This window comes from Pseudomonas sp. RA_105y_Pfl2_P56, from assembly GCF_963970845.1.
Classification (GTDB): domain Bacteria; phylum Pseudomonadota; class Gammaproteobacteria; order Pseudomonadales; family Pseudomonadaceae; genus Aquipseudomonas; species Aquipseudomonas baetica_A.
Map to the genome: position 1 here is coordinate 1 of NZ_CAXAPL010000022.1, position 57,671 is coordinate 57,671.

The window sequence follows — 57,671 nt, forward strand, 5'->3', positions numbered from 1 at the left end:
CCAGATGCATTCTTTATCGGCGCTTGGGTGAAAGGAGGAGGGTGAAATCTCCCACGGTCTGTACTGCGCTAACAGTCAGAATCGAGCCTTGTCCCTCCTCCTCCCTTCAAGTCCTACCATACAAGCGGGCTTGCTCGCGAAGGCGTCAAATCAGTCAACATCAGTGTTGAATGACATACCGCATTCGCGAGCAAGCCCGCTTCCACATTTGTACTGCGGTGAAATCTAGAATTCGATCCGCACGTCGCCTTTGGGCACGCTGCAGCACGACAAGATAAACCCTTCGGCCTCGTCTTCCTCGGTAATCCCGCCGTTGTGGTCCATCTCGACTTCGCCGCCCAGCTTCATGACCTTGCACGTCCCGCAAATCCCCATGCCGCAGGCTTTCGGAATCATCAGCCCAAGCTTGGCCGCCGCTGCGTGCACGGTTTCGCCCGGCGCCACGCGAATGCTCTTGCCCGACGCGGTGAATTCCACCTGATGCAGGTCTGCCACATCGATTTCCGGTGCATCCGCAGCTTGTTCGGCCTGCTCCACTGCGTCGGCGCGGGCCTCGGGTGGCGTGGCGCCGAAGGATTCCTCGTGATAACGCGCCATGTCGTAACCGGCCGCTTCCAGCAAGCGCTTGACCGCGCTCATGTACGGCGTCGGGCCGCAGCAGAACACCTCACGCTCAAGGAAGTCCGGGACCATCAGTTCGAGCATCTTGTGGTTCAGATAACCGCGATACCCGGCCCACGGTTCGCCCAGACCATGCTTCTCGCAGATCAGGTGCAAACTGAAGTTGTCGATCCGCGACGCCATGTGCTCCAGCTCGCGGTGGTAAATGATGTCTTTGGGCGAACGGGCGCTGTGGATAAACGTCATGTCGACGTTGGCGTTGGTGTCATAGAACCAGCGCGCCATCGACATCACCGGGGTGATACCGACGCCGCCGCTGAGGTAAAGCACTTTGGGGCCCGGAAAGTCGATGGCGTTGAACAGACCGACCGGCCCGTGCACCGCCAGTTCCTGGCCTTCATGCAGGTTGTCGTGCAGCCAGTTCGAGACTTTGCCGCCCGGCACCCGTTTGATGGTCACCGAGAAGCTGTAAGGCACCGACGGCGAACTGGAAATGGTGTACGAGCGCATGATCGGCTGGCCTTCGATTTCCAGCTCCAGGGTCACGAACTGCCCGGGCTTGAAGAAGAACAGGATCGGCTGATCGGCCATGAAGCAGAAGGTGCGCACGTCCCAGGTTTCCTGGATGACTTTGACGCAACGGACGATGTGTCGGCCATTGGCCCAGGTCTGGGTGGTGACCGGATTCAGGAAGCTGTTGGACATGCTGTTCTCCACGGCCGACTGTCGGCCTTCATGTGGCGATTCTGCGTATAGCGCAGAGGTCCCGTTTACCTATCCGCGACATTGACATACTTATGGCAACCAGCCCCCTATCACTGGGGGATACACGTCGGGAACAGATTGCGCCATGTCGCCCATGGATAAGGTTGCGCCCTGCGCCGGGCCCACACTCAGCGCCACATCAACACAGATTTTCTGCGCCTTGCGATGTAACCGTATCAGCCACTATTCGCCGGCCACCCTGATGGCCATGAGGAACATATCGATGGACGTCACCACTACCCTGAGCTTGGGCGATCCACTGGAACCCGCACGCAAGGCCACCGCACAGATGTTGCAGGAGCGCGAGCGCACCTTTTCGCTGCCACAACCGTTCTACAGCGACGAACGGCTGTTCGATATCGACATGCAGGAAATCTTCCAGAAAGAGTGGTTGATCGCTGGCATGACCTGCGAAATTCCGGCCAAGGGCAACTACCTGACCCTGCAGGTCGGCAAGAACCCGATCATCGTCATTCGTGGCGCCGAAGGCGTGGTGCATGCCTTCCACAACGTCTGCCGCCACCGTGGCTCGCGCCTGTGCACCAGCGAAAAGGGCAAGGTGGCCAAACTGGTCTGCCACTACCACCAGTGGACCTATGAGCTGGACGGTCGCCTGCTGTTCGCCGGCACCGAAATGGGCGCCGACTTCGACATGAAGCAGTACGGCCTCAAACCGGTGAACGTGAAGACGGCCGGCGGTTACATCTTTATCAGCCTGGCGGAAAACCCGCCGGCCATCGATGACTTCCTGTCGACGCTGAACCATTACATGGAACCGTACGACATGGAGAACACCAAGGTGGCGATCACCACCACCTTGATGGAGAAAGCCAACTGGAAACTGGTGCTGGAAAACAACCGCGAGTGCTACCACTGCAACGCCTCGCACCCCGAACTGCTGAAAACACTGCTCGAATGGGACGACGTCACCGACCCGCGCGCCGATCAGGCGTTCAAGGATCACGTCGCAGCCTCCGCCGCTGCCTGGGAAGCCGAGAAGATCCCTTACGCCCACGCCAGTTTCGGTCTGCGTAACCGCATCGTGCGCATGCCGCTGCTCAAGGGCACCGTGTCGATGACCCTCGACGGCAAACAGGGCTGCGCCAAACTGATGGGCCGGATCAAGAACCCGGATCTGGGTTCGATGCGCATCCTGCACCTGCCACACTCGTGGAACCACTGCATGGGCGATCACATCATCGTCTTTACCGTGTGGCCGATCAGCGCCCAGGAAACCATGGTCACCACCAAGTGGCTGGTGCACAAGGACGCGGTCGAAGGCGTCGATTACGACGTCGAGCGCATGCGTCAGGTGTGGGACGCGACCAACGATCAGGACCGCCGTCTGGCCGAAGAGAACCAGCGCGGGATCAACTCCACCGCGTATCAGCCTGGGCCGTACTCCAAGACGTATGAGTTTGGTGTGGTCAACTTCGTCGATTGGTACAGCGAGCGCATGCTGAGCAACCTCGGCGCCGAGCCTGCGCCGTACCTCAAGGGCGTGCCGGTTCAGGGCTAAGATCAGAGGCAAAAGCTTCGCGAGCAAACCCGCTTCCACAATTGGAATGCATTCCACCTGTGGGAGCGGGCTTGCTCGCGAAGAGGCCGGCCCAGCCACCTCATCACTTCGATGACCACCTCACACTGCCATCCTCACCAATAAACTCCTCAAAAATATCCTCCCCCACCAGCCTGATTTTCGCGTACCCATTCAACACCCGCAGCGGATACGCCGGATCGTTCGCATCCTGAGTCTCCGACCACAACACCCGAGAATGCCCGTCCAGTTCACTGGCGTTGCCATAAGGAATCGCTCCGTGCCCGGCACATCGCGCCTTCAAACCGCCCTGCTGCGCGTAGACGATGCCGTTGTGCAAATGCCCCCAATACCAATAATCCGGTTCACGCCCCAGCGCATCGCACACCGGTTGATACAGCGCGGTCTTGTTGTGCCCGGTAATATCGAAACCCTGATGATGGCTGAGCACCATGATTTTTTTGCGTTTCGGCAAGCCTTTCATCCACTGGATTTGCGGCTCGTTCAAGGTGCCGTCCATATAAAGGTTCAATGCCTCAGACGCGTACGCCGAGTCGAGCCCGACCACCAGCCAGTCATCGTTGATCAAGGCAAAATAACTGGTGCCCTGCTGCCCCGCAAAACGCTTGGCGAGTTCCTTGAAGTAGCCGTGGGCGCCGCTGTACATCTCGTGGTTGGAATTGAGGGTGAATGAGCCATGGGTGCCCATCGGCCATCCGGCCATGTCGACGTCTTCCTGCGAGTGGCTGCCGGCGTAATACACATCGCCCAGATGGATGGTGAAATCGGCCTGGGCCAGTTGCATCTGGTTGGCCACCGACACCGCCGGCGCGTGGCTGTCAAAGGGGCCGGTGCCCCAGTCGCCGGCAATCGCCAGGGTCACATCGCGCTCCATCTGCACTAACGCCGGATCGGTGCCGAATGTCGCGTGATGACGCAGGTTTTCGATCCACTTGAGCAGCGCCTCGCTCCACAGCAGATCGAGCAGTTCCCATTTGCGACAACCGAGCAGGCTGCCGTCCTTGAGCACTCGGGTTTGCAGTTGGTCGCTCGACTGCGGCAACGGCGCGGCGTTGCCGATGCGCAAGATCGACAAGCCGTGAGACAGCTCCCAGGGCACGCCCGGTTCGTCGTCCGGCAACTCGCCGTTTTTCAGCACGTACTGCGCCTGATCGTGCCCCCGCTGGAGCAGCTTGATGATGGCCTCGAACTCATGCGGCTCAAGCTCGCTGACGAGCTTCATCCAGGCCATTTCCATGCGGGTGACCAAGCCGTGAATGCGTACTTTGACCTTGTCGTACTCGTGTTCCCAATGACTGACCAGTGACATGGCGTAATCCTCTCTCCGTAAGGGCTTACAGGGTTTTCATGAATTCGATCAACGCACGCTTGTCGTCGCCCGACAGCGTCGTGCCATACAGGTGACCGCTGTTGTGGTTGCCCTCCAGCCGCGTGTCGTACTTGAAGTCCGCCGAGGCCTTGGCCTGCGCGCCGCTGGTGACAAAACCGACGTTGACCGGGTCGTAAATTTCGGAACCGGTGATGAACACCTGCGGACGTTTTTCCGGCGGTTGCAGCAAGTCCCACAGGGTCGGCACCGAGCCGTTGTGCAGGTACGGCGCGCGCAGCCAGATACCGTCGGTGGGCGTGTTGCTGTAACTCTGGGTTTTGCGATAGGCGCCGAAGTCGAACGGCGGTTTCTTGAAGGTGTGGAACGCCGCCACCAGACCGGTGGTGAACGAGTCCAGCCGATGCGGATCAGTGCCGAGCTGATCGATGTTGGTGGTGACCTGACCCGTGTCGGCACGGCCGAAGTCATGGCAACCGGCACAGTTCGCCTCCCAGACCGGTTTGCCCTGCGCGACCTTGGCCTGATCCAGCGCCCACGGCCACGCCGGGGCCTTGTGCCCGAGCAGCCAGTTGGTCACGCGGTTGAAACTGGGTGGCAGTACCGATTCCGGCGTCGCACCCACGGCCATCGCGGCAGCGTAGTTGCGTTCGTGGATCTTGTTGTTATTGCCGTCCCAATGCAGGTACATCGATTCGCGTGGTTTCTGGTTCCACACTTGCGGCAGGTCGACAGTGCCGATGGTCGAGTCATCCGGGAAGCCGAACACCACCATTTTCGTCGGGTTGAACGTATCGGTGCGCCCCGGCCCTTGCTGCGGGCGCAGCTTCTGCCAGGCGTAGGCCTGCTTCTGCTTGAGCAAGGCGCTTTTCGCCATCGGCATGATCAGGTAACGGTTGTAGAGCTTCTCGAAAAAGCCCAGCTGGAATTTGCTGTTGATCGCCGCCATCACCGCGTCGGTAGTGAATGTCGGATCGCTGGCGCAATCGTAGGCAAACCATTGGAACGCTTGCAGTTGCAAGGTATTGGCCGGCGCACTGGGCACATTGACGGCGACGTCGCTGGCATTGGCGCGGTAAGAGCCGGTGTGGCACAGCGCGCAATTGGGCTCGACGGTCGGGTAGCCGATTTGCCTTTTTGCCATGCCGATGGGCAGGTCCTTGCCGTTCTCGAAGAGAAAACCGAAGACTTCCCAGCCACCGGGCTTGGGCATTTTCTCAGGGCACATCTGCGGCAGCACGGCGAACAGGTAATAGGGGATTCGCGCTTCGATGCCGAGGCCGATGGCGGCGTATTTGTAATGGTCCTCGTCGGAGGCGTATTCCTGCTCCGGCACCACACGCAGCATCTGGTACCAGGTTTCGTAACCGATGAAACCCAGTAAAACCACGACCACCAAGGTGCCGACCTTGAAGCTGTGGCTTTGCCAATGTCGCGACCACGCGGCGCGCCATTGGCGCCAGCCCTCGCAGAGCAGTGCCAGCGGTCGATTCTCAGGCGTGGTACCCAGGTACAGCAAAATGCCGAGGATCAGGAAAAAACTCAGATCGCCCATCAGCATCGGCACAAACACCGAGCCCTGAGTGCTGGTGTTGATCAGGTAAATCCAGAACACCACGGCGATCAGCCGTGTCAGCACGCACAGCCAGGAATGCACCACGTAACGCGACGCGTTGAACCCCGACGGCATGTAAAACACGCTGATGCCCACCAACAGCATCCCGGCGTTTTCCAGCCACGGATCGGAGAGTTGCGGCGGCAAGCCGACCACCGATGTCAGCAATCCCGGCGCGAACAGCGCGGGGATCGCGAACACCATGTTCATCGCAATGCCTAGCCAGATGAAGCGTTGAAACCAGCGGATGTAGGTGTCCATGTCATCCATTTCCTTGTACAGACCCAAGAGATGTAGTGCCTGACCTACCCCTTTCGCGAGCGAGCCCGCTCCCACAATGGATGGGGGATACCCACTGGTCTTGTGCCTGACACAAAACCCTGTGGGAGCGGGCTTGCTCGCGAACGGGGCGACTCGGTGTCAAGTCAACCGAGTGCGGTCTTCTCCAGGTGTTCAAGGATGATCGGATACACATCAACCACCGCGTTCTTGCCGAACATGCAGTCGATGTGGCCGTAGCCCGGCACGACCTGCCGGCTATAGCGATCCGGCCCGTGCAGGTCACACAAGCGCTGATAGGTCTTGAGCGTGCTTTGCGGCAAATAACACTGGTTGTCGGCACCGCTGATAAAGCAGATCGGCATGGTCAACCGATCAAAGTGCGGCATGTACACATCGTTGCCTTTGAAATCCACCAGATGCCCTTTGCGCACGATCAGCGCCAGATGCTCGAAAGTCTCGATATTCGATTCGCCGAACAGTTCGTGCAGGTTGTCGTGCAGGGTTTCGTTGAGGGTGTCGTGGCGGTACAGCGACGCGTACATAAAGGTGATGCGGTGGCACACCGGGTTGGTGCAATAGCCCTGGGCTTCGATCCGTGCGTAGCCGTTGAGGGCCTTGTCGTAGAGCCTGTTGAACCAGTTCTCCTTGCTGTCGGCGTAAGCCGTCATCGATTTGATGCCGACGGCGTCAAGCATTCCCGGCAGGTGCAGCCCGGCCTTCAACCCCGTTGCGGTGGCAACCACCGTGTCGGCGGCAATCTGCGAACAGACCACCGAGCGCACACCCTGCAACCCGGCCAGCAGCGACATGAAAAACGTCGTCGCGCCATAGCAATGCACCACGCATTGCACGTCTTTGGCAGCGGTTTGCTGTTGAATCTGCGCAATCGCAGCCTTGAAGTCGTACTGGGCGATCTGGTCGCCGTTCCATTCCTTCTTGCTCGCCGGCAGCAGAATGCTCACGCGAAAATCCAGCAGCCAGACGTCGTAATCGTGCTTGCACAGGTATTCGAGCAGGTTGGTCTGAATGGTGTCGGTGGAAAAGATGTTCGAACCCACACCCAAACCATGCACCAGCATTACCGGGCCTTTACTGCCGGCCTGATAGCGAGTCAGGCGCAGTTCGACGCCATCCTCGGTGGGGAAGAAATGCACCGCCGGGGATGGCGCATCCAGCGGCCGTTTCAGCCGTGGTGGCGCGTCGGGGTTGAAGTAGATATCACCGGCAAACACCCCGCCATAACTCTCCCAGAGAATGCCTGCGAAGAACTTGCCAAAGCGCGCCAGCCCTTCAATGCGCTCGCGCTCGTTGCGCGCGTTGAGCACTTTCATGGTGGTCATCTGCTTGGCGAAATCGGTCGGATGAATGTGCATCACCCCGCAGCCGATCACCTCGCCCGACTTGTCAGGCCCGCGATACAACGTCACATAGAGGGTGCTGGTGTCGTGCCAGATGTTCAGCACGCCGTTGTCTTCCGGCACGGTTTTGAACGCGCTGAAGAAATAGTCACTGCCGTCCTCGGCGGTCAGTTTCATGTCGTACTTCATGTGGCGCGTATCGACCTGTTCCTCGAATTGTTCGAACAGGTTGAACACGCCGTTGCTGGCGGTCAGCGGCTGTGGCGACAGCGCCGAGGCATTGACCGTACCGACAATGGTCGCGGCGTGTTCCGGCTCCTTGATCATCCGGTTGAGGTCGTTGGCGGTGATGGTCAGGGTGAAGTCGATCGGCGAATTGTCTGCCTCGCCGCGTTTGGCCGCCGCTTCATAGACTTTCAGATCGGTGCTTTGCGCAGCAGTGAACGCCCGGGAGAAATAGCCCTTCATGGTTTCGGTAAACTGCACGCCAAGGGTCGGCGGCGCCACCTGTTTGCTCGGTGCGGATGGCAGCGTGTAATCGATCTGCCAGCCACGGTCAGCGGCGAGCAAGCCCATATTGCGTTCACTGACGGCGGAGATGGTCAGCAGCGGATTGACCGCCAGCGAGGTCGGAATCACCGCACCGTCAGTCACGTACAGATTGGCGTACACGTCGGTGCCACTAGCACCGCTGAACACCTGGCCCTTGTGGTTGACCACGCCTTGCCCGGCGTCCTCGCCCATCACGCAACCGCCCAGTGGATGCACCGAGACGATGCTGTGCTTGAGCAGCTTGGTCCAGATCGGATTCTCCACCCAGACGCCGCCCAGCGCCTTGGTGCTCTGATACAGCCGATCATTGCCGAGTTTGAAGTTTTCCTGTTCGCCGACGCCTGGCCAGTCGATGCGCAACTGATCCTTGTTATCCAGCACCATCCGCCCCTGGCCACTGTCGTGGCTCATGATCAGGTAGGTCTGCATGTTGTGCAGCGCGCCGTAATACGGGCCGCGCAGGAAGCTTTCGGCCTCGCGCTCCTTGTATTTCAACTTGGCGCTGAAGCGGTCGTCGGTGGCCTTGCCGATCATCTCGGCGAACCCGGCCATGCTTGGCACCATTGGCCGACCAAGAGCGCCGGGGATCGAGCCTTCCTCAATGACCATGCGGCTGCGCCAGTCGCCCTCGGTGCGCATGTCGATGATCGAGGTGATGCACGGGCCGACCGGGTGCAACTCCTTGGCCGGATGCGCGCCGAAACCGATGCCGTTGATGGTCTGCTCGCAGTTGTGGCCGAAGCCCAGGATGTCGCCATTGCCGCTCATGTTCTCGCCGAGCTGGCCGGACATCACCAGGCCTTTGTCCCGGGAGCGCAAAAGAATCTCGGTGGAGCCCAGCGTGCCGGCGGAGACCACCACAATGTCGGCCTTCACGAACAGCGTCGGCGCCGAGAACTTCTCGCGGCCGCTGTCCAGATACTGGAAGTGCACGATCCAGCCATCGCCGTCACGCTCCAGGTGTCGCACTTGGGCCTGACAGAAAATCTCCGCGCCGTGGTTCCAGGCGTCCGGCAGATAGTTCATCAGCGTGGTGTTCTTGGCCTTGTTGTTACAGCCCGAGACGCAATCGCCACAGTGGTTGCACGGCAGTTGTTCGACGCCGACGTGGTTGAGGTTGTTCGGCAGTTTGTCGAAGGTCACGTTGATCGGCGGCTTGTAGAAATGCGCGCCTTGCTTGAGGTACTCCGCGGACTTTTTGTTGGCGTCGAGTTTGGGCAGATTGGGTGCAGTGTCCGGATAAGGATTGGGTTTGAGCATTTCCCGGGCACGGGCGTAGCCGTCCTTGAGCAGCGTGTCGCGGTGTTCACGCACTGCCTGTGGCCAGCGCGGATCATCGAACACGCCGGGCTCCGGCTCCAGCGAGACATTGGCGTTGATCAGCGACGTGCCGCCCAATCCACAACCGACCACCACGTTCTGCTGGGCGTTGACGTGCAGGTCGAACAGCCCGGTGCGCGAACCGATATGCCCGTCGGGGTCGTGCACCTGCAACTCTTCGGTCGCGGCAATCATGGTGTTGGGGTATTCGCCGGGCTGGATTTCCCGGCCTCGCTCCAGCAAACACACGCGCTTACCGGCACGGGACAGGCGTGACGCAGCAATGCCGCCGCCATAACCGGAGCCAATGACAATGACGTCGTAGTGTTCCTTGATCTCGCTGATGGGCGTTGCGATCCGTGTCATGTGGTGGTTCCTCTCTCAGGCAGATGGGGCAACTCTGCGGTTGCCTGCAATCAATGGGCGAACGGGCACCTGGCCTGCGGGCTAGCCCGGCGACAGCACATCGGTTTGGGCGGATTTAACGGCTACAACTGAGCGCGTTGATGGGCAGCAAGACGCGCCGAGCGCTTTCGCGACGAAGGCGGCGCTGGCGCGCAGAACTTGCGGGGGGTGGGGGCTGATCGATGGGGATGGCTATCCATCAGGCGTTCTCCCTGAACCAGATGTGGATAAGTAGTCGCTGTCCTTGTGCCATCAAAGTGAAGACAGGGGCCGGATCGAAGTCAAGGCAACGGCTTAGACCTGTATGAAATCTGATCAATTGCTATTTGGACTATAGCCAGCGGGGCTTGCAGGGTTTGGCGAACAAGTTATCCACACAGCCACCCACAGCAAATGGGGACAACTGTGGATGACTGGAAAAATAACTGTCTGATTTGTGAAGAAAAATCGTGACTTATCCAGAACCACGGTTTGTGCGTCAGATTGATCGTTTTTTGATCACATCTTTGTAGGCCACGTTTCACATGGCCTGCAGAGGATGGCGAACACGTTATCCACAGAAGCGCCAACAGAGTTCGGGGGTAACTTTGCCCGATCTGTGGAAAAGCGCTGGAGGCTGTGTCATTTCGAGGCTTTCGTGGCAGTTCTACGTGGAATCGGATGAATTGATTGTTTTTTGATCAAATCTTCGCAAGCCACGGTTTGTATAGGCTTCAGCGGATAGCGAACATCTTATCCACAGAAGCGCCAACAGAGATTGGGGGCAACTCGCTGAGTTATTCAGGGGAAAAACCCAGAAAAAACCGCAACTTAGACTGGTTGTTTTTTGAACGAATGGCTGCAGGGCTTGATTGGCGTGCGGTGTGGGGATGGGCGAACACCTTATCCACAGATCCGCCAACAGGGATTGTGGGTAAACACCAGGCAGACAATATTTTTTGACGAACGCTGGCCCCCTGTGGGAGCGGGCTTGCTCGCTCCCACAGGGGGCCAGCGTCTGGAAGATTGGGGCTAGCGGACAACGCCTTCTTCAATCAGGAGTTTGAGAATGGCTTCGGCGCCGGCTTGCGCCGTGACGCCTTTCAATACTTGCCCACCACCGCCACTGGCCTTGGCCGTGGCCGCTTTCATCCGGTCCGCACCGCTTTTGGCCTTGATCACTTTCAAGCGTTTGGGCCGTGGCTTGGCCGGTTGCAGCGTGGCGACGGCCAGCAGTTCGTCGTCCAGCACTTCCACGTCTTCGGCGTTCAACACGCCACGGCGCGCCGGACCATAAGCGCTTTGCCGAGGTTTCGGTGCAGCGTTATCCACAGTCGCCAGAAACGGCAGCTTCACCTTCAACCGCCGCCGCTGCCCACGGGGCAAGGCTTGCAGCACCAGCGCCGAGCCGTCATTGATCGACTCGACCTGCGCCAGCCCGACCACCAATGGCCAGCCCAAACCCTCGGCCAGCAGAAACGGCAACATCCCCGAACCTTCGCCGGTTTCCGCCTGACTGCCGGTCAGTACCACCTGCGCGCCGGCATCGCGCAGGTACGCGGTCAGGGCGGGCAGTGCATCGGCGCCCTCGGGTTGTTCCAGCACATGCATCTGTGTAAGCCCCATGCCCAGATAGGCGCGCAACGCCGGTTCCGCAACATCGCCGGCATGCAGCACTTGCAGGTTATCCCCAGCCAGTTGCAGGCCCAGCTCCACGGCGCGTGCGTCCTGTTCGGCGCGGCGTGGCCGGCCGGAGGTCGGGTGGGCGCCGATTGAAACCAAACTGATGATTTTTGTGTTCATAGCCGTTCCTTAAGCCGCATCGCGCTTGGCGTCGTTGCGGTAAGCCTCAACCGCCGCGATCAAGGCCTGAAGAATCTGCGCGCTTTCGCCGATCACCGACAGGTCGGCACGTTTGATCATGTCGCAACCGGGATCAAGGTTGATCGCCACCACTTTGTCGCAGGCGCCGATACCCTGCAGGTGCTGGATCGCCCCGGAAATCCCCACGGCCACGTAAACCCGTGCCGTAACCCAGGTGCCGGACGCACCGACCTGGCGGTCGCGCGCCATGAAGCCGTCGTCCACCGCGACCCGTGATGCACCTTCGGTGGCGCCGAGGGCGGCGGCCGTCTGGTGGAACAGTTGCCAGTCTTTGACGCCGTTGCCGCCAGAGAAGATGAACTCCGCTTCGGCCATCGGAATCGCCGCCGGATCGACCGCCACCGCGCCCAGATCCTCGATGCGCGACAGGCTGCGCGCAACGGTTGTGGATAACTCCACCGGCAAGGCCTCATGACGGGTTTCGCTGACCGGTTCGGCACATTCGGCCGAGGCCAGAATCAAGCGTGCGACCGGGCGTGCCAGGTCTTGCAGGCCTGCGCCGGCACGGCCGATACACGCCTGATCCTTGACCTGCCACACCCGTGTCGCCGGGCGCTCACCCAAGGCGGCGGCAAAACGCCGACCGAGCTCGCCGCCACCCGTGCGGCTGTCCGGCAACAACCAATGACGTGGACTGAACTGGTTATCCACAGCGCGCAAGCCCTGCACCCGTTGCTCCGGTGCATAACCGCTGAACTGGTCGCCTTCCAGCACCAGCAAGCGATCGACGCCCGCGGTGGCGAAGGTGTTTTCCTTGTGTTCGCCAAACACCACGGCCAGCACCGCGCCGTCGTTGCCGGCCAATTGATGAGCGAGGCCAAGCAGGTCGCGGTCGTGACTGCTTAAACGGCCGCCGACCATGTCCGGCACCACGCTGATGTAGAACGCCGGGGCCGGTACCTGGTGCAGCGGCAATTGCACTTCAACCGTGGCCGAACGTTTGACCGCCCCGCCCTGCTGCGCGCCGCTGCGGTCGATGCGTTTGAGGCCGTTCGGCCCGATAAAACCGATGCCATGCAGGTTCTTGCGGATGACGCCGTTTGGGCCCATCCAGCTATGTTGCGCCGGTTGCATGGCCGCGTGCAGCGGGTGCAGACGGTTACGGGCAATCCATTCGGCGCGTGGGTCGCGGCGGATAATGTCGCTCATCAGTGGGCCTCCGCTGGTTCACGTTTGGCCGGCGTAGTCGGCTTGCCTGGCGCGGCATCTTCGAGCAGCGCGTCGGCCACCAGTTCGGCGATGTCCTTGATCAACGGACGCGGTTCGACCACGCCTTCGAGCATCGCCGTGCACTGTGGACAACCCACGGCCACCAGTTCGGCGCCGGTTTCGCGGATGTCTTCCATGCGCATGTCGGGAATCCGCTGTTTGCCCGGAATATCAGTGATCGGCGCGCCGCCACCGCCGCCGCAGCAACGCGAACGGAAGCCGGAACGTTGCATCTCTTTGACTTCGATACCGAGGGCACGCAGCACTTCACGCGGCGCCTCGTACTCGCCGTTGTAGCGGCCCAGGTAGCACGGATCGTGATAAGTCACGCTGTTGCCTTTGTGCTGACCGAGGTTGAGCGCGCCGGCCTGGATGATTTCGGCCATGTAAGTGCTGTGATGCTGCACGAGGTAGTTGCCATCGAAGGCGCCGTATTCGTTTTTCAGCACATGGAAACTGTGCGGATCGCAGGTGACGATGCGGTTGAAGCGGTATTTGGCCAGGGTCTGGATGTTGCGTTTGGCGAGCAACTGGAAGGTCGCTTCATCGCCTAAACGCCGAGCCACGTCGCCGCTGTCGCGCTCTTCCAGGCCCAACACCGCGAAGTCGACCCTGGCCGCTTTCAGCACTTTGACGAACGCACGCAAGGTGCGCTGGTTGCGCATGTCGAAAGCACCGTCGCCGACCCAGAACAACACGTCGGTGGATGTCTTGTCGCTCAACAGATTGAGGTTCAGATCCGCCGCCCAGTTCATCCGCCCGCCCGGAGCGAAACCGCCGGGGTTATCGGTAGCGATCAGGTTTTCCAGGACTTCGGCGCCCTTGTTCGGGGTGGCGCCTTTTTCCAGCGTAAGGTGACGGCGCATGTCGACGATGGCGTCGACGTGCTCGATCATCATCGGGCACTCCTCGACGCAGGCGCGGCAGGTGGTGCACGACCACAGGGTTTCGGCATCGACCAGACCGTTGACGATCGGTTGATGCGCATTGCCGCTGTGTTCGCCGACCGGTTTACCCGGATAAGGGCTGCCAGCGAATTTGGCGTCAGTGCCGCCGGCAAGGCCGACGACCATGTCCTGAATCAGTTTTTTCGGGTTCAGCGGTTGGCCGGCGGCGAAGGCCGGACAGGCTGCTTCGCACTTGCCGCACTGCACGCAGGCGTCGAAACCGAGCAACTGGTTCCAGGTGAAATCCTTGGGTTTTTCCACGCCCAGTGGCGCAGTTGGATCATTCAGATCCAGAGGCTTCAAACCGGTGGAACGGCCACCACCAAAGCGCTCGGCGCGGCGGTGCCAGGCCAGGTGCAGGGCACCGGCGAAGGCGTGCTTCATCGGCCCGCCCCAGGTCATGCCGAAGAACAATTCCGACACGCCCCACAGCACACCGAAGCCGAGAATCACCGCCAAAATCCAGCCGCCGAAGTTCTCCGGGAGAATCCCGGCCACCGGCAAGGTCACCAGGAAGAACGACGCCGAGAACGCCAGCAGGCTTTTCGGCAGGCGCATCCACGGGCCTTTCGACAACCGTGCCGGCGGATTGCGCCGACGCAGGTAAACGAAGATCGCACCGACGAACATCACGGCCGTCATCAGCAGCAAGGCATACCCGAGAATGCGGTTATGCAGGCCGAAACCGTGTACCAGAATCGCCAGCACGATCGACGCCACCGCGCCACCCGCCGTGGCGACGTGGGTGTTGGCGATGTATTTGTCCCGCGCCACCACATGGTGCAGATCGACCATATAGCGCTTGGGCATGGCAAACAGGCCGCCGATCAGGTCGACCTTAGAGGCCCGGCCACGACGCCACATCGCTACCCGCCGCAACGCGCCGAGGACACCGAGGCCCAGGGCTGCGAACAACAGGATTGGAAGAAGGGTGTTCAACATAGGTGAAGCTCCCACCAGTACAGCCTGGAGAAACACGGTCTGCATTAATGTGGGAGCGGGCTTGCTCGCGAAAGCGCTGGATCAGTCAGCTCATGTCGAACTGACAGAATGCATTCGCGAGCAAGCCCGTTCCCACAGGGTTTTGTGCTCGCCGTCAGAAATCCTTGCAGAGCCGCAGGGCGTCATAAATGGCGGCGTGGGTATTACGCTGCGCCACGCAATCGCCGATGCGGAACAGCAAGTAGCCGTCACCGGTGGTGCTCAGCGATGGCTGCGGCTGGATCGCGAACAACGCTTCGACGTCGATCTGCCCCTTGTTGCGCGAGCCCTCTTTGAGCGCGTAGTAGATTTCCTCGTCCGGACGTACGCCGTTTTCCACCACCACCTGATCGACCACCCGCTCCTCTTTGGCACCGGTGTATTCGTTCTCCAGCACCGCGACGAGTTTGTCGCCTTCGCGGTAGACCTTCTCCAGCATCATGTCGCCAGTCATGATCACTTCTTTCGGGTACATGCTGCGGTAGTAGGTCGGGAACGACGTACCGCCGATGGCCACGCCCGGTTTGATGTCGTCGGTGACGATTTCGACCTGGCTGCCCTTGTCGGCGAGGAAGTCGGCGACCGACATCCCGGTGAACTCGCAAATGGTGTCGTAGACCAGCACGTTCTTGCCCGGCGCAACCTTGCCGTCAAGCACGTCCCAACTGCTGACCACCAGCCCTTCGGCGGCGCCCCAGTGTTCGTTCTGCTCCAGGAACGGATGCCCGCCCACTGCCAGTACGACCACGTCCGGACGCAGGTCCATGATGGCCGCTGCATCGGCAGCGGTGCCCAGACGCAGGTCGACTTTCAGTCGTGCCAGTTCCAGTTGGAACCAGCGGGTAATGCCGGCGATCTGGTCACGTTGCGGCGCTTTCGACGCCGTAGTGATCTGCCCGCCGATGAATTCCTTCTTCTCGAACAGGGTCACGTCGTGGCCACGTTCGGCCGCCACGCGCGCCGCTTCCATCCCGGCAGGGCCAGCACCGACCACCACAACCTTGCGTTTCGGTCCGGTGGATTTCTCGATGATGTGCGGCACGCCCATGTATTCACGGGACGTTGCAGCATTCTGGATACACAACACGTCCAGACCTTGATACTGGCGATCGATGCAATAGTTGGCGCCGACGCACTGTTTGATCTGGTCGATCTGGCCCATCTTGATCTTGGCGATCAGGTGCGGGTCAGCGATGTGCGCACGGGTCATGCCGACCATGTCGACGTAACCCCCCTCAAGAATCCGCGTGGCCTGGTTGGGGTCCTTGATGTTCTGTGCGTGGAGCACTGGCACCTTGACCACTTCCTTGATCCCGGCCGCCAGATGCAGGAAAGGCTCCGGGGGATAACTCATGTTGGGGATCACGTTGGCCAGGGTGTTGTGAGTGTCACAACCCGAGCCCACCACACCGATAAAGTCGAGCATGCCGGTGTCGTCGTAATACTTGGCGATCTGCTTCATGTCTTCGTGGGACAAGCCGTCCGGGTGGAACTCGTCACCGCAGATACGCATGCCCACGCAGAAGTCGTCACCGACCTCGGCGCGCACGGCTTTCAAGACTTCCAGACCGAACTTCATCCGGCCTTCGAAGGTGCCACCCCATTCGTCGGTGCGCTTGTTGACGCGCGGGCTCCAGAACTGGTCAATCATGTGCTGGTGCACGGCGGACAGCTCAACGCCGTCAAGCCCACCGGCCTTGGCCCGACGCGCGGCCTGAGCGTAGTTGCCGATCACCCGCCAGATTTCTTCCGGCTCGATGGTTTTGCAGGTCGCGCGGTGCACCGGTTCACGGATGCCCGATGGCGACATCAGGGTCGGCCAGTTGAAGCCGTCCCAACGCGAGCGACGACCCATGTGAGTAATCTGGATCATGATCTTGGCGCCGTGCTTGTGCATGGCGTCGGCCAGATTCTGGAAGTGCGGAATGATGCGATCGGTGGACAGGTTCACCGAACTCCACCATTCCTGCGGGCTGTCGATGGCGACCACGGACGAACCGCCACAGATCGCCAGGCCGATGCCGCCCTTGGCTTTCTCTTCGTAATACTTGACGTACCGGTCGGTGGTCATGCCACCGTCAGTCGCGTAGACCTCGGCGTGCGCAGTGCTGAGCACGCGGTTGCGGATGGTCAGTTTGCCGATCTGGATCGGCTGGAACATTGCTTCGAAAGCCATGGCGGGTTCCTCGACTTACAACGGCTTGACGGTGAACAGGCCGTCATCGTGGCCTTCTTCGGAGCCACCGTAGACTTGTTCGGCCACGGTGCGGATGTTGCTGCCACGGGCTTGCAGAATCTGATCCATGGCGCCGGCAAACCAGCCGGTGAACATGTAGTCGACCTTGCGCCCGACCTTGCCGTAGACGTAGACGAACGCCGAGTGTTCGAGCTTGACGCTGGCGGTGCCTTTGTCGAGGTCGATGTCCTGGATCTTGAACAGGCCCCAGCCGCGCTGCGACAGGCGTTTCATGTAGTGTTCGAACACCGCGCCGCCTTCCAGGCCGTGGCATTCAGCTTCTTTTTCACACCAGTGCCAGGCGGATTTGTAGCCGGCCTTGTAGAGAATTTCGGCGTAGGCGTCGGCGCCCAGCACTTCCTCGATGCCCATGTGGTTGTTGACGAAAAAGTGGCGCGGCACGTACAGCATTGGCAGGGCGTCTGAGGTCCAGACACCGGTCTCGCTGTCGACTTCGATTGGCAATTGCGGGGCGATCTTGGCCATGGAAACTTAACTCCAGAAAAATTGGTGTGTTGCCCTCGGCGCGGACGGCCGAGGGAAAGGATTCAGAAGTGCGGTGGCTTATTCGCCCCAGACGTCCTTCAGGACGTTCACCCAGTTCTCGCCCATGATCTTGCGCACCACGCGCTCGGAGTGGCCGCGTTTGAGCAGGGTTTCGGTCAGGTTCGGGAACTCGCCGACGGTGCGGATGCCCAGCGGGTTGATGATCTTGCCGAAGCTGGTCAGACGACGGGCGTAGCCCTTGTCGTGGGTCAGGTATTCGAAGAAGTCCTGGCCATGGCCCTGAGTGAAGTCGGTGCCGATACCGATGGAATCTTCGCCGACAATGTTCATCACGTATTCGATGGCTTCGGCGTAGTCGTCGATGGTCGAATCGATGCCCTTGGCGAGGAACGGCGCGAACATGGTCACGCCGACGAAACCACCGTGGTCGGCAATGAACTTGAGTTCTTCATCGGACTTGTTGCGCGGGTGCTCTTTGAGCCCCGACGGCAGGCAGTGGGAATAGCAGACCGGTTTTTTCGATTCGAGGATGACTTCCTCGGAGGTCTTGGAACCGACGTGGGACAGGTCGCACATCACGCCAACGCGGTTCATCTCGGCGACGATCTCGCGACCAAAACCCGACAGGCCGCCGTCACGCTCGTAGCAACCGGTGCCGACCAGGTTCTGGGTGTTGTAGCACATCTGCACGATGCCGACGCCGAGCTGCTTGAACACCTCTACATAGCCGATCTGGTCTTCAAAGGCGTGGGCATTCTGGAAGCCGAACAGGATGCCGGTCTTGCCCTGCTCTTTGGCGCGACGGATGTCGGCGGTGGTGCGCACCGGCATCACCAGGTCACTGTTTTCGCGGATCAGCTTCTGGCTGGCAGCGATGTTGTTCACGGTCGCCTGAAAGCCTTCCCACACCGACACAGTGCAGTTGGCCGCCGTCAGACCGCCCTTGCGCATGTCTTCGAACAGCTCGCGGTTCCATTTGGCAATGATCAGACCGTCGATAACGATGCTGTCGGCGTGTAATTCGGCTGGGCTCATCAGGCGTCCCCTTATTGGCAATTCATGCGCCGAATCGTCTGCCGGCGCTTTGGGGCCAGCATATGCCTCGGTGCGGGGGCGACCGGGTGCAAAAACGACAGGGGAATTGCCGAAAGCGTCAATCCGCGACAAAGGGTCACTAACCGCCCCGAACGGCCACCTGTTCAAGCCTGCTCGCTTAAGCCAGAATCTGGCGCATCTTGCAAACACCACTGGATAAGAGCGGCGACATCAATGAAATCGATCTTCCTGGCTTTGGCCCTGATTGCGACCGGCGTACACGCCGCCGAAGAGTCCGACAACAACCCGTGCGACGCCGTCGAAAACGACATCCAGACCCTGGAATGCTCGACCTACAGCCGCACCACCGCCGAAGACCTGCTCAAGGACAACTACGCCAGCCTTACCGAACGCATGCAAACGGCGTACGGCAAGAATCCGGCGCAACTGGCCGACATCACCGCCAAACTCAAAACCGCCCAGCAGCAGTGGCTGAAGACGCGGGATGCGGATTGCGCGGTGGAGGCTTTCCCGGCGACGGCGGGCAGCAAGGCGTTCAAGATTGCGCAAAATGACTGCGTGGCGCGGATGAGTGATGAACGGTCGGAGTTTTTGGAGTCGATTGGGCAGGAGTAACTTTGAAACCAAGAAACATGCCGACCAACATCGAGGATTGGCCGGACGGGGAATAGAAGCAAAGATCTAAAAATCCAATATAAGACTTATATTTCCAGAACCATGAACGCACCTACTGACATCCAAATCATCAATGATGCCGAGGGCAAACCGGTCTTCGTGGTCATTCCCTATGCGCAGTACGTTGCGCAAGGCCTTCGGAATCTCCTCCGGGCAGCTTGAGCTATAGCCGGTTACGGTGTGAATACCTGCCGCATAAGCCAGGCATTCACTCCGCCACCCGGTGCCAGCATCAGTCGTGAAAAGGAGACCGATGCTTCACATGATCGAGGATCAGACGTGGCGTCTCATACTCATACTCATACCCCAAGTCAGTGATATCGCTCACACTCCGAGCAGACTGCGCAAACGGCTCAAGCACATCATCGTAGTTATGTCCTTTCGGACCATTGACCAGCGGCGCGTAATGCGGCGCCCAACGTTCGTTGCTCTGTAGCATCAGCGACTGCCAGTCTGCCCACACTTTGTCGACAAAGCAGTGATGCAAGAAGAACACTGGATCATCCGGAGACGTCATCGGCAGCATATTGCCGCCCACCCAGAGGTGGACGCGATTATGCAGTTGTGAACCCGCAGTGGTTACCTGCGGATCGCCGCGCTGTGTGATCCAGCCTTCCAGACGATTTCGGAAACCGCGCACAGTTGGTCCGGAATCATAGGGCGGTGTGTCGTAAAGACTTTCACGCAACGCCATTTGCAGATCTTGCGGTGTCGGCAATGAGTTCACGACCAGCCCGAACTGGCGCTTCAAACCAGGACCTGGCAAATCGTCATCCGGATAGGAGGGAACGGGCCATTGTCCGTGCTTAAAGGCAAACCGACCGGTTGCGACACGCCAGTCATCGCCTTCAACACCATTACCGCCCATAAAATCCTCAGCCCACACCGGAGAGTTGAGCGGATCGGCGGCATCTTCGGTCCAGTTCCAGTACGGAATCGTGATGGAAGGGTTAATCACCTGAAGGTCATTTTCGAACTTCAGCAAAAATGCCCGGTGCCATGGCAGGAATGAAGGCCCACGGTGAGCACCATTGCGGTAGTTTGGGTCGTTTGGTTCATGTGGCAACACTGTGGGCTTCATGACCTGATGATGCAGGTGCACATACTCGTCGTATTGGCCTGACTGTTTGAGCTGGAGGCAGGCGGCGACGAAGTTGTTTTTTTCGTTTTGGGTCAATGAGCGAATGTTCTTGCGCAGCTTCATGTCTTCAGTCCCTTGAGCGAAGTTACGAAATGGGAGAGGACGACCATCGCCCCAATCCCTCGGCAACCAAGCTAGGCGCCAGTCAGAAGGGTGTCTACTGTCAGAAATTACAGGTCAGCAACGATTTCCGACCAGCGGTATTGCTCCGTTCGGGCACCGACGCGAGGTGACTTGACCGCCCGACTGCGTCAACATGACCGCCATCCAATTCGCTCATAAGGTCACTCGCCCATGAACATCTGCGGCATCGAAATCAAAGGCAGCGAAGCGATCATCGCCGTGGCCGCTCTCGACGGTTCGGTCCTGAGCCACGTTGCTCTTGCCACCAAGAAGATCGCCCTCGACGACGATGACGAAGCGGCCAACGTGAAGCTGTTCGCCGCGCAGGTAGCGTCGTTTGTGCGGGAGAATTCGATTGACCGGATTGCGATCAAGAAGCGCAGCAAGAAGGGCGAATTTGCCGGTGGGCCAACGACGTTCAAGATCGAGGGTGTGTTTCAGTTGTTGGATGGTTGTGAAGTGACGTTGTTGTCGCCACAGACGATCAACGCGCAGGCCAAGAAGCACAACGTCGAGCTGCCGGGGACGCTGAACAAGTATCAGCATGAGGCTTATAAGGCTGCGTGTTCGGCGTTGGTGAAGAAGTAACCTGATCTTCCAGACAAAGAAGATCAAAAATGTGGGAGCGGGCTTGCTCGCGAAGAGGGCGTGTCAGTCGACTGCATTGTTGAATGACACACCGCATTCGCGAGCAAGCCCGCTCCCACATGGGTGTCGTGTGCACCCGTTCAGGTTTGGGCGGTATGCCGGTCTTCGCGGGGGCAGCGGGCGAATTTTGCCCGGTAGCTGCGGGTAAAATACGACGGCGATTCAAACCCGCAGGCGATGCTCACTTCCAGCACGCTCATGTCGGTCTGGCGCAACAACTGCTGGGCCTTTTCCAGCCTTAACCGCAGATAGAAATTGCTCGGCGTGTCGTTCAGATGCAGCCGAAACAAGCGCTCCAATTGCCGGCGCGTCACCTTGATCGATTCCGCCAACGCCAACGTGGTCAGCGGCGGTTCGCTGTGTTGTTCCATCTCGCCAATCACCTGAACCAGTTTCTTGTTGTTGATCCCGTAACGCGTGGCGACTTCCATGCGTTGGTGATCTTTGCGCGGACGAATGCGCCCCAGCACGAATTGTTCGCTGACCTGAATTGCCAGTTGCGGGCCATGGGCCTGGGCGATCAGGTCGAGCATCAGGTCGATGGACGCCGTACCGCCGGCCGAGGTGATGCGCCGACGGTCGATCTCGAACAGCTCCTGGGTCACGCTGAGCTGTGGATAAGATTCCTTGAAGGCGTCAATGGCCTCCCAGTGCAGGGTCAGGCGATGGCCATCGAGCAGGCCCGCCTCAGCCAGAACGAAGCTGCCGGTGTCGATGGCGCCGAGGGTCACGCCTTCGTTGTCCAGCCGTCGCAGCCAATGTTCAAGCGTCGGCGTGGCGAACTTCAGTGGTTCGAACCCGGCCACCACCCATAACGTCGCGCCTTTCTTCAGCGGTTCCAGCGCCGCGTCGGCGTTGACCGACATGCCGTTGCTCGCCAGTACCGCCCCGCCGTCAGCGCTCAGCACATGCCAGCGGTACAACTCGCCGCGAAAGCGGTTGGCGACCCGCAGCGGTTCGATTGCCGAGATAAAGCCGATGGCGGAGAACCCCGGCATCAGCAGGAAGTAGAAATCCTGAGACATGTGCGCACTCGATTCGCGGGTAACGAGAGGGAGGGTAGCGTGGCTCGTTGATACGCCGATTGTCGTCAGCGTTCAAGCGCGCAGGTCGCTACAGTGCAAGTGCCAGTCGCCGCAGTGCGCTTTCACGGGGGCGTTGCTGCGTAACTTTGCATCACCGGCGCAACAGACGCCGGAACTCACAATAAACAACCTGCCGAGGAACCCGACATGAAACGACTGATCAGCAGCTGCGTTCTTGCACTCAGCGGTACCGCTTTCTTGAGCGCCAGCGTCATGGCCGCCGAACCCGCGTCTTGCCAGAACGTGCGCATGGGCGTGGTCAACTGGACCGACGTGATCGCCACCAGTGCCATGACCCAGGTCCTGCTCGACGGCCTCGGCTACAACACCAAACAAACCAGCGCGTCCCAGCAAATCATCTTCGCCGGGATCCGCGATCAGCGTCTGGACCTGTTTCTCGGCTACTGGAACCCGCTGATGACCCAGACCATCACCCCGTTCGTCGAGGCTAACCAGGTCAAAGTCCTTGACGCTCCAAGCCTCAAAGACGCCCGCGCCACCCTCGCCGTGCCGACGTACCTGGCTGACAAGGGCCTGAAGACTTTCGCCGACATCGCCAAGTTCGAGAAGGAACTGGGCGGCAAGATCTACGGCATCGAACCGGGTTCGGGCGCCAACACGCAGATCAAGGCGATGATCGCCAAAAACCAGTTTGGCCTCGGCAAGTTCCAGTTGGTCGAGTCCAGTGAAGCGGGGATGCTCGCCGCCGTCGATCGCGCCGTGCGTCGCAAGGAAGCCGTGGTGTTCTTCGGCTGGGCGCCGCACCCGATGAACGTCAACGTCAAGATGACCTACCTCACCGGCAGCAATGACGCCCTCGGCCCGAACGAGGGCATGGCCACCGTGTGGACCGTCACCGCGCCGAAATACGCCGAACAGTGCCCGAACATCGGTCGCCTGCTGAGCAATCTGACGTTCACCGCTGAAGACGAGAGCCGGATGATGCAACCGCTGCTCGATCACAAGGACGCCTTCGAGTCGGCCAAGCAGTGGCTCAAGGATCACCCGGCAGACAAACAGCGCTGGCTCGAAGGTGTGACCACTTTCGACGGCAAACCGGCCGCTGAAAACCTGCAACTGACCCGCAAATAACGTCCTCCTGAATCACCGTTTCGCAGCCCGCAAAGGGCTGCGAACAGCCCCATCACGCCTGAAGGAAACCGACACATGAACCACGACGTCATCATCACCTGCGCACTCACCGGTGCTGGCGACACGACCGCCAGGAGCCCCCACGTACCGGTCACCCCAAAACAGATTGCCGCCGCCGCCGTGGAAGCGGCCAAGGCTGGCGCCACCGTTGTGCACTGTCACGTCCGCGATCCGCAGACCGGCAAGTTCAGTCGCGATGTGGCGCTGTACCGCGAAGTGATGGAGCGCATCCGCGAGGCTGACGTCGACATCATCGTCAACCTCACGGCCGGCATGGGTGGCGATCTGGAAATCGGCGCTGGCGAGAAGCCGATGGAGTTCGGCCCGAACACCGATCTGGTCGGCCCGCTGACTCGTCTGGCCCACGTCGAAGAACTGCTGCCGGAAATCTGCACCCTCGATTGCGGCACCCTGAACTTCGGCGACGGCGACACCATTTATGTCTCCACCCCGGCACAACTGCGCGCCGGCGCCAAACGCATCACCGAGTTGGGCGTGAAAGCCGAGCTGGAAATTTTCGACACCGGTCACCTGTGGTTCGCCAAACAGATGATCAAGGAAGGTTTGCTCGATAACCCGCTGTTCCAGCTGTGCCTGGGCATTCCGTGGGGCGCGCCGGCCGACACCACCACCATGAAAGCCATGGTCGACAACCTGCCGGCGGACGCGGTGTGGGCCGGGTTTGGTATCGGCCGGATGCAGATGCCGATGGCCGCGCAAGCGGTGCTGCTGGGTGGCAACGTGCGGGTCGGGCTGGAAGACAACCTGTGGCTGGACAAAGGCGTGCTGGCGACCAACGGTCAACTCGTTGAGCGTGCCACCGAGATACTCAGCCGCTTGGGCGCCAGCGTCCTGACCCCGGCCGAGGGCCGGAAAAAAATGGGCCTGACCCCGCGCGGATAAATCATCACTCATTTGCCTGCTTCCACAGGTTTCTACGAATTATTCAGGATGTGACCATGAGCTTTATCACCGAAATCAAAACCTTCGCCGCGCTGGGCAGCGGTGTTATCGGCAGCGGCTGGGTCGCCCGCGCCCTCGCCCACGGCCTCGATGTCGTGGCCTGGGATCCGGCGCCCGGCGCTGAAGCGGCGCTGCGCAAACGCGTGGCCAATGCCTGGGGGGCGCTGGAGAAAAACGGCCTGGCGCCGGGCGCGTCGCAGGATCGCTTGCGCTTTGTCGCGACCATCGAGGAGTGCGTGCGCGACGCGGATTTCATTCAGGAAAGCGCTCCGGAACGCCTTGAACTGAAACTGCAACTGCACAGCAAAATCAGCTCGGCCGCCAAGCCCAATGCGCTGATCGGCTCCAGCACCTCGGGCCTGTTGCCGAGCGAGTTCTACGAGAGTTCGATCCACCCGGAACGCTGCGTGGTCGGCCATCCGTTCAATCCGGTTTACCTGTTGCCGCTGGTGGAAGTGGTCGGTGGCAAGAACACCGCACCGGAAGCTATACAAGCGGCAATGAAAGTCTACGAATCACTCGGCATGCGTCCGCTGCATGTGCGCAAGGAAGTACCGGGATTCATCGCTGACCGTCTGCTCGAAGCGCTGTGGCGTGAGGCGCTGCACCTGGTCAACGACGGGGTGGCGACGACTGGCGAGATCGACGACGCGATCCGTTTCGGCGCCGGTCTGCGCTGGTCGTTCATGGGCACCTTCCTGACCTACACCCTCGCCGGTGGCGATGCCGGAATGCGTCACTTCATGTCGCAATTCGGCCCGGCGTTGCAGTTGCCATGGACGTATCTGCCGGCACCGGAGCTGACCGACAAGTTGATTGACGATGTGGTCGATGGCACCAGCGATCAGTTGGGCAGCCACAGCATTTCGGCGCTGGAGCGCTATCGTGATGATTGCCTGCTGGCGGTGCTGGAGGCGGTGAGGACTACCAAGGAGAAGCATGGAATGAGTTTCAGCGAATAATCCTTGCTCAACAGTTCCGGCCCCTTCGCGAGCAAGCCCGCTCCCACAGATGACCGCATTCCCATGTGGGAGCGGGCTTGCTCGCGAAGACGGCAGCCCAGCCACTATCAATGTTGGATCTGACACCATGCCCAGCCTCACCACCTACCAAACCCGCATCATCCCCGACTGGGTCGACTACAACGGCCACCTGCGCGACGCCTTCTACCTGCTGATTTTCAGCTACTCCACCGACGCCCTGATGGATCGCCTCGGCATGGACAGCAACCACCGCGAAGCCAGCGGCCACTCGCTGTTCACCCTGGAACTGCACCTCAGCTACCTGCACGAAGTGAAGCTCGACACCGACGTCGAAGTACGCACGCAAATCATCGGTCACGACAGCAAACGCCTGCATCTCTATCACAGCCTGCACAAAGTCGGGGAAGACCAGGAGCTGGCCGGCAATGAGCAGATGTTGCTGCACGTCGACCTCGCCGGCCCGCGCTCGGCGCCGTTCAGCGCGGACACCTTGAGCCGTCTGCAAGCCATCGTCGCCGAGCAGGCCGACCTGCCCGCCCCGACTTACATCGGCCGCATCATCGCCCTGCCACCGGCCCGTTAAAACCCACTATCGAGCGAGATGAGCGCTTGCTGCGCAGATCGGTTTCACTGACGGACAGGCAAAAAAAGCCCCGATACAAGCCGTGACAGGATCGGGGCTGAGGGTACTGTTGAGGAGCTGCCGTGCGAGGGTGACCAAACCGTCGTGTTGCAAGCTGAAGCCAGTTTGCCCACTCCCTTTGACAACGAGTTAGCCGAAAACGACCCGTTCATAGTCGTAGCAGCCACTGCGACAAATCGCCCTTGCCGTCCCTCCCCTTGCCTACCAGAATCGAGTCACGACCTCCGTTGCTGAAGAAGGATTCGCCTCATGATGTTTGCCGATTTGATCGATCAGGAAGACCTGTTGGGACAGCTCAAGGCATTGGGATTACAGGTGCCGGTCGGCTCGACGGCCGAGCAGGCATGTGAATTCGCCGTAATGGGTCTGGACAATGCTCGGGCGTTCGAATTGCGCAAAATGGTCAAGGACATGTACACCAGCGGCGCGAGCATCCAGCCGGCTGTACGCCAAGCCATCGACAAACAGTTGTTGCCGGCATTGGCACACTACCAACAGACCCACAGCGCCTGAGCAAGCCAATCGCCCACAGGCGGGTTCCCACAGTTTTTGTGTCTGACCACATTTTTGTGATCGACATCCATCCTGTGGGAGCCCGCCTGCTGGCGATGAACGATGACTCGGTTTACAGCCTTACGCTGGCAAACGTCGATTCATTACGCGCCTGACTCAACGCCGACATCGGCCCCGACAGCGGCGACAGCACCATCGCCTGCGGCAACTGCATCATCGCCACCTGCTGGGTGGTGTTGGAGCCAACGCGCTCGTCACGCGGCGGAATGCCGAAGTATTCGCGGTAGCACTTGGAGAAGTGCGGCGTTGAGACGAAACCACACACCGAAGCCACTTCGATGATCGACATCGGCGTCTGCTTGAGTAGTTGCCGGGCACGAATCAAACGCAACTTGAGGTAGTAACGCGACGGCGAGCAGTGCAGGTATTTCTGGAACAACCGCTCGAGCTGACGACGGGACACGGCGACATACACCGCCAGTTCGTCGAGGTCGATCGGTTCCTCAAGGTTGGCCTCCATCAGCGCGACGATTTCCTGCAGCTTCGGCTGGTTGGTGCCGAGCATGTGCTTGAGCGGCACGCGCTGGTGATCCTGTTCGTTGCGGATGCGCTCATAGACGAACATTTCCGAGATCGCGGCGGACAGTTCACGGCCGTGATCGCGGCTGATCAGGTGCAGCATCATGTCCAGCGGCGCGGTGCCGCCGGAGCTGGTGAAGCGGTTGCGGTCGAGGGTGAACAAGCGAGTACTCATGGCCACGCGCGGGAAAGCTTCCTGCATTGCCGCCAGGCATTCCCAGTGCACGCTGCAATCGAAACCGTCGAGCAGCCCGGCGCAGGCCAAGGCCCAACTGCCGGTGCACACGGCACCCAGACGACGCGACTGACGCGCCTGGCTTTGCAGCCAGGAGACGTGCTCACGGGTCACCGTGCGCTGGATACCGACACCGCCACAGACAATCACGGTGTCCAGCGGGGGCGCTTTGTGCATCGAGGCGTCGGGCATGATTTGCAGGCCGTCGCTGGCCCACACCTGGCCGCCATCGACGGTGAGGGTGCTCCAGCGAAACAGTTCACGACCGGACAACTGATTGGCCATGCGCAGCGGCTCAACCGCAGAGGCCAGGGAAATCAGCGTGAAATTGTCCAGCAGCAGAAAGCCGATGGATTGAGGCGCACGGTTCTGGGGTTGAGCCCCTGAGTTGAACGACGTCATCGCGGTATCTCCTCACACAAAGCGGGTGAAGGCCTCAGGCGGAGGCTCTTGTTTTTGCCAGCGTTCTCGAGTGGGAGACGGGCTTTGTTATGACAGAGCAATTGCCATGCCTAAAATTGAATGGCCATTCAATAACTCCTGAAAACGACATCACGACGCGTCTATATGAGACCTCCGGCGAAGGGTGTTTGGAAGTGCCATCAGCGAGGGGCAAAGCTCTGCTCCGTTGCCTGTGAGCAGATCGGTATCACTTGTGGGAACGGGGCTGCGCGCCGTTCCACAGGAGTGTCACCACAGGCACAGGTGACGGACGGTAGGGTGTGCTGATTGCCTGTTACAGGTGGGAAAGACTCTTATCTGATTGCGACGCGCCAAAAGGTGGCGTGTTTGATTAACCGTGTTCATTTAGCGCGCAGTTTTGACTGGTCTGGCCCAATCGCCGGCAGGTTGGTTTGCACAGGTTTTCTGATCGATACGAATCGACTGTGGTCGCTAGCCTGCTAACGATTGAAGCCACTCGGTTTCAGCACTCAACCGCGCTGACCGCCAACCCACCGCGCGATGTTTCTTTATATTTGTCATGCATGTCGGCACCGGTATCACGCATGGTGCGAATCACCCGGTCCAGCGAGATGAAGTGCTGACCATCGCCACGCAACGCCATTTGCGCGGCGTTGATCGCCTTCACCGCCGCAATCGCATTGCGCTCGATGCACGGCACCTGGACGAGGCCGCCTACCGGATCGCAGGTCAAACCGAGGTTATGTTCCAGGCCGATTTCCGCCGCGTTGCACAACTGCTCAGGCGAAGCGCCAAGAATCTCCGCCAGCCCTGCCGCCGCCATCGCACAGGCCGACCCGACCTCGCCCTGACAACCGACTTCGGCACCGGAAATCGACGCGTTCTTTTTGCACAGAATCCCCACCGCCGCCGCCGCCAGAAAGTAGTCGACCACGTTGGCGTCGGTGACCGCTTCGCTGAACTTCATAAAGTAGTGCAGCACCGCCGGAATGATCCCCGCCGCACCGTTGGTCGGCGCCGTGACCATCCGCCCGCCCGCCGCGTTCTCTTCATTCACGGCAAGGGCGAACAGGTTGACCCACTCCATCGCGCTCAGCGTCGAGCCGATCACGTTGGGCTTGTTCAATTCCTGCAGGCTGCGATGCAACTTCGCCGCACGCCGACGCACATTCAACCCACCAGGCAGGATGCCTTCGTGCTTGAGGCCTTGCTCGACGCAATCTTGCATCGCTCGCCAGAGTTTCATCAGCCCGGCGCGGATTTCCTCTTCGCTGCGCCAGACCTTTTCGTTGGCCATCATCAAGTCGGCGACGCGCAAGTTATGTTGCTTGCACAGCGCCAACAACTCCACGGCACTGGAGAAGTCATAGGGCAGTTCGGTGCGATCCAGATCCACCACACCGCTGCAGGCTTGCGCCTCATCCACGACAAAACCGCCACCGACCGAGTAATAGGTGTCGCGATGCAGGGTAGCGCCATCACCTTCGGCGATCAGCGTCATGGCGTTGGGGTGGAAAGGCAGGTTCTCCTCGATCAGACGCATGTCCCGGGCCCAGACAAAGGGTACCGTCAGACGACCGTCCAGCAAGAGCGTATCGGTTTCGCGTAGCGCCTGGATGCGCGGGCCAATCTGTGCGGGATCGATTGCATCAGGCCATTCGCCCATCAATCCCATGATCACCGCGTTGTCGCTGCCATGGCCGATACCCGTGGCCGACAGCGATCCATAAAGCTGAACTTCGACACGCCGAACGTCATCGAGCAGGGCCTTTTCTCGCAGGCTTTGCACGAACAGAGCAGCGGCGCGCATCGGGCCCACAGTATGGGAACTGGAAGGGCCAATGCCGATTTTAAACAGGTCGAAAACGCTGATTGCCATGGGCGAATATCTCAAGTTCAAACACGTCCCGACACGGCTGCGCCGGGCGGCGCAGCAACTACGCTTGACGCCGGAATTCGCACATCTTCCGGTTTTTGCCGTAAGGTTGACGTCTGACACCGACGTAGTCTTGTCCACTAACGCCGTGTGTCGGTGAGGCTCTATCCACTCGCTTTTTAGTGGCCCAGGGAGCCGTCAATGGGTGGAAAAAAGCTGTAAGCGACGTTACCGACACTAGATGCGACCACGCCTGTACTGGATGCGACCCTACCTGTAGGCGTCCGATATGCACTGGTACATGATCATTTACGACTTGATTGCAAGGCTGCGTGTCAGAACACGTTTCACGCACCTACCGACCGCAACATTCATAAGTGCGGGTATCCCGTCGGAACACCGCCCAAAAAACACTCAGGAGTCCCCCCATGAAAGGTTCCCCCTCGTTGTTGTTGGCCGCCATGCTCAGTCTTCCTCTTCTGGCCCAGGCTTCAGAACCGGAACAATGCAGCACCGTCAACTTCTCCGATGTCGGCTGGACCGATATCACCGTGACAACCGCCACCACCAGCGTCGTACTCGACGCACTGGGGTACAAAACCAAGACCACCATGATTTCCGTACCGGTGACCTACAAGTCCCTGGCCGACGGCAAGAACATGGACATTTTCCTCGGCAACTGGATGCCGACCATGGAAAACGACATCAAGGCCTACCGCGATGCCGGTACCGTGGACGTCGTGCGCACCAACCTCAAGGGCGCCAAATACACCCTCGCCGTGCCGCAAGCCCTGTACGACAAAGGTCTGCATGACTTTGCCGACATCGCCAAATTCAAGAAAGAACTCGACGGCAAGATCTACGGCATCGAGCCAGGCAACGACGGTAACCGTCTGATCCAGAGCATGATCGACAAAAACGCTTTCGGCCTGAAAGACGCCGGCTTCAAAATCGTGGAATCCAGCGAAGCGGGGATGCTGTCGCAGGTCGATCGCGCCCAGAGACGTGACACCGCGGTCGTATTCCTGGGCTGGGCCCCCCACCCGATGAACAAACGCTTCCATATTCAATACCTGACCGGGGGCGATGACTTCTTCGGCCCGGATTTCGGCGCCGCCACCGTGGCCACCAACACCCGCAAGGGCTATGTCGAAGAGTGCAGCAATGTCGGCCAGTTGCTGAAGAACCTGGAGTTCACCGTCGACATGGAAAGTGAGCTGATGGGCAATGTTCTCGATGACAAGATGAAGCCCGAAGCAGCAGCCAAAGCCTGGCTGAAGAAAAATCCACAGATACTCGATACCTGGCTCGCTGGCGTGACCACCATTGACGGTAAACCAGGCCTTGCGGCCGTGAAAGCCAAGCTCGCGCAGTAATCGCCTTATGCCGGGCGAGTGCGCTCGCCCGGACTGTTTATTCCTTGCATGCGGACGTTCACTACCATGCTGATTGATCAGAAAATACCTTTAGGCCAGTACATCGCGGGTTTCGTTGAATGGTTGACCGACCACGGCGCCAATACATTCGACGCAATCGCCGTGACACTGGAAACGATGATCCACGGCGTGACGTTTGCGCTCACCTGGTTCAACCCTTTTGTCTTGATCGGCCTCATCGCCGTACTCGCCCATTTCATCCAGCGCAAATGGGGACTGACTGCTTTTGTGATTGCATCCTTCCTGCTGATCCTCAATCTGGGGTACTGGCAGGAAACCATGGAAACCCTCGCCCAGGTCATGTTCGCGACCCTGGTTTGCGTGGTCATCGGCGTGCCGTTGGGCATCGTCGCCGCGCACAAACCGATGTTCTACACATTGATGCGTCCGGTTCTCGATCTAATGCAGACCGTACCCACCTTCGTTTACCTCATTCCTACCCTGACCCTCTTCGGGCTGGGCGTGGTACCGGGCCTGATCTCCACGGTGGTGTTCGCCATCGCAGCGCCGATCCGCCTGACTTACCTGGGCATCCGCGATGTCCCGCAAGAACTGATGGACGCCGGCAAAGCCTTCGGCTGCTCGCGTCGCCAACTGCTTTCACGGATTGAACTGCCTCACGCCATGCCGAGCATCGCGGCCGGCATCACCCAGTGCATCATGCTGTCGCTGTCGATGGTGGTGATCGCTGCACTGGTAGGCGCCGACGGACTCGGCAAACCGGTGGTCAACGCACTGAACACTGCTGATATCGCCCTGGGCTTCGAAGCAGGCCTGGCGATCGTACTGCTGGCGATCATGCTCGACCGTATCTGCAAACAGCCCGAAGCCAAAGCAGGGGGTGACGCATGAGCATCATTCGCTTCGAAGACGTCGACGTAATTTTCTCCAAGGACCCGCGCGAGGCACTCAAGCTGCTGGATGAGGGCATGACCCGCAACGAGATCCTGAAAAAGACCGGGCAGATCGTCGGCGTGGAAAAGGCCAGCCTCGACATCAACAAAGGCGAAATCTGCGTGCTGATGGGCCTGTCCGGCTCTGGCAAGTCGAGCCTGCTGCGTTGCATCAACGGCCTCAACACCGTGAGCCGCGGCAAGCTGTTCGTCGAGCACGAAAACCGCCAGATCGATATCGCGTCCTGCACCCCCGCCGAACTGAAAATGATGCGCACCAAACGCATCGCCATGGTGTTCCAGAAGTTCGCGCTGATGCCGTGGCTGACGGTTCGCGAGAACATCAGCTTTGGTCTGGAAATGCAGGGCCGACCGGAAAAGGAACGCAGGAAGCTGGTTGACGAGAAGCTCGAACTGGTAGGTCTGGCCCAATGGCGCAACAAGAGGCCTGACGAACTCTCCGGCGGCATGCAGCAGCGCGTCGGCCTTGCTCGTGCACTGGCGATGGACGCCGACATTCTGCTGATGGACGAACCGTTTTCGGCACTCGACCCGCTGATCCGCCAAGGCCTGCAGGATGAACTGCTGGAACTGCAACGCAAGTTGAACAAGACCATCGTCTTCGTCAGCCACGACCTCGACGAGGCGCTGAAACTGGGCAGCCGCATCGCGATCATGAAGGACGGTCGCATCGTCCAGTACAGCGTGCCGGAAGAGATCGTGCTGAACCCGGCGGATGACTATGTGCGTACCTTCGTGGCGCACACCAATCCGCTCAACGTGCTGTGCGGGCGCAGCCTGATGCGCACCCTGGATAACTGCAAACGCATCAACGGTTCGGTGTGCCTGGACCCGGGCGACGACTCGTGGCTGGACCTGGCCGAGGGCAACACCATCAAAGGCGCACGGCAGAACGGCTCGACACTCAACCTGCAGAACTGGGCACCGGGACAAGCGGTTGAAGGGCTGGAACGCAAACCGACGCTGGTGGACTCCAACATCGGCATGCGTGACGCCTTGCAGATTCGTTATCAGACCGGCAACAAACTGGTGCTGCACGATAACAATCAGGTCGTAGGGATTCTCGGTGACAGCGAGTTGTATCACGCGTTGCTGGGCAAGAACCTGGGGTAGTAATCCCGGACACAAAAACGCCGCGAGAGGATCGCGGCGTTTTTGTTTATCAGGGCGTCAGGTCAAACCGTGTTGTGGCTGATGGCCCTTTTCGCGAGCAAGCCCGCTTCCACAGTTAAAATGCAGGCCAATGTGGGAGCCGGCTTGCTCGCGAAGGATGCGGCGCGGTGCTTTAGACAGAAACACCGCGCCACTTGCCGTTTAGCTGTACACCCGGCCAAGGAGCTGCCGATGGCTTTCAAACTGATCGAGCACATCCCGCGTGATCTGATCCTGCGTGAAGCCCATCAGGTCGTAATCCTGGCTGCCGCTTTGCAGATACACCTCGGCGCGATAGAAACGCTGACGCGCCTCTTCAGACGCCACCGATTCGGCAGGGGTTGCGAGGTAACCGTCCAGACTCACTTCGTAAACGAAAGGGTTGCTCTCTTCCATTTCGATGCGCACGCCCATGCAGCGCTTGGATTTACCCAGCAGCGTTTGCACTTCCAGCCCCTGAGCACGCATTTGCGCAGCCGCGCTTTCCAGCGCCGGGCTGACTTGCTTGTCCATGAAACGCTGCACCACCGACTGGCTCGGTTGCAGGTCCAGCTGAGTCAAACGCTCGCTGAAACCCCGACGACCACGTTCGGCCAGTTGCGCTTGCTCCTCTTCGATCAGCACGTCCTGACGCATTGCCTTGTGCAGGCCGAACATGAAGAACACCAGCACCACCGAGAACGGCAGACCGGCCAGCACCACCATCGTTTGCATCGCTTCAAAGTTACCGGCGAACAGCAAACCGATGGTCACCAGGGTGATCACCACCGACCAGAAGATCCGCAGCCAGTGGGGCGCATCTTCGTCGACGTTGCCGCCCTTGCAGGACAGGTTGGCCATCATCACCGCGCCAGAGTCGGCCGGGGTCAGGAACAGCACGAAGCCGACGAAGATCGACACACCGATGACAACTTTCGACGCCGGATAGTGCTCAAGCAACTGATAGATCGCCATCGACGGCTGTTCCAGCGCCGTCTTGCCAAGCTCAACCGCCCCATGGTTCATCACCAGATCCAGCGCCGAGTTGCCGAAGATCGACAGCCAGGCCAGCGTGAAGCCCAGCGGAATCAGAAGCACGCCGGCTACCAGTTCACGCACGGTACGCCCACGGGAGATACGCGCGATGAACATGCCTACAAATGGCGCCCAGGAAATCCACCAGGCCCAGTAGAACAGCGTCCACAGGCCCAACCAGCGGTCGGATTTGGCGCTGTCGCCTTCATAGACGTACAGGTCGAACGTCTTCAGCACCGCGCCGTTGAGGTAGTCGCCGATGTTCTGCACAAAGCCGTTGAGCAAGTGCAACGTCGGGCCGAACAGCAGGACGAAAATCAGCAGACCGCTGAACAGCACGATGTTCAGGTTGGACAGACGACGGATACCGTTTTCCACACCGGACACGGCAGCGATGGTCGCCACCGTGCTCATCACGATGATCACGATCAGCAGGTTAGTGTTGCTGTGTTCCATGCCGAACAGGTTTTCAAGGCCCGAAGACACTTGCAGCGAACCAATCCCCAGGTTCGTCACCAGACCCAGCAGGGTCACGAACATGCCGAAGCCGTCCACCGCGTGACCGGCCGCGCCTTTGACCCAACGCTCGCCGACCAGCGGATACAGCGCCGAACGCAGGGCCAGCGGTTGATTATGACGGTAGGCAAAGTAAGCCACGGCCAAGCCGACCAATGCATAGATCGCCCAGCCGTGCAGGCCCCAGTGCAGGAACGTCAGTTGCACCGCCTGACGCGCCGCCATGTTGGTGGCGGCCACGCCTTCCGGCGGATTGAAGTAGTGATCCAGCGGCTCGGACGCGCCGAAATACAGCAGCGAAATCCCGATACCCGACGAGAACAGCATCCCCGCCCAGGCGCCGTAACTGAAGTCCGGGGTGTCGTCCTTGCTGCCCAGTTTGAGTTTTCCGTAGGAGGAGAACGCCAGGCCCACCACAAACACCAGGTAAGCGGCGATCACCACCATGTAGTACCAGCCGAAGCTGCGCGACAACCACTCCTGAGCCACACCCAACATTCTGCCGGCCTCTTGCGGGGCGATGATCAGAATGGCGGTCAACAACAGAATCAACGCGGTAGAGGTGTAGAACACCCAACCGTTGACCGTCACCTTCTCGGGCGGGGTCTTTATAAGCGAGGCAGAACTCATGGCACAAATGCTCCAGGCAGTGCGAGAGAAGAACACAAGGCAACACGGCACCCGACCAATCGGTTAGTTGGCAGCCGACCGGCGGGTGATATAAAGACACCCCGAAAAAAGCCCGAACCTGCCGAAATGGTGTTGCGAATCGCTTTCGTGGCCGAAAGTCCGGACGTTCATCCGAAACCTGGCCCTGAGCGTCTTGCCCTTTCAACACGTCCATCGAACCGCGAACCGCGCCATGCCCCGCGCAGGTTTCGAGCTTTTTTGGATGTCAGTTTTATCGCCACTTACATGTAGGAAAAATCTGTAGACAGCGACGAATTGTCGCAGATCTTATTCTTTGTTGATTGAACGTTCAATCAAAACAAAATAGACTGGCCCTCAATCCGATAGGCGTTATTCGCCCGTCGGAAGGCCTAAGGAGATGTGCAAGATGCCCAAGGTCGGTATGCAACCCATCCGCCGCCAACAACTGATCGAAGCCACATTGCAGGCGGTCGATCAGGTCGGAATGGGGGACGCCAGCATTGCGCTGATCGCCCGTTTGGCCGGTGTCTCGAATGGCATCATCAGTCATTACTTTCAGGACAAGAACGGCCTGATTGCCGCCACGATGCGGTATCTGATGAACGTCCTCAGCGAGAACGTCACCGCACGCCGTCAGGCGTTGACAGACAGCAGCCCTCGGGCGCATCTGCAGGTGATCATCGAAGGCAACTTCGACGCCAGCCAGGTCAATGGCCCGGCAATGAAAACCTGGCTGGCCTTCTGGGCCACCAGCATGCATCAGCCGTCTTTGCACAGGTTGCAGCGGATCAACGATCACCGTCTGTATTCCAACCTGTGCTGCGAGTTTCGCCGTGTGTTGCCGCTCGAAGAAGCGCGCAGTGCCGCGCGAGGACTGGCAGCGTTGATTGACGGTTTGTGGTTGCGCGGCGCGCTGTCAGGAGACGCTTTCGACACGGCGCAGGCGCAACAGATCGCTTACGAATACATGGATATCCAATTGGCCAAGCAGGTGAGTTAGAGCACACAGAAAACGCTCGGCCCCTGAACTGTCACCGACCAGCGATGCCTCAGTTACATGGCTCACCCGGTGACCAACGCCAACCACCAATGCACTTGCGAGGACACTATGGCCCGTTTCGAACTGCAAAAACTCTACATCGATGGCGCGTATTCCGACGCCGGCAGCGATGCCACCTTCGAAGCCATCAACCCGGCTAACGGCGAAGTTCTCGCACAAGTGCAACGTGCGACCAAGGAAGACGTCGAGCGCGCTGTGGTCAGCGCCGAAAAGGGCCAGAAAATCTGGGCCGCGATGACCGCCATGGAGCGTTCGCGCATCCTGCGTCGTGCCGTCGACATCCTGCGCGAGCGCAACGATGAACTGGCCGCACTGGAAACCCTGGACACTGGTAAAGCCTTCTCCGAAACCAAGTACGTCGACATCGTCACCGGCGCCGACGTGCTGGAATACTACGCAGGCTTGGTACCCGCCATCGAAGGCGAGCAGATCCCGCTGCGTGACACTTCTTTCGTCTACACCCGTCGCGAGCCGCTGGGCGTTGTGGCCGGTATCGGTGCGTGGAACTACCCGATCCAGATCGCGCTGTGGAAATCCGCTCCAGCGCTGGCCGCCGGTAACGCGATGATCTTCAAGCCAAGCGAAGTCACCTCGCTGACGACCCTGAAACTGGCCGAGATCTACACCGAAGCCGGCGTGCCAAACGGTGTGTTCAACGTTCTGACCGGCAGCGGCCGCGAAGTCGGCACCTGGCTGACCGAGCACCCGCGCATCGAGAAAATCTCGTTCACTGGCGGCACTGACACTGGCAAAAAAGTCATGGCCAGCGCTTCGGCATCCTCGCTCAAAGACGTGACCATGGAACTGGGCGGCAAGTCGCCGCTGATCATCTGCGACGACGCCGACCTCGATCGCGCTGCCGACACCGCGATGATGGCCAACTTCTACAGCTCCGGTCAGGTCTGCACCAACGGCACTCGCGTGTTCGTACCGAGCCACCTCAAAGCCGCTTTCGAAGCCAAGATCCTTGAGCGCGTGGCGCGCATCCGCATCGGCAACCCGGAAGACGAAAACACCAACTTCGGCCCGCTGGTCAGCTTCCCGCACATGGAAAGCGTGCTCAGCTACATCGCCAAAGGCAAAGAAGAAGGTGCCCGCGTCCTGTGTGGCGGCGAGCGTCTGACCGACGGCGAATTCGCCAAAGGCGCGTTTGTTGCCCCAACCGTGTTCACCGACTGCACCGACGACATGACCATCGTTCGTGAAGAAATCTTTGGCCCGGTCATGGCGATCCTCTCCTACGAAACCGAAGAAGAAGTGATCCGCCGCGCCAACGACACCGACTTCGGCCTGGCCGCCGGTATCGTCACCAAAGACCTGAACCGCGCTCACCGCGTGATTCATCAACTGGAAGCCGGTATCTGCTGGATCAACGCCTGGGGCGAGTCCGACGCAAAAATGCCGGTGGGCGGTTACAAGCAGTCGGGCGTGGGCCGTGAGAATGGCATCAGCTCGCTGAACAACTTCACTCGCATCAAATCGGTACAGGTCGAGCTGGGCGATTACGTCTCGGTGTTCTAAGACCGAGCCTTGTATTGCTCGCGAGGCCGCCTTCGCGAGCAAACCCGCTCCCACAGGAGCCCCCATTCCAAGGTGGGAGCGGGCTTGCTCGCGAGTCGAGTGCGAAGCACTCGTCAGGCCTGACCTGACCACATCTAAAGAGGGTGCATTCAATGTCCCAAGAATTCGATTACATCATCATCGGTGCCGGTTCGGCCGGTAACACCCTGGCGACCCGTCTGACTGAAGACGAAGGCGTCACCGTTCTGCTGCTCGAAGCGGGCGGCCCGGACTACCGTTTCGACTTCCGTACACAAATGCCCGCCGCTCTGGCATTCCCGCTGCAAGGCCGTCGCTACAACTGGGCGTACGAAACCGATCCAGAGCCACACATGGACGGTCGCCGGATGGAATGCGGTCGCGGCAAAGGCCTCGGCGGTTCTTCGCTGATCAACGGCATGTGCTACATCCGTGGCAACGCGATGGACTACGATGGCTGGTCGAAACTGCCGGGCCTGGAAGACTGGACCTACCTCGACTGCCTGCCGTACTTCCGCAAAGCCGAAACCCGCGACATCGGCCCGAACGATTACCACGGTGGCGAAGGCCCGGTCAGCGTGACCACGCCGAAGGCGGGCAACAACCCGCTGTTCCACGCCATGGTTGAAGCAGGCGTGCAGGCCGGTTACCCGCGCACCGAAGACTTGAACGGTTACCAGCAGGAAGGTTTCGGCCCGATGGACCGCACCGTGACGCCGAACGGCCGTCGTGCTTCCACCGCCCGAGGCTACCTCGACACCGCGAAAAAGCGTTCGACCCTGACCATCGTCACCCACGCCCTGACCGACAAGATCCTGTTCGAAGGCAAGCGTGCCGTTGGTGTGCGTTACCTGGTGGGCGACGCTGAAGAGCGCGTTGAAGCCAAAGCGCGCAAAGAAGTGCTGCTGTGCTCCGGCGCCATCGCATCGCCGCAGATTCTGCAACGTTCCGGCGTCGGCCCGGCGAAACTGCTGGAAAGCCTCGACATCCCGGTCGTACACGATTTGCCGGGCGTGGGCGAGAACCTGCAGGATCATCTGGAGCTGTACCTGCAATACGCTTGCACCCAACCGGTTTCGCTGTACCCGTCGCTGCTCTGGTACAACCAGCCAGCCATCGGCGCCGAATGGCTGTTCAACGGCACCGGCATCGGCGCCAGCAACCAGTTCGAGGCCGGCGGTTTCATCCGTTCGCGTCCCGAATTCGAATGGCCAAACATCCAGTACCACTTCCTGCCGGTCGCCATTAACTACAACGGCAGCAACGGTGTGAAAGAGCACGGTTTCCAGGCGCACATGGGTTCCATGCGTTCGCCAAGCCGTGGTCGCGTTCAGGCCAAGTCGAAAGACCCGCGCCAGCACCCGAGCATCCTGTTCAACTACATGGCCACCGAGCAGGACTGGCAGGAATTCCGTGACGGCATCCGCCTGACCCGCGAAATCATGCAACAGCCGGCACTGGACGCTTTCCGTGGCCGCGAAATCAGCCCCGGCATCGACGTGCAAACCGATGAGCAACTGGACAAGTTCATCCGCGAGCACGCCGAAACCGCGTTCCACCCGTCCTGTTCGTGCAAGATGGGCACCGACGACATGGCGGTCGTGGATGGCGAAGGTCGCGTGCACGGCATGCAGAGCCTGCGTGTGGTCGATGCTTCGATCATGCCGATCATCACCACTGGCAACCTGAACGCGCCGACGATCATGATGGCCGAGAAAATCGCCGACAAGATCCGTGGTCGCAAGCCATTGCCGCGTAGCACCGCCGCCTACTATGTAGCGGGCGATGCGCCGGTTAAGGGCAAGCCGATGCGTGATATCACGCCTGTTGCTCAGTAAGACGTAATATCGAGGCGCGGCCTTCATCGGAACGCCGCCCGGAGACAAGCCCGCTCCCACATCGGACCTGAGTGCTCACAGATTTTGTGTTCACTGGAGACCTACTGTGGGATCGGGCTTGCTCGCGAAGGGGCCCTCACATTCCACGCAAACCCCTCGACTTCAAGTAATTCCTCCTACACCCCCTAGTCACTTGATCCTACCCCCACGCCGGCCTACTCTAGACCTCGCGCAACCGTTTCACCCCCTGCCCCACCGTCGCTGCACCGCAACTCCATAACAAGGAGGTTCCCGAATGTTCGATTTCCACCCCCAGCTCAAGCAGCGCTTCGCTGCCTTGCGCACGGGCGCTGATTTTTTTTCCCTGCGGTATGTACGCGAATCCGGTCAGCACCTGTCGGTGCGCAAGAACGTTGCCGAACCGCCGAGCCTGAGCCGCGACGAAGGGGCGATGCTCACTGTGCGCGTCAATGGCGTCGAAGCGTATGCGGCGACCAACGACCTGTCGCAACAAGGCCTGCAAGCCGCCCTTGAACGCGCCGAACAGCAAGCCCGGCGGCTCAAGCCCCACGCCTTGCTCGACCTGCGCGATCAACCGGTGTCCAGCGACCGCGCTGATTATTTTTCACCCAATCTCGAACAACCCTTCCCGTCCCTGAGCGACTGCTTTGAGCTGCTCGGCGCGGAGTCCGCCTCGGTGCCAAAGGATGAGCGCCTGGTGAATTGGGAAGTGAGCATCGGCATCACCCACGTCGAGCAGATCTATCTGAGCAGCGCCGGCGCCGAACTGCGCCAGGCCCAGCGCTTCGTCTACCCGAGCCTGGACGTCACCGCCTACGACGGTAACGACAGCCAGACTCGCAGCCTCGGTCGCGAGAACTTCGGCCAACAGGGCGGCGCCGACGTGATCAGCCGTTGCGGGCTGGTCGGCGCCGGCCCACTGGTGGCCGATCAGGCGCTGCAACTGCTGCTCGCACCGAACACCCCGCAAGGCCCGCGTGACCTGCTGCTGATGCCCGACCAGATGATGTTGCAGATCCACGAATCCATCGGCCACCCGCTGGAACTGGATCGCATCCTCGGTGATGAGCGCAATTACGCCGGCACCAGTTTCGTCAAAGCGAGCGACTTCGGTAGCCTGCAGTACGGTTCAAAACTGCTCAACGTGACGTTCGATCCGGGCATTCCCGAAGAGCTCGCCAGCTACGGCCATGACGACGACGGTACCCGGGCGAGCAAGCAATTTCTGATTCGCGATGGTCTGTTGCTGCGCCCATTGGGCGGTGCGCTGTCGCAATACCGCGCGGGCCTGGACGGTGTCGCCAACAGCCGCGCCTGCGGCTGGAACCGCGCGCCGATCGACCGTATGGCCAACCTCAACATCGAGCCGGGCGATCAGCCACTTGAGCAAATGATCACGGGCATCGAGCATGGCATTCTGATGAGCACCAACCGTTCGTGGTCGATTGACGATGCGCGCAACAAATTCCAGTTCGGCTGTGAGTGGGGTCAACTGATCGAAAACGGTGAACTCAAAGGCGTGGTGAAAAACCCCAACTACCGGGCGATTTCCGCGCACTTCTGGAAGAGCCTGCGCGCCGTCGGCGACGCCAACACCGTCAAGGTGCTGGGCACGCCGAACTGCGGCAAGGGCGAACCAAACCAGGTCATCCGCGTCGGCCATGCCTCGCCGGCCTGCGTTTTCAGCAACATTGATGTATTTGGGGGAGACGCCTGATGAGCATTTCGAAGAATCAGTCCGACGCCTTCAAGGTGATGGTCAATTGGCTGCGTGACAGCGTGCGCGAACCGGAACAGTTCACCCTCAGCTATGCCGCCGAGTCTTCGGCGTTTGTCCGCTTCAATCACGCCAAGGTGCGTCAGGCCGGGCAAGTGCAACAGGCCAGCATCGGGCTGAAGCTGGTCAATGACGGCCGTCACGCCGACCTGCAAATCACCCTGTCCGGTGATCAGGAAGCCGACCTGCAACGCCTCGCCGAAGGCTTGCAACAACTGCGCGACACCCTGCCGCTGCTGCCGCAGGATCCGTACTTGCTGCTCAACCACAACGGCTGGCAGAGCACGCATGTGCAGGAGCATCCGCTGCCGGACACCGAGCATGTGGTCGAACAAATCTGTGCCGCGGCCGAAGGCCTGGACCTGGTCGGTTTCTATGCCGCCGGCCCCATCAGCCGTGGTTTCGCCAGCTCATCGGGCGCGTTCGGCTGGCACCAGGCGAACAGTTTCAACTTCGACTTCAGCCTGTTCCACGAGAATGGCGAAGCGGTGAAGGCCAGCTACGCCGGGCATGACTGGAGCCGTGAGGGTTTCGCCAAACGCTTTGAGCAGGCACGCGAGCAACTGGCGTTTCTCGGCCGTCCGATACGCACCTTGGCGCCGGGACAGTACCGCGCCTACCTGGCACCGGCCGCGCTGGAAGAAATCATGGGCATGCTCAGTTGGGGCGGGTTCTCCGCGCAGTCGATCGCCAGCAAGAGCAGTCCGCTGCAAAAGCTGTATGTCGGCGATCAGGCGTTCAGTGCGCTGGTGTCACTGGATGAAAAAGTCAGCGACTCGCTGAGCCCGGCGTTTTCCGGCGAAGGTTATCCGCGCAGTGATCTGCGCCTGATTGTCGAGGGCAAGGCGGGTGATCAGTTGGTCGGTTCGCGCAGTGCGGCCGAATACGGTTTGACCGCCAACGGGGCCAGTGGCGGCGAATCGCCGAGTGCACTGAACATGGCGGCGGGTGATCTGCCACAAGCGCAAATCCTCAAGCAGTTGGGCACAGGGCTGTACATCAGCAACCTGTGGTACCTGAACTTCTCGGACCAACCGGCGGCGCGCATGACGGGCATGACACGCTTCGCGACCTTCTGGGTCGAGAACGGCGAGATCCAGGCGCCGGTCAGCACCATGCGTTTCGACGACAGCGCCTACAACCTGCTGGGTTCGCAACTCGAAGCATTGACCGCCGAGCGTGAGTTGCTGCTCTCGTCGAGTACGTACAGCCAGCGCAATACCTCGTCGGCGTTGTTGCCGGGGGCGTTGGTGAGCCGTTTGACTTTGACCCTGTAAGACAAAGATCCCCAGAACACTGGAGATCTACGGTGGGAGCGGGCTTGCTCGCGAATGCGATGTGTCAGTCGATATTGAGGGTGACTGATACACCGCATTCGCGAGCAAGCCCGCTCACACAAAAGCTGGTTTCGCATTAATCCAATTCCAAAGAGGTTCCATGCCCAGCCGCCCGCCTCTCGACGCCATCACCACACGCTGGTTGCCGTGGGTCGTCGCTATCGCTTTCTTCATGCAGTCCCTGGACGGAACCATCCTCAACACCGCGTTGCCGGCCATGGCTCGCGACCTGGCCGAGGACCCGTTACGCATGCAAGGCGTGATCATCGCCTACATGCTCACCGTGGCGCTGTTGATCCCGGCTTCAGGCTGGATCGCCGACCGTTTCGGCACCAAGAAAATCTTCTTCGGCGCGATCTTGCTGTTCAGCTTCGGCTCGCTGCTCTGCGCGGTATCGAGCAGCCTGACCATGCTGGTCGGGGCACGGGTCATTCAGGGTTTGGGCGGCGCGTTGATGCTGCCGGTCGGGCGCTTGGTGGTGCTGCGTGCCTACCCGCGTTCGGAGCTGGTGCGGATCATGGGGTTTATCACCATTCCCGGCCTGCTCGGCCCGCTGATCGGCCCGACCATGGGCGGCTGGATGGTGCAATACCTGACGTGGCACTGGATCTTCCTGATCAACCTGCCGGTCGGCGTCATTGGCTGTTACGCCGTATGGAAGTTCATTCCCGACTTGCGCGGTACTGAGCGAACACGTTTCGATGGCCTGGGTTTCCTCTTGTTCGGCGCGGCGATGATCCTGATCACCATCGCCATGGAAGGCCTGGGCGAACTGCACTTGCCGCACCTGCGGGTGATGTTGCTGCTGTTCGGCGGCATGGCTTGTCTCGCTGCTTATTGGTTGCGCGCAGGCCACATCGAAAACCCCTTGTTCTCGCCATCACTGTTCAAGACCCGCACCTTTGCCGTGGGCATTCTCGGCAATCTGTTCGCGCGATTGGGCAGCGGCGCGCTGCCGTTTCTGGTGCCGTTGCTGCTGCAAGTGGCGCTGGGGTATTCGCCCTCGCAAGCGGGGATGAGCATGCTGCCGCTGGCCGCTGCAGCAATGCTCGCCAAGTGGCTGGCGCGACCGCTGATCGAACGCCTCGGTTATCGCATCGTGCTCACCGGCAACACGCTGGCATTGGGGATCATGCTGGCAAGCATGGGCCTGGTCAGCGAGCAGACCCCTTACTGGCTGCTGCTGTGTCAGTTGTCGATTCTCGGGGCGATCAACTCGCTGCAATTCACCGCGATGAACACCGTGACCCTGATCGACCTCGACGACGCCAGCGCCAGCAGTGGCAACAGCTTGCTGTCGGTGGTCGCGCAATTGTCGTTGAGCCTGGGGGTGGCGTGTGCCGGGGCCTTGCTGGGCGGGTTTACCGCCGAGGCCGGAAATGACGGCGTGGACACCGTTCTGGGGGCGTTCCAACTGACCTTCGTGACGGTTGGCGTCATGGCGATGCTTGCCGCTACGATCTTCTCGCAACTATCGAAGGAAACCGGCCGGCGCGCCAAACACCCGGAAGAACACATCGAACATTAATCACTGTTCGTCCAGAACTTTCGAGGAAAGTGGCACGGGGCTGCTACACTGCGCGACATTTTGTTTTGCAGGCCAGTCCCGTGACCACCATCGCCACCGCTTTTAATACTCTGCCGCTGTCCGCCGCCATGCTGGCTAACCTCGAATCACTCGGTTATGCCCAGATGACGCCGATCCAGGCGCAGAGCTTGCCGGTGATCCTCAAAGGGATGGACCTGATCGCCCAGGCCAAGACCGGCAGCGGCAAGACCGCAGCTTTCGGCATCGGCCTGCTCAACCCGATCAACCCGCGCTATTTCGGTTGCCAGGCCCTGGTGATTTGCCCGACGCGCGAGTTGGCCGATCAGGTTGCCAAGGAAATCCGTCGTCTGGCCCGTGCCGAAGACAACATCAAGGTCCTGACCCTGTGCGGCGGCGTGTCGTTCGGCCCGCAGATCGCTTCGCTGGAGCACGGCGCGCACATCATCGTCGGCACCCCGGGGCGCATCCAGCAGCACCTGCGCAAAGGCTCGCTGGTGCTTGACGGTCTGAACACGCTGATCCTCGACGAAGCCGACCGCATGCTCGACATGGGCTTCTACGACGCCATCGAAGACATCATCGTCAAGACCCCGGAGCGCCGTCAGACCCTGCTGTTCTCCGCCACTTACCCGGTGGGCATCAAGCAACTGGCCTCGAAATTCATGCGTGACCCGCAAACGGTCAAAGCCCAAGCGTTCCACGACGACACACAGATCGAGCAACGTTTCTACGAGATTTCCCCGGAAGATCGCATGAGTGCAGTGACCAAAGTCCTGCACCACTTCCGTCCGGCCTCCTGCGTGGCGTTCTGTTTCACCAAGCAGCAGGTGCAGGAAACCGTCGATCACCTGACCGCCAAAGGCATCTCCGCCGTCGGCCTGCACGGTGACCTGGAACAGCGTGATCGCGATCAGGTGCTGGCGATGTTCGCCAACCGCAGCACTTCTGTACTGGTCGCCACCGACGTTGCCGCCCGTGGTCTGGACATCGATGCGCTGGACATGGTGATCAACGTCGAACTGGCCCGCGACTCGGAAATCCACATTCACCGCGTCGGCCGTACCGGTCGTGCGGGCGAGAAAGGCATTGCGATCAGCCTGGTCGCACCGGGCGAAGCGCATCGCGCCCAAGCCATCGAACAATTGCAGAAATCCCCTCTGAACTGGGATCAGGTCGACAACCTCAAGTCCCAGGGCCTCGCCCCGCTGCAGCCGCCGATGACCACCCTGTGCATCGGCGCTGGCCGTAAAGACAAGGTTCGCCCGGGCGACATCCTTGGCGCACTGACCGGCGACGCCAGTATCCCGGGCGCTCAGGTCGGCAAGATCGCGATCTTCGACTTCCAGGCGTATGTGGCCGTTGAACGTACCGTGGCCATGCAGGCCTTGCAGCGTCTGAACGACGGCAAGATCAAGGGCCGTTCGTTGCGCGTGCGCATTTTGTAACCGATCTGCTGCCCGATATTGGTCTTCGGTGAGTTTTGAATTCTTTGTGAGGACACCGTTTTGCGCTCTACCGAAGTCGTGATCATTGGCGCTGGCGCCGCTGGGTTGATGTGTGCACTGACCGCCGCCGGGCGTGGGCGTCAGGTATTGCTGCTCGACCACGCGAACAAGCCCGGCAAGAAAATCCTGATGTCGGGCGGTGGCCGCTGCAATTTCACCAACATGTACACCGAACCAGGCAATTTCCTCTCGCAGAACCCGCACTTCTGCAAATCCGCACTGGCGCGTTATACCCAGTGGGATTTCATCGGTATGGTCGGCAAACACGCCGTGCCGTACCACGAGAAAAAACTCGGCCAGTTGTTCTGCGATAACAAGTCCAGTGACATCCTCGGCATGCTGCTGGACGAGTGCGATCAGGTGGGCGTCGAGTTGCACCTCGACACCTCGATCCAGACCATCGAGAAAGTCGAGAGCGGTTACCTGCTCGACACCACCCTGGGCCAAGTCCAGTGCCAATCGCTGGTGATCGCCACTGGCGGCCTGTCGATCCCGACACTGGGCGCCACCGGTTTCGGTTATCAGGTGGCCAGACAGTTCGGCCATGAACTGCTGCCGACCCGCGCCGGCCTGGTGCCGTTCACCATCACCGATCAGCTCAAGGAACTGTGCACCGAGCTGTCCGGCACGTCGGTGGATTGTCTGGTGAGCTGCAACGATCAGAGCTTTCGCGAGAACATCCTGTTCACTCACCGAGGGCTCAGCGGCCCGGCGATCTTGCAGATCTCGTCGTTCTGGGAATCCGGCGACGTGGTCGAGATCAACCTGCTGCCCGATCACGACGCCGCCGCGTGGCTGCAACAGCAAGTGGCCGAACGCCCGAACAGTGAGTTGAAAACCTTGCTGGGTGAAATCTTCACCAAGAAGATGGCCAATTTGCTGGCGGACAACTGGTTCGTCTCCAAACCGATGAAGCAGTACACCCACGCCGAACTGGCGGAAATCGCCGACAAGCTGGGGAGCTGGAAAGTCGTGCCGGCCGGCACCGAAGGTTATCGCACCGCCGAAGTGACTCTCGGCGGCGTGGATACTCGCGAAGTCTCCTCCAAGACCATGGAATCGCTGAAAAGCCCTGGCCTGTATTTCGTCGGTGAAGTGCTCGACGTCACCGGCCATTTGGGCGGTTTCAATTTCCAGTGGGCCTGGGCCTCGGGTTACGCGGCGGCGCAGTACGTCTGATCCAGCAAAAATCAAAACGGTGGGAGCAAGCCCCCTCCCACAGTTGTTATGTGTAGAGCTCAAAGGAACACTTTTTGCTGTCAGATGTGATCGGCGCCATTGCGTCGACGTCATTACTGGCTCAATTTAGCGGCATCGCCTCGGAAGGCCTTCGCACTTCATGTCCTCGACCTCGTTTCGTCAGTCTTTGCGGCGCCTGTGGGCGCTGGATAAATTCAGCTATAGCGTGCGGGTGTTCATCGCCCTGACCGGCAGCATGGCGCTGTGTTGGTATCAGGATGAAATGGGGCTGCTGATCCCGTTGTTCCTGGGGATCATCGCCAGCGCCCTGGCCGAAACCGACGACAGTTGGCAGGGCCGTCTCAACGCACTCGCCGTGACGCTGGTGTGTTTCAGTGTCGCCGCGCTGTCGGTTGAATTGCTCTTCCCCTACCCCATCGTCTTTGCCGTTGCCCTGGCACTGGCCAGTTTCGGCCTGACCATGCTCGGTGCGCTCGGCGAGCGTTATGGCGCGATTGCCTCGGCGACCTTGATTCTTTCCGTGTACACGATGATCGGCGTTGACCAGCGCGGCGGCGCCGTCATCGATTTCTGGCACGAGCCCATGCTGCTGGTGGCCGGTGCCGCGTGGTACGGCCTGCTGTCGGTGTTGTGGCAGGCGCTGTTCTCCAATCAGCCCGTGCAGCAAAGCCTGGCGCGACTGTTCCGTGAACTGGGCTTTTACCTGAAACTCAAATCCTCGCTGTTCGAGCCGATCCGGCAGATGGACGTCGAAGTACGACGGCTAGAACTGGCACAGCAAAATGGTCGCGTGGTCGCTGCGCTGAACAGCGCCAAGGAAATCATCCTGCACCGCGTCGGCAACGGTCGCCCTGGCTCGAAAGTCAGCCGTTACCTGAAACTGTACTTCCTCGCCCAGGACATCCACGAACGCGCCAGTTCTTCGCACTATCCGTACAACGCGTTGGCCGATGCGTTTTTCCACAGCGACGTGCTGTTCCGCTGTCAGCGCCTGTTGCGCCAGCAAGGCAAGGCCTGCCGGGCATTGGCCGAATCGATCCAGATGCGTCAGCCCTTCGTCTACGACGCCAGTTTCGCTGACGCCCTGAGCGACCTCGATGCCTCCCTCGAACACCTGCGCATCCAGAGCAACCCGGCCTGGCGCGGCCTGCTGCGCTCACTGCGCGCACTGGCTGCCAACCTCGGCACCCTCGACCGATTGCTCAGTGATGCGAGCAACCCCGATGCCTTGGCCGATGCCACCGACAGCAGTTTGCTCGACCGCTCGCCGCGCAATCTGAAAGACGTGTGGGTTCGCCTGCGCACGCAACTGACGCCGACATCCTTGCTGTTCCGCCATGCCCTGCGCCTGCCGCTGGCGTTGAGTATCGGCTACGGGATGGTGCATTTGATTCACCCGTCGCAAGGCTACTGGATCATCCTCACCACGCTGTTCGTCTGCCAGCCCAACTACGGCGCAACACGCCGCAAACTCGGCCAGCGGATCGTCGGCACTGCCATCGGCCTGACCGTAGCGTGGGCGCTGTTCGATCTGTTCCCAAGCCCGTTGGTGCAGTCGTGCTTTGCGATTGCTGCCGGCGTGGTGTTCTTTACCAACCGCACCACCCGCTACACCCTGGCCACCGCCGCGATCACCATCATGGTGCTGTTCTGCTTCAACCAGGTCGGCGACGGTTACGGGCTGTTCCTGCCACGGCTGTTCGATACCTTGCTCGGCAGTCTGATCGCGGGGCTGGCGGTTTTCCTGTTCCTGCCGGACTGGCAGGGTCGACGCCTGAACAAAGTGCTGGCCAACACCCTGACCTGCAACAGCATCTACCTGCGCCAGATCATGCAGCAATACGCCGCGGGCAAAAGCGACGACCTGGCTTATCGTCTGGCTCGACGCAACGCGCACAACGCCGATGCAGCGCTGTCGACGACGCTGGCGAACATGCTGATGGAGCCGGGACATTTCCGCAAAGAAGCGGATGTGGGCTTCCGTTTTCTGGTCCTGTCGCACACCCTGCTCAGCTACCTGTCGGGGCTGGGCGCGCACCGGGAAACGCAGTTACCGGCAGATGTGCGCGAACACTTGATCGACGGCGCCGGGGTGAAATTGGCGACGAGCATCGATGAAATCGCTCAAGGGCTGGCGAGCAAGCAGCCGATTGCGATTCAGAGCGATGAAGAAGAAGCGCTGGCCAATGAACTGGAACAGATGCCCGATGAGATTGATGAAGGACAGCGCCTGGTGCAGACGCAACTGGCGTTGATCTGCCGGCAGTTGGGGCCGTTGCGTACCTTGGCGGCGCATTTGATCAAAGACACCAATGAGATTGGCGCTGGCTGACAGGACGCCTTCGCAGCACCACAGAATCCGGGTCAGCCCTCACATCCCATGCTGCCTCAACAACTTGTCATAACTGCCATCCGCCTTCATCGCCGCTATCGCCTTGTCAAACCCCGCGACAATCTGCTCATGCTGCGGATTTTTCAGGCTCACCAGAATGTGCAGGCTGTTCTCACTCAACGGCTTGGGTAGAAACTCCACCGAATTGCGCACCTTGGCGGATTCCCGCGCCAGGTAATACTTCGCCACATATTCATCCTCCAGCGTCAACTTGACCCGGTCCGCCGCGAGCATGCGCACGGCCATGGCGAAGTTATGCACAGGGACTTTCTGCAACGCGGTGTCGGCATCAAACGGCGCCGAATAGGCGTAACCGCGCACCACCGCGATCGGATAAGTGTGCAGTTGCTGCAAGTTGCTGTATTCGAGCGGCGTGTCTTTGCGCTTGAGGAAGCGGACGCGGTTGAGCAGGTACTCACCGGAAAACTGCCCAAGCCTGGTGCGTTCGTCGTTATACCAGGCGTTGACCAGCACATCGTAGCGACCCTCACCGACACCCATCAGTGCCCGAGCCCACGGCACTTGCTCGTAATCGCTGGCATACCCGGCCCGGGCCAGCGCGGTGCTGACAATGTCGGTGGCCAGACCGCCGTTGACCAAGGTGTCATCGGTAAAGGGTGGCCAGATATCAAACACCAGCCGCAACTTGTCCGCTACGGCGGTTTGAGCCAGTAAGAGCAACCCGATCAAAGCAAAGGCTCGATGCAGTCGCGGCATGCTTGAAAATCCTTAGCGGGCGAGCAGCCCGGCGCGTTTTCAGTCAAAACCCCAAGGCCCCTTACCGGCAAAACCCAGGCCCTAACATTAGCTCATTGGAGCCATTGCACAGCGCTCCTATGCAGATTACACAAAGATGTCACTGTCGCGAGAAAGGAATAGTGGCATTTTGACCTTTGTCACAGACTCTTACGCCATAAAGACATCTGCGGCCAGTGCGCTTAGTATCGGGCCACACGTTCAAGGAGTCGGACAATGACAATCGAGTGGGTCTGCAAACATCACAACGATCTGGGCAAAGAGCAGTTGTATGCACTGTTGAAGTTGCGAACGGAAGTGTTCGTGGTCGAACAGAAATGTGCGTATCCGGATCTCGACGGGCAGGATCTGGAGGGCGACACCTACCATTTGATGGGCTGGGACAAAGGTCAACTGGTGGCCTACCTGCGCCTGCTGGATCCGGAGTCCCAGGGCGGTGACGTGGTCATCGGCCGGGTAGCGACCTCAGCACAGGCGCGCGGTAAAGGGCTGGGCCACGAGATGATGGAACAGGCGCTGAAACAGGCCGAGCGGCATTGGCCGCAGGTGCCGATCTACCTGTCGGCACAGGCGCATTTGCAGGGGTATTACGGCAAGTACGGGTTTGTCGCAGTGGGTGAGGAATATCTGGAGGATGGCATTGCGCACATCGGGATGCGCCGTTCCTGACAGCCCCTTCGCGAGCCAGCCCGCTCCCACGGTCGGGATGCATTCTCCTGTGGGAGCGGGCTGGCTCGCGAAGGTGTCAGTTCAATCGATACAAGGCTCAGGGATACTCAAGCACAGCCTTGATCTGGCGCAAATTGCGCTCGATCCACCCGCGATCAATCGCCCCCCACTCACGAACCCTATAGCGCCCGGCATGGTTGCGTGCGCCCTCTTCCTGCTCGAACTCACAGACGATGTCCAGATCCGCCAACGCGGCAATTGTGTCCTGCGCCGTGCGCCGGGGCATCCCGGTGATTTCAGTCAACGCCGGCACGCTGGGCGCCAAGCCGCTATCGATCAGATACGCGACGTATAGACGTCGGTAAAAACTGCTTTTGGTTTTGCTGACATCCATCCAAACACTCCCAACGTGACAGATCTTCACTGCATATCCCGCCAGGTCAGGTACACCCGCAGGTCAAACTCGACCTGGTGATACCCCGGCAGCATGTGCTCACACAATTTATAGAACGCCTTGTTGTGATCCGACTCTTTGAAGTGCGCCAGTTCATGCACCACGATCATTTTCAGAAAATCCGGCGCCGCCTCTTTGAACAGCGAGGCGATACGAATCTCTTTCTTGGCCTTGAGCTTGCCGCCCTGCACACGCGAAACCGTGGTGTGCAGGCCGAGGGCGCGATGGGTCAGGTCGAGGCGGTTGTCGAACAGCACTTTGTCGATGGCCGGGGCGTTGCGCAGGTATTGCTGCTTCAAGTCCAGGGCGTAGGTGTAAAGCGCCTTGTCGCTCTGCACATCGTGGCACCCCGAATAGCGTTGATCCAGATATTCACCCAGACGCCCGTCGGCGATCAGTTGGCGTACCTGATCCTGCAGTGGCGCAGGATAGGCCTGGAGATACTTCAACACAGTCATGGACGAGCGACACGGTTCGAAAAGGTGCGCCAGTGTAGCGAATTCAGCCGGACAACGCGCTCCAGTCAAACGGCTCGGTAAAGCTGGCGGCATCTTCGGCGATCAATGGCCGCGCCACCAAAAAGCCTTGCACGTACTCGCAGCCATGGGCTTGCAGCCATTGGTACTGCTCGATGGTCTCGACCCCTTCGGCGATCACCAGCAACCCGTATTGCTTGCACAACGCGATCACCGTGCTGACCAGCGAGGCATCGCGTTTGGAGTCCGGCAATCGCGCAATCAGGTGGCGATCGAGCTTGAGCGTATCCAGTTCCAGATCGCGCAGGTGCGCCAGCGAGCACGGTCCGGAGCCGAAGTCATCCAGCGCCACCCGCACCCCCAGATTGCGCAGCAAACGCAATTGTTTGCGCGTTTCCTCGGGGTTTTGCATCAATGCCTCTTCGGTGACTTCGACCTCCAGTTGCCGCGGCTGCAGAGCGTGCCGCTCCATGACCTGGCGCAACTCGGTGACCAGATTCGGCAGGCTGAACTGGGTGTTGCTCAAACTCACGCCGAGCACCAGGTCTTCGGCAAACAAGGTTTCCCAGGCTTTGCGCTGACCGGCACCACGATGATAAATCCAGCTGCCGAGGCGACTGATCAGCCGCGCCTCTTCCAGCAACGGCAAAAACAGCCCCGGCGGCACGTCGCCGACACTCGGGTGCTGCCAACGCAACAGCGCCTCAAAACCACGGATCTGACCACTGTCGATCGCCACTTGTGGTTGATAGACCAGATTGAAATCGCGGTTTTCGATGGCGGTACGCACGCTTTCTTCGAGCATCAAACGCGAACGCGCCCGACCGTTCATTTCGTGATCGTAGAAACGATATTGCTGACGCCCGGCACGCTTGGCTTCGTACATGGCGATGTCCGAAGCACGCAGCAGTCCGTCGAGGTTCGACCCGCAATCGGGATAAGTGGCGATGCCGATGCTTGCGCCGAGGGCGATATCCAGACCTTCAATCTGCTGACAGATCGACACCCGTTCGATGAGCTTTTCCGCAATCTTCGCCGCCTGTTCGGGAAACTCAAGATCCAGCAGCGCCGTGAATTCATCCCCACCCATGCGCGCCAGAATATCGAACGGCCGCAGGCAAGCCTTCAATTGCTCGGACACCCAGCGCAGCACACGGTCGCCGACATCGTGCCCGAGTGAGTCGTTGACCCGCTTGAACCCATCAAGATCCAGATACAGCAATACCCAACTGCTGTCATTGCGTTCGCCGCGCAGCAGCAGGTTTTCCACGGTCTGGTAAAAACCACGGCGATTGAGCAACCCGGTCAGCGGATCGGTGACGGCTTGAAATTCGAGTTGCTGGTGCAAATGGCGCACCACCGACATATCCAGCACCGTCACTACCATGGCGTGTTGCTCGACGGGCAACGCAGCACAAGACAGCGCCACCGGCACCTGCTGGCCCGGCGCCGTGCGTAATAACGCATCGTGCAGCCTCAGCGTTTCACCACGCTGATAGCGGGTGTAAAACTCGGAATCGGCCCACACCGGAATGTGCGGTTTCTGCAGATAGTCGAGAAACTCCTTACCCTCCAGATCCCTTACCGGCGCATTGAGCAACCGTGAAATCGCCGGATTGGCAAAGCGAATCAAACCATCCTCGCCCAGCACCAAAATGCCCTCGGCGGCGTTATCCAGCACCGATGCATTGAAGGCCCGAGCGGATTCCAGATCCCGGCTCAGACGTTGCAAGGCTCGACGATTGCGCTGGTGCTCCAGCAACGCCTGCACCTTGGGCTTGAGGATCTGCGGGTCGAACGGCTTGAACAGATAATCCACCGCGCCACTGGCGTACCCCTTGATCACGGCAGCCTGAGACTGTTCGTTGGCGGTGAGAAAGATAATCGGCGTGAGTTGCGTACGCTGGCTGCCGCGCATCAGTCGCGCGACTTCAAAACCGTCCATGCCTGGCATCTGCACGTCCAGCAGCACCAGATCGACGTCGTGTTCGAGCAGAAGGTTAAGCGCCTCGAAACCGGAGGCGGCGGTCAACACCTGCCAATCCTGACGCTGCAGCAAAGCCCGCATGCTAATCAGATTTTCAGGGTAGTCATCAACGATCAATAGGACTGAGCTGCCTTCACCTGGCTGTGTTTGCGCGCATTCCATGCTGCTTCTCTTGTCAGGACATCAGATCGGTTTCCGCTAAAAACCGTACATATATAGAGGCTTCACTCTAGTCCCGGATCGGCAAAAGCAGAAGCTGTCATCAGGCCATCAGCTAACCAATGATTGTCTAGCCGACTAACGGTCGTCGCTACAGCCCACGCAATCCGGGAAACATGGCATTTCGACAGGATGTTGACGCCAACCATCTGCCAAACGGCCGTTAACAAAAAACGCCTCTGCGCTTATAAAGACCGCCCCCAAAAGGCGCGGACTAGAGCTTCTGGCACGCGCGTTCAGGATCAATCGAGTGGAAGAACCGACATGATCGATCTCGCAACCTGGAACCTCAGCGTTCCAGTCGGCAGCCCGCCGTACACCGTCGAAACCTCAAAACTGGTGAAGGGCTTCAAGGATCAGTACTTCCATTCCGACACCGGCACGCTGTTTTTCTGGTCGCCGGTGACCGGATCAAAAACCGAAAACGCCATCTACCCGCGCACCGAACTGCGCGAAACCTACAGCAATGGCACCTTGCGCAACTGGTACTACCCCGACGCCGACAACCTGCTGCGCGCGACCGTTACGGTCAACAAAGTGCCCAGTTCCGGAAAGATCGTCATCGGCCAGATCCACGCTTACCAAAGCCAGAAACCGCTGGTAAAACTCGAGTACCAGTACAAGACCAAAACCCAAACCGGCAACCTGGTGATCAAGGTGCGCATGCATCCAGATGACGACGAAAGCCGCGTCATCACGCTCGCCACCGGGGTCAAACTGGATCGTGAATTCAACTACCTCATCCACTTGAGCCCCGGCGGCGCACTGGGCGTCAGCGCGGCGGGTTATCAGTGGGATTCGAAAATCAGCGCGACGTGGCGGAACAAGCCGTTGTACTTCAAGGCTGGGGTTTATGTGCAGGACAACACGGGGTATACGAGTGAAGGTGGGCAGGTGACCTTCTCCAAGCTCGATATCGATCACGACAAATAATCCCTCTATAGACACTGTCCCTGTGGCGAGGGAGCTTGCTCCCGGGGCGCGAAGCGGCCCTAAAAAAGCGGGGCCTGCTGCGCAGTCCAGCGGGAGCAAGCGCCCTCGCCACAGGTAATTTGTCACCCGCCAGACCTTTTTAAACGCCGGTGTTTAAAGGCTCTCACCGTTACTTCCGGATGCCTACAACAGCTTGCGTCGTTGCCTACCACTACGCCAGAATCCGCCGGCTTGTGCGCCTGGCGGGCCATCGGTAACTTGATTCGCGTCACTGATTTCCAGTGATCGGGTTTAGTAGCCCGTGGTTTCAAGCGTTGTGCACAAGCATCTGTCAGTCAGGTATTTTGCTACCTGCGCTTGATGGTAACTGTGCGCAGGGCACCTTCGGGTGCGCCGGCTTGCTCGAAACCCCGGTCTACTAACCTGCGTACAGTTGCCTCCACTTTGATTTAGTAGCCAAAGCGGGGCACTCCAACCAGGTTTCGAGCAAATGACAAAATCAACGCCGCACCCGCCAGAAACAGATCCCGCATCCCCCTACGAATCTCTCGACTCGAGAAAACTCAACGACGCCGCCGAACGCGCCCTCGACCATTACCTCAAACCGTGCGCCTTCATCATGGCCAGCACGCATAAACCCGAGCCCATGTACCTCGCCAACCCGAAGTACAACACCGAATCCTTGCTGGCCAACGCCAGCGAAACCCTGGGCTCAGCCAGCGAAATGCTCAACAACTTCGCCGCCATGCTCGACACCTCACACCGCAAGACCGCGCTGGGCATCGCGCAGGTCGTCATGCTTGGTGAACTGGCGGTGAATCAGGCACTGGATCATGTTGAGTTGAAGGAGTAGTTCTGTTCAGCAAAAAAGCAACCCGCCTCACGGCGGGTTTTTCATAACGTGGATCAAAGCCGAGCGCTTGTTCAACAAACCTTTTAGCTAACGCTGGAACGCTGGCTCCACCTCGATTGTTTGATCATGGAGTTTTTTCAGTTCACATCTGGGTCTAGGTCACATAGCGAATTCATATAAAAAACTGTCAGTTATTACAGGTGACGCACGGCATATACCGTTCTAGATTCAACGAAGCAAAGCAACCTGCACAGGACAACGCGAGCCAGGCAATAACGTCTGGCCCGCCAGTGCTATTAATTCAAGGAAATCCACATGAGCAGCGAACTGATAAAAAACATCACCGACGCTTCTTTTGAGGTCGATGTTTTAAAATCCGAGTTACCCGTATTGGTCGATTTCTGGGCGCCATCGCACAGACCTAGCATAATGATGGTTGCGATACTGAACGAGATAGCCGAGGCTTACAAAGGCAAGCTGACCTTTGTCAAACTGAACGTCGATGAGAACCCTGAAACGCCGACCATGCTTGGCGTGCGCGGCATCCCAATGATGAAGCTATTCAAGGACGGAAGCGTCGTGGCGAATCAGAATGGCGCCGTGCCCAGACCTCAACTGGAGAGTTTCATAGAGGAGTCTCTCAAACAAAATTAACTCCGTTCGTTGCACTTCTGATTTTTAAAAGTCCAGAGAAACACCCCATAAAATTCCAATTTCGCCACAATCTCTGTAAACGCCGCCACAAGAAACCCGCCGTCGGCGGGTTTCTTGAATCAGCAGCTAACACTCAGACTTTAGTTATCCTTGGCGTTCAACTCACCTTTCAGATAACGCTGGTACATCGCTTCCAGCGAGATCAGTTTGATCTTCGAAGCATTACCCGCATTACCGAACGCTTCATAACCCGCGATACAGACGTCACGCATCGCTGTGCGGCGGCGCTTACACAAAATCGAAGGGGATGGAGTAATTTAATAAATCCTCCCCCTTTTCCGGTCCTTTTTCTGTCCAGTTTTTCTTTATGGAAGGTCTGAAGTAGTCACCGATGTTTTGATATCCCTTCATTGGGCGCTCAAAAAATCGATGACCTGACAAAAATCAGGCTTTGGCGCTTTTTAATTCATGTCTTTTCCTTGAATCACACCTTTTCTCGGTGCATTTCGCGCATCACGGGCGCACCTCTCCTGCATTCAACAACCGCTTTCGCACCATCCAAAGATTCGACAACGCGAACAACGTCGTCTGCTGAGCGATGTTTTTCGCCAGACCACGAAAGCGCACTTTCGTATACCCAAACTGACGTTTGATCACGCGAAATGGATGCTCAACTTTGGCCCGTACCTGAGCCTTCGCGTATTCGATTTTTCGGCACACCTGAGCGATCAAACCCTCCTTGCCGTGTTTCTTGTACGTGCTGGGCCGGGCGGCAATCGACCAGATCATCTGGCGATCCTGATGCTCAGGACGCTTATCCACACCGGTGTAACCGGCATCGCCGCAGACGTACGTTTCCTCGCCATGCAGCAACTGATCGACCTGGGTCACATCCGCTACATTCGCCGCCGTGCCCACCAGGCTATGTACCAAACCGGATTCGGCGTCGGCGCCGATGTGCGCTTTCATCCCGAAAAAATACTGATTGCCTTTCTTGGTCTGATGCATCTCGGGGTCACGTTTGCCGTCCTTGTTCTTGGTCGAGCTCGGCGCATGAATGATCGTCGCATCGACCACGGTGCCTTGGCGCAACAGCAGGCCGCGGTTACCCAGATAGCCGTTGATGAC

Annotated in this window: 43 protein-coding genes and 3 pseudogenes (1 of these 46 running past the window's edge); 25 read left to right on the forward strand and 21 right to left on the reverse strand. The window is 59.6% G+C overall.

From position 1 onward, the window contains the following. Positions 1-225: 225 nt before the first annotated feature. The gene (gene gbcB / locus AACY11_RS16180) at positions 226-1,326 is read right to left on the reverse strand and encodes a glycine-betaine demethylase subunit GbcB (protein WP_221731160.1); all 1,101 of its coding nucleotides are present in this window, start codon (positions 1,324-1,326) and stop codon (positions 226-228) included. Positions 1,327-1,609: 283 nt separating this feature from the next. Between gbcB and gbcA the strand changes: the two genes are divergently transcribed. Beyond that, positions 1,610-2,905, forward strand: coding sequence for a glycine-betaine demethylase subunit GbcA (gene gbcA / locus AACY11_RS16185; protein WP_339430264.1), 1,296 nt, complete (start codon positions 1,610-1,612; stop codon positions 2,903-2,905). A gap of 103 nt (positions 2,906-3,008) precedes the next feature. On the opposite strand, the gene AACY11_RS16190 is transcribed toward gbcA, so the two are convergent. The 9 genes from AACY11_RS16190 to AACY11_RS16230 all read right to left on the reverse strand — a co-directional run bounded on the left by AACY11_RS16190 (position 3,009) and on the right by AACY11_RS16230 (position 18,581). After that, positions 3,009-4,253, reverse strand: a complete 1,245-nt coding sequence (locus AACY11_RS16190) for a metallophosphoesterase family protein (protein WP_339430265.1) — start codon at positions 4,251-4,253, stop codon at positions 3,009-3,011. A gap of 25 nt (positions 4,254-4,278) precedes the next feature. Further along, positions 4,279-6,147, reverse strand: coding sequence for a c-type cytochrome (locus tag AACY11_RS16195; protein ID WP_339495282.1), 1,869 nt, complete (start codon positions 6,145-6,147; stop codon positions 4,279-4,281). 164 nt (positions 6,148-6,311) lie between these two features. After that, complete coding sequence (locus tag AACY11_RS16200) at positions 6,312-9,764, reverse strand: GMC family oxidoreductase N-terminal domain-containing protein (protein ID WP_339430267.1); 3,453 nt, start codon at positions 9,762-9,764, stop codon at positions 6,312-6,314. 1,050 nt (positions 9,765-10,814) lie between these two features. Next, the gene (gene etfB, locus AACY11_RS16205) at positions 10,815-11,585 is read right to left on the reverse strand and encodes an electron transfer flavoprotein subunit beta (RefSeq protein WP_339430269.1); all 771 of its coding nucleotides are present in this window, start codon (positions 11,583-11,585) and stop codon (positions 10,815-10,817) included. Between the two features lie 9 nt (positions 11,586-11,594). Beyond that, entirely contained in the window at positions 11,595-12,815 is a 1,221-nt protein-coding gene (etfA, locus tag AACY11_RS16210; protein WP_339430270.1) for an electron transfer flavoprotein subunit alpha, read from the reverse strand. Continuing rightward, positions 12,815-14,764 carry a dimethylglycine demethylation protein DgcB gene (gene dgcB, locus AACY11_RS16215; protein WP_339430271.1) on the reverse strand — a complete coding sequence of 650 codons (1,950 nt, stop codon included), beginning with the start codon at positions 14,762-14,764 and terminating at the stop codon, positions 12,815-12,817. The genes etfA and dgcB overlap by 1 nt, the downstream gene beginning before the upstream one ends. A 154-nt stretch (positions 14,765-14,918) precedes the next feature. Next, a complete protein-coding gene (gene dgcA, locus AACY11_RS16220; RefSeq protein ID WP_339430272.1) occupies positions 14,919-16,979 on the reverse strand; it encodes a dimethylglycine demethylation protein DgcA in 2,061 nt (686 codons plus the stop codon). Between the two features lie 15 nt (positions 16,980-16,994). Beyond that, entirely contained in the window at positions 16,995-17,525 is a 531-nt protein-coding gene (locus AACY11_RS16225) for a DUF5943 domain-containing protein (RefSeq protein WP_339464472.1), read from the reverse strand. Between the two features lie 78 nt (positions 17,526-17,603). Next, positions 17,604-18,581, reverse strand: coding sequence for a dipeptidase (locus tag AACY11_RS16230; RefSeq protein ID WP_194935229.1), 978 nt, complete (start codon positions 18,579-18,581; stop codon positions 17,604-17,606). A gap of 234 nt (positions 18,582-18,815) precedes the next feature. On the opposite strand from AACY11_RS16230, the gene AACY11_RS16235 reads away from it, so the two are divergent. Both AACY11_RS16235 and AACY11_RS16240 read left to right on the forward strand, forming a co-directional pair. Further along, positions 18,816-19,217 carry a lysozyme inhibitor LprI family protein gene (locus AACY11_RS16235; protein ID WP_339464473.1) on the forward strand — a complete coding sequence of 134 codons (402 nt, stop codon included), beginning with the start codon at positions 18,816-18,818 and terminating at the stop codon, positions 19,215-19,217. Between the two features lie 102 nt (positions 19,218-19,319). Then, positions 19,320-19,409: pseudogene (locus AACY11_RS16240) on the forward strand (helix-turn-helix domain-containing protein); the annotation flags it as partial. Positions 19,410-19,509: 100 nt separating this feature from the next. Here AACY11_RS16240 and AACY11_RS16245 read toward each other — a convergent pair. Continuing rightward, positions 19,510-20,481 (reverse strand): tyrosinase family protein, encoded by a 972-nt coding sequence (locus tag AACY11_RS16245; RefSeq protein WP_339495284.1) that lies wholly within the window; start codon positions 20,479-20,481, stop codon positions 19,510-19,512. 231 nt (positions 20,482-20,712) lie between these two features. Between AACY11_RS16245 and AACY11_RS16250 the strand changes: the two genes are divergently transcribed. Continuing rightward, a complete protein-coding gene (locus AACY11_RS16250) occupies positions 20,713-21,129 on the forward strand; it encodes a DUF3010 family protein (protein WP_339464476.1) in 417 nt (138 codons plus the stop codon). 140 nt (positions 21,130-21,269) lie between these two features. Here AACY11_RS16250 and AACY11_RS16255 read toward each other — a convergent pair whose 3' ends face one another. Beyond that, positions 21,270-22,214 carry a GlxA family transcriptional regulator gene (locus tag AACY11_RS16255; RefSeq protein WP_339464477.1) on the reverse strand — a complete coding sequence of 315 codons (945 nt, stop codon included), beginning with the start codon at positions 22,212-22,214 and terminating at the stop codon, positions 21,270-21,272. Positions 22,215-22,421: 207 nt separating this feature from the next. Between AACY11_RS16255 and choX the strand changes: the two genes are divergently transcribed. From choX to AACY11_RS16280, 5 genes are all read left to right on the forward strand, one after another. Further along, positions 22,422-23,366 carry a choline ABC transporter substrate-binding protein gene (gene choX, locus AACY11_RS16260; protein WP_339430276.1) on the forward strand — a complete coding sequence of 315 codons (945 nt, stop codon included), beginning with the start codon at positions 22,422-22,424 and terminating at the stop codon, positions 23,364-23,366. 75 nt (positions 23,367-23,441) lie between these two features. After that, on the forward strand, positions 23,442-24,329 hold the full coding sequence (locus AACY11_RS16265) for a 3-keto-5-aminohexanoate cleavage protein (protein WP_339430277.1): 888 nt from the start codon (positions 23,442-23,444) through the stop codon (positions 24,327-24,329). A 56-nt stretch (positions 24,330-24,385) separates the two neighbouring features. Further along, a complete protein-coding gene (locus AACY11_RS16270) occupies positions 24,386-25,351 on the forward strand; it encodes an L-carnitine dehydrogenase (RefSeq protein WP_339430278.1) in 966 nt (321 codons plus the stop codon). A 127-nt stretch (positions 25,352-25,478) separates the two neighbouring features. Then, positions 25,479-25,955, forward strand: coding sequence for a thioesterase family protein (locus AACY11_RS16275; RefSeq protein ID WP_339495286.1), 477 nt, complete (start codon positions 25,479-25,481; stop codon positions 25,953-25,955). Positions 25,956-26,264: 309 nt separating this feature from the next. Beyond that, the gene (locus AACY11_RS16280; protein ID WP_339430280.1) at positions 26,265-26,528 is read left to right on the forward strand and encodes a hypothetical protein; all 264 of its coding nucleotides are present in this window, start codon (positions 26,265-26,267) and stop codon (positions 26,526-26,528) included. Between the two features lie 112 nt (positions 26,529-26,640). Here the strand turns inward: AACY11_RS16280 and AACY11_RS16285 are convergent, their stop codons facing one another. Both AACY11_RS16285 and AACY11_RS16290 read right to left on the reverse strand, forming a co-directional pair. After that, positions 26,641-27,744 carry a GlxA family transcriptional regulator gene (locus AACY11_RS16285; protein WP_339495288.1) on the reverse strand — a complete coding sequence of 368 codons (1,104 nt, stop codon included), beginning with the start codon at positions 27,742-27,744 and terminating at the stop codon, positions 26,641-26,643. A 523-nt stretch (positions 27,745-28,267) separates the two neighbouring features. Continuing rightward, positions 28,268-29,644: an L-serine ammonia-lyase gene (locus AACY11_RS16290; protein ID WP_221731181.1), complete on the reverse strand. Its 1,377-nt coding sequence runs from the start codon at positions 29,642-29,644 to the stop codon at positions 28,268-28,270. Positions 29,645-30,069: 425 nt separating this feature from the next. Between AACY11_RS16290 and AACY11_RS16295 the strand changes: the two genes are divergently transcribed. The 3 genes from AACY11_RS16295 (at position 30,070) to choV (ending at position 33,104) form a co-directional block, all read left to right on the forward strand. Continuing rightward, a complete protein-coding gene (locus AACY11_RS16295) occupies positions 30,070-31,017 on the forward strand; it encodes a choline ABC transporter substrate-binding protein (RefSeq protein WP_339430282.1) in 948 nt (315 codons plus the stop codon). A 66-nt stretch (positions 31,018-31,083) separates the two neighbouring features. Beyond that, positions 31,084-31,929, forward strand: a complete 846-nt coding sequence (gene choW, locus AACY11_RS16300; protein ID WP_221731183.1) for a choline ABC transporter permease subunit — start codon at positions 31,084-31,086, stop codon at positions 31,927-31,929. Continuing rightward, positions 31,926-33,104 carry a choline ABC transporter ATP-binding protein gene (choV, locus tag AACY11_RS16305; RefSeq protein WP_339464479.1) on the forward strand — a complete coding sequence of 393 codons (1,179 nt, stop codon included), beginning with the start codon at positions 31,926-31,928 and terminating at the stop codon, positions 33,102-33,104. The genes choW and choV overlap by 4 nt, the downstream gene beginning before the upstream one ends. A gap of 201 nt (positions 33,105-33,305) precedes the next feature. Here choV and AACY11_RS16310 read toward each other — a convergent pair whose 3' ends face one another. After that, on the reverse strand, positions 33,306-35,246 hold the full coding sequence (locus AACY11_RS16310; RefSeq protein WP_339495325.1) for a BCCT family transporter: 1,941 nt from the start codon (positions 35,244-35,246) through the stop codon (positions 33,306-33,308). 484 nt (positions 35,247-35,730) lie between these two features. On the opposite strand from AACY11_RS16310, the gene betI reads away from it, so the two are divergent. The 9 genes from betI (at position 35,731) to yccS (ending at position 49,482) form a co-directional block, all read left to right on the forward strand. Further along, positions 35,731-36,324 (forward strand): transcriptional regulator BetI, encoded by a 594-nt coding sequence (betI, locus tag AACY11_RS16315; RefSeq protein ID WP_221731186.1) that lies wholly within the window; start codon positions 35,731-35,733, stop codon positions 36,322-36,324. A gap of 108 nt (positions 36,325-36,432) precedes the next feature. Further along, positions 36,433-37,905 (forward strand): betaine-aldehyde dehydrogenase, encoded by a 1,473-nt coding sequence (gene betB / locus AACY11_RS16320; RefSeq protein WP_339430285.1) that lies wholly within the window; start codon positions 36,433-36,435, stop codon positions 37,903-37,905. Between the two features lie 152 nt (positions 37,906-38,057). After that, positions 38,058-39,761: a choline dehydrogenase gene (betA, locus tag AACY11_RS16325; RefSeq protein WP_339430286.1), complete on the forward strand. Its 1,704-nt coding sequence runs from the start codon at positions 38,058-38,060 to the stop codon at positions 39,759-39,761. 295 nt (positions 39,762-40,056) lie between these two features. Further along, entirely contained in the window at positions 40,057-41,499 is a 1,443-nt protein-coding gene (locus AACY11_RS16330) for a TldD/PmbA family protein (protein ID WP_339495290.1), read from the forward strand. Continuing rightward, positions 41,499-42,836: a TldD/PmbA family protein gene (locus AACY11_RS16335; protein WP_339430288.1), complete on the forward strand. Its 1,338-nt coding sequence runs from the start codon at positions 41,499-41,501 to the stop codon at positions 42,834-42,836. Before AACY11_RS16330 ends, AACY11_RS16335 begins: the two co-directional genes overlap by 1 nt. Before the next feature lie 160 nt (positions 42,837-42,996). Further along, positions 42,997-44,424 carry a multidrug transporter subunit MdtD gene (mdtD, locus tag AACY11_RS16340; RefSeq protein ID WP_339430289.1) on the forward strand — a complete coding sequence of 476 codons (1,428 nt, stop codon included), beginning with the start codon at positions 42,997-42,999 and terminating at the stop codon, positions 44,422-44,424. Positions 44,425-44,504: 80 nt separating this feature from the next. Next, positions 44,505-45,890, forward strand: a complete 1,386-nt coding sequence (gene dbpA / locus AACY11_RS16345) for an ATP-dependent RNA helicase DbpA (RefSeq protein WP_339495292.1) — start codon at positions 44,505-44,507, stop codon at positions 45,888-45,890. 60 nt (positions 45,891-45,950) lie between these two features. Next, the gene (locus tag AACY11_RS16350; RefSeq protein WP_339430290.1) at positions 45,951-47,129 is read left to right on the forward strand and encodes an NAD(P)/FAD-dependent oxidoreductase; all 1,179 of its coding nucleotides are present in this window, start codon (positions 45,951-45,953) and stop codon (positions 47,127-47,129) included. A gap of 160 nt (positions 47,130-47,289) precedes the next feature. Beyond that, a complete protein-coding gene (yccS, locus tag AACY11_RS16355) occupies positions 47,290-49,482 on the forward strand; it encodes a YccS family putative transporter (RefSeq protein WP_339430291.1) in 2,193 nt (730 codons plus the stop codon). A gap of 39 nt (positions 49,483-49,521) precedes the next feature. Here yccS and AACY11_RS16360 read toward each other — a convergent pair whose 3' ends face one another. After that, positions 49,522-50,259 carry a substrate-binding periplasmic protein gene (locus AACY11_RS16360; protein ID WP_339495294.1) on the reverse strand — a complete coding sequence of 246 codons (738 nt, stop codon included), beginning with the start codon at positions 50,257-50,259 and terminating at the stop codon, positions 49,522-49,524. Between the two features lie 255 nt (positions 50,260-50,514). Between AACY11_RS16360 and AACY11_RS16365 the strand changes: the two genes are divergently transcribed. After that, positions 50,515-50,967, forward strand: coding sequence for a GNAT family N-acetyltransferase (locus AACY11_RS16365; protein ID WP_339430293.1), 453 nt, complete (start codon positions 50,515-50,517; stop codon positions 50,965-50,967). 97 nt (positions 50,968-51,064) lie between these two features. Here the strand turns inward: AACY11_RS16365 and AACY11_RS16370 are convergent, their stop codons facing one another. The 3 genes from AACY11_RS16370 to AACY11_RS16380 are packed head-to-tail and all read right to left on the reverse strand — an operon-like array spanning position 51,065 to position 54,046. After that, positions 51,065-51,361 carry a winged helix-turn-helix domain-containing protein gene (locus AACY11_RS16370; RefSeq protein WP_339430294.1) on the reverse strand — a complete coding sequence of 99 codons (297 nt, stop codon included), beginning with the start codon at positions 51,359-51,361 and terminating at the stop codon, positions 51,065-51,067. Positions 51,362-51,387: 26 nt separating this feature from the next. Continuing rightward, on the reverse strand, positions 51,388-51,879 hold the full coding sequence (locus AACY11_RS16375) for a M48 metallopeptidase family protein (protein WP_339430295.1): 492 nt from the start codon (positions 51,877-51,879) through the stop codon (positions 51,388-51,390). A 43-nt stretch (positions 51,880-51,922) separates the two neighbouring features. Then, positions 51,923-54,046 (reverse strand): putative bifunctional diguanylate cyclase/phosphodiesterase, encoded by a 2,124-nt coding sequence (locus AACY11_RS16380; protein ID WP_339430296.1) that lies wholly within the window; start codon positions 54,044-54,046, stop codon positions 51,923-51,925. 321 nt (positions 54,047-54,367) lie between these two features. Here AACY11_RS16380 and AACY11_RS16385 point away from each other — a divergent pair, with 321 nt between their 5' ends. From AACY11_RS16385 to AACY11_RS16395, 3 genes are all read left to right on the forward strand, one after another. Further along, complete coding sequence (locus tag AACY11_RS16385) at positions 54,368-55,036, forward strand: polysaccharide lyase family 7 protein (RefSeq protein ID WP_339464483.1); 669 nt, start codon at positions 54,368-54,370, stop codon at positions 55,034-55,036. A 490-nt stretch (positions 55,037-55,526) separates the two neighbouring features. Then, complete coding sequence (locus AACY11_RS16390; protein WP_339430298.1) at positions 55,527-55,889, forward strand: DUF6124 family protein; 363 nt, start codon at positions 55,527-55,529, stop codon at positions 55,887-55,889. 315 nt (positions 55,890-56,204) lie between these two features. After that, a complete protein-coding gene (locus tag AACY11_RS16395; protein WP_339495296.1) occupies positions 56,205-56,543 on the forward strand; it encodes a thioredoxin family protein in 339 nt (112 codons plus the stop codon). 140 nt (positions 56,544-56,683) lie between these two features. Here AACY11_RS16395 and AACY11_RS16400 read toward each other — a convergent pair. Next, a pseudogene (locus AACY11_RS16400) lies at positions 56,684-56,818 on the reverse strand (fructose-1,6-bisphosphate aldolase); the annotation flags it as partial. Between the two features lie 238 nt (positions 56,819-57,056). Then, positions 57,057-57,671, reverse strand: a pseudogene (locus tag AACY11_RS16405) (IS5 family transposase) (it continues 362 nt past the right edge of the window).

What these genes read in the sequence shown, in the direction of transcription:
- gbcB (WP_221731160.1), bottom strand. Translation starts at nt 1,326, where the DNA reads ATGTCCAACAGCTTCCTGAATCCGGTCACCACCCAGACCTGGGCCAAT.
- gbcA (WP_339430264.1), top strand. Translation starts at nt 1,610, where the DNA reads ATGGACGTCACCACTACCCTGAGCTTGGGCGATCCACTGGAACCCGCA.
- AACY11_RS16190 (WP_339430265.1), bottom strand. Translation starts at nt 4,253, where the DNA reads ATGTCACTGGTCAGTCATTGGGAACACGAGTACGACAAGGTCAAAGTA.
- AACY11_RS16195 (WP_339495282.1), bottom strand. Translation starts at nt 6,147, where the DNA reads ATGGACACCTACATCCGCTGGTTTCAACGCTTCATCTGGCTAGGCATT.
- AACY11_RS16200 (WP_339430267.1), bottom strand. Translation starts at nt 9,764, where the DNA reads ATGACACGGATCGCAACGCCCATCAGCGAGATCAAGGAACACTACGAC.
- etfB (WP_339430269.1), bottom strand. Translation starts at nt 11,585, where the DNA reads ATGAACACAAAAATCATCAGTTTGGTTTCAATCGGCGCCCACCCGACC.
- etfA (WP_339430270.1), bottom strand. Translation starts at nt 12,815, where the DNA reads ATGAGCGACATTATCCGCCGCGACCCACGCGCCGAATGGATTGCCCGT.
- dgcB (WP_339430271.1), bottom strand. Translation starts at nt 14,764, where the DNA reads ATGTTGAACACCCTTCTTCCAATCCTGTTGTTCGCAGCCCTGGGCCTC.
- dgcA (WP_339430272.1), bottom strand. Translation starts at nt 16,979, where the DNA reads ATGGCTTTCGAAGCAATGTTCCAGCCGATCCAGATCGGCAAACTGACC.
- AACY11_RS16225 (WP_339464472.1), bottom strand. Translation starts at nt 17,525, where the DNA reads ATGGCCAAGATCGCCCCGCAATTGCCAATCGAAGTCGACAGCGAGACC.
- AACY11_RS16230 (WP_194935229.1), bottom strand. Translation starts at nt 18,581, where the DNA reads ATGAGCCCAGCCGAATTACACGCCGACAGCATCGTTATCGACGGTCTG.
- AACY11_RS16235 (WP_339464473.1), top strand. Translation starts at nt 18,816, where the DNA reads ATGAAATCGATCTTCCTGGCTTTGGCCCTGATTGCGACCGGCGTACAC.
- AACY11_RS16245 (WP_339495284.1), bottom strand. Translation starts at nt 20,481, where the DNA reads ATGAAGCTGCGCAAGAACATTCGCTCATTGACCCAAAACGAAAAAAAC.
- AACY11_RS16250 (WP_339464476.1), top strand. Translation starts at nt 20,713, where the DNA reads ATGAACATCTGCGGCATCGAAATCAAAGGCAGCGAAGCGATCATCGCC.
- AACY11_RS16255 (WP_339464477.1), bottom strand. Translation starts at nt 22,214, where the DNA reads ATGTCTCAGGATTTCTACTTCCTGCTGATGCCGGGGTTCTCCGCCATC.
- choX (WP_339430276.1), top strand. Translation starts at nt 22,422, where the DNA reads ATGAAACGACTGATCAGCAGCTGCGTTCTTGCACTCAGCGGTACCGCT.
- AACY11_RS16265 (WP_339430277.1), top strand. Translation starts at nt 23,442, where the DNA reads ATGAACCACGACGTCATCATCACCTGCGCACTCACCGGTGCTGGCGAC.
- AACY11_RS16270 (WP_339430278.1), top strand. Translation starts at nt 24,386, where the DNA reads ATGAGCTTTATCACCGAAATCAAAACCTTCGCCGCGCTGGGCAGCGGT.
- AACY11_RS16275 (WP_339495286.1), top strand. Translation starts at nt 25,479, where the DNA reads ATGCCCAGCCTCACCACCTACCAAACCCGCATCATCCCCGACTGGGTC.
- AACY11_RS16280 (WP_339430280.1), top strand. Translation starts at nt 26,265, where the DNA reads ATGATGTTTGCCGATTTGATCGATCAGGAAGACCTGTTGGGACAGCTC.
- AACY11_RS16285 (WP_339495288.1), bottom strand. Translation starts at nt 27,744, where the DNA reads ATGACGTCGTTCAACTCAGGGGCTCAACCCCAGAACCGTGCGCCTCAA.
- AACY11_RS16290 (WP_221731181.1), bottom strand. Translation starts at nt 29,644, where the DNA reads ATGGCAATCAGCGTTTTCGACCTGTTTAAAATCGGCATTGGCCCTTCC.
- AACY11_RS16295 (WP_339430282.1), top strand. Translation starts at nt 30,070, where the DNA reads ATGAAAGGTTCCCCCTCGTTGTTGTTGGCCGCCATGCTCAGTCTTCCT.
- choW (WP_221731183.1), top strand. Translation starts at nt 31,084, where the DNA reads ATGCTGATTGATCAGAAAATACCTTTAGGCCAGTACATCGCGGGTTTC.
- choV (WP_339464479.1), top strand. Translation starts at nt 31,926, where the DNA reads ATGAGCATCATTCGCTTCGAAGACGTCGACGTAATTTTCTCCAAGGAC.
- betI (WP_221731186.1), top strand. Translation starts at nt 35,731, where the DNA reads ATGCCCAAGGTCGGTATGCAACCCATCCGCCGCCAACAACTGATCGAA.
- betB (WP_339430285.1), top strand. Translation starts at nt 36,433, where the DNA reads ATGGCCCGTTTCGAACTGCAAAAACTCTACATCGATGGCGCGTATTCC.
- betA (WP_339430286.1), top strand. Translation starts at nt 38,058, where the DNA reads ATGTCCCAAGAATTCGATTACATCATCATCGGTGCCGGTTCGGCCGGT.
- AACY11_RS16330 (WP_339495290.1), top strand. Translation starts at nt 40,057, where the DNA reads ATGTTCGATTTCCACCCCCAGCTCAAGCAGCGCTTCGCTGCCTTGCGC.
- AACY11_RS16335 (WP_339430288.1), top strand. Translation starts at nt 41,499, where the DNA reads ATGAGCATTTCGAAGAATCAGTCCGACGCCTTCAAGGTGATGGTCAAT.
- mdtD (WP_339430289.1), top strand. Translation starts at nt 42,997, where the DNA reads ATGCCCAGCCGCCCGCCTCTCGACGCCATCACCACACGCTGGTTGCCG.
- yccS (WP_339430291.1), top strand. Translation starts at nt 47,290, where the DNA reads ATGTCCTCGACCTCGTTTCGTCAGTCTTTGCGGCGCCTGTGGGCGCTG.
- AACY11_RS16360 (WP_339495294.1), bottom strand. Translation starts at nt 50,259, where the DNA reads ATGCCGCGACTGCATCGAGCCTTTGCTTTGATCGGGTTGCTCTTACTG.
- AACY11_RS16365 (WP_339430293.1), top strand. Translation starts at nt 50,515, where the DNA reads ATGACAATCGAGTGGGTCTGCAAACATCACAACGATCTGGGCAAAGAG.
- AACY11_RS16370 (WP_339430294.1), bottom strand. Translation starts at nt 51,361, where the DNA reads ATGGATGTCAGCAAAACCAAAAGCAGTTTTTACCGACGTCTATACGTC.
- AACY11_RS16375 (WP_339430295.1), bottom strand. Translation starts at nt 51,879, where the DNA reads ATGACTGTGTTGAAGTATCTCCAGGCCTATCCTGCGCCACTGCAGGAT.
- AACY11_RS16380 (WP_339430296.1), bottom strand. Translation starts at nt 54,046, where the DNA reads ATGGAATGCGCGCAAACACAGCCAGGTGAAGGCAGCTCAGTCCTATTG.
- AACY11_RS16385 (WP_339464483.1), top strand. Translation starts at nt 54,368, where the DNA reads ATGATCGATCTCGCAACCTGGAACCTCAGCGTTCCAGTCGGCAGCCCG.
- AACY11_RS16390 (WP_339430298.1), top strand. Translation starts at nt 55,527, where the DNA reads ATGACAAAATCAACGCCGCACCCGCCAGAAACAGATCCCGCATCCCCC.
- AACY11_RS16395 (WP_339495296.1), top strand. Translation starts at nt 56,205, where the DNA reads ATGAGCAGCGAACTGATAAAAAACATCACCGACGCTTCTTTTGAGGTC.